The sequence below is a fragment of the Phormidesmis sp. 146-33 genome (genome assembly GCF_052939515.1).
Genome location: NZ_JBJPHU010000058.1, coordinates 1 through 40,481, shown reverse-complemented (window position 1 = coordinate 40,481; position 40,481 = coordinate 1). Strand labels below are relative to the sequence as shown.

Below are 40,481 nucleotides of genomic sequence, written 5' to 3'. Positions count from 1 at the left end.
CTCGCTTGGGTCCGCAATCTGACGACCCTCCCTGAAAATGAGCGAACCGTGAGTAATGAGGAAGGACTTCGATGATCTGTTCCCCCTTCGGGGGTAATCCGCTTCGCGAGGAGGGATGAGGGATGGCTAGAATAGAGAAAGTTGTTGGTCTATCCGATCGTGTTGTCTCCCAAACGTTTGACTGCTCTGAGTGTTGCTGCCTTTTTACTGCTCCCTTTGGCAAGTTGTACCAGTCCAGTGAGCAAATCCCTTCAGGATGCGTTGGCGGCTGACCCACGACTCAGAGATAATCCCTCAGTGTTTGGCTCTCCTCAAGCGACACCCAGCCCAATCGCTCAAACTGATCAAGCCCAACTCCCGGCTGATTTTCCGGCTGAGATTCCGCTTTATCCCAATCGCGCCTTACTCGAAGTCAGCCAGCCTGAACAGGGATTTTTAACTCGTTGGAGCAGTCCTGATAGTAGCGATCGCGTCGTCGAGTTCTATCGGCAAGAACTGCAAAAAAATGGTTGGAAACTGGACGGACAGTCGATCGACAAAAACCAAGGCACTTTTGAGGCGAGTCGAGACGGTCTACAAGTGGCGGTAAATGTGCGATTGGGGGAGTTTGAAATTCGCGTCGATCGTCCTTCTACAACGGCTTCTGCTCCTCAGTCTGGGGCTTCTCCAGCGGCTGCTCCCAGTCCGGGCAGTCCTGAGTTTGTTGGCCCGATTCCTTCAGCGGTGCCAGACAATTCACCTGCCGCCCCCACATCTGGAAATTTCACCGACCTCAACAAAGCGCCCAAAGAACTTCAGAAATACGTTCAAGACTTGATCCAGTTGGGCGTTTTAGACTTATCATCCAACAAATCTGCTTCCAAAGATCAAGGCTTATTTGAACCCAATAAGGTGATTACGCGCCGTGAGTATGCCCGTTGGCTCGTGACAGCCAATAACCGCATTTACGCCAGCCGACCTGCTCGACAAATTCGGTTAGCCGTCGATACGTCTCAGCCTGCCTTTCAGGATGTGGGTCGCAGCGATGCTGACTTTGCCACGATTCAGGGACTTGCTGAGGCTGGGCTGATTCCCAGTTCGCTTTCTGGAGACAGCACAACAGTTTTGTTTCGCCCCAATGCGCCGCTGACCCGCGAAGAAATGATTCTCTGGAAGATGCCCGTTGATATGCGTCAAGCTTTGCCCACGGCGACGATCGAATCCGTCAAACAAACCTGGGGCTTTCAAGATGTCGCCCGCATTGACTCTAGGGCGCTCAGAGCCGTACTCGCCGACTTTCAGAATGGAGACCAGTCCAATTTGCGGCGGGCGTTTGGCTATACGACTTTGTTTCAACCCAAGCGATCGGTGACTCGTGCAGAAGCGGCATCTGTACTGTGGCATTTCGGGTTTCAGGGCGACGGCATTTCGGCTCAAGAGGCTCTAAAGGGCACGCCCCAATCGACAAACGCTAAACCCTGAGCAATCTTGTGACCCGTCTGCAAAACTTAAAACCATTGTTCAGGAACTGAACGCCCAAAGTGGGTAGTCTGAATCGAGTGGAGCGCATCGCTCCCAAAGATTATGCAAATTGGATATGAAATGCAAAACGTCGATCGTATTGCTCTATTGTGCGCTGGCAATCCTGTAGGCGGAGACACTAAAGTTGTTCTCAATCTACTCAAAGGTCTGGCCGAGCGAAACCTTTTTGTGGATTTAGTGCTCGCTTCTGCGGCCGAGCTTGTGGTCGAAAATTTGCCGCCACAGGTGCGCGTAATCGATCTTCAGGTTGTGGCACCGCCTAGAGCCTTGGGCGCTTTTAAGCTGTTGTTGCCGCTAAGTCGTTACCTTCGTCAAGAAAAGCCCAAAGTACTGATCGCCAATCTTAGCTATACGAATGCGATTCCTGTGTTAGCAAAACTGCTGGCGCGCGCTGAGATTCGTCTCATTTTGGTGGAGCATCTGGCCCTGTCCAAAAATCAGAACCGACTCGACGAGCGACGCAGCCAGTTTGTCCCGTTGTTGATGCGATCGCTCTATCCCATGTCCGATGCCGTAGTGGCCGTTTCTCATGGACTGGCGGAGCAGCTACAAGCCGATTTGAAATTGAGAGCCGGGTTACTCAAAGTGATTCGTAATCCGATCGTCGGTCAAACCCTATACGAAAAAGCACAGGAACCTGTCGATCATCCCTGGTTACAGCCTGGACAACCTCCGGTCTTCTTGGGTGTGGGACGACTGGACGCGCAAAAAGACTTTGAGACGTTGATTCGGGCTTTCTCGTGGGTGAAACGCGATCGCCCCGCTCGTCTGATTATTTTGGGTAAAGGCGGACTGAGGGCACCGTTAGCAGCGCTGATTAAACAGTTGGGACTGGAGGCAGATGTTGACTTACCGGGTTTTGAGGCGAATCCCTACAAGTACATGAGGCGGAGCAGTGTGTTTGTGCTGTCGTCTCGCTGGGAAGCGCTGCCCACAGTCTTAATTGAGGCGATGGCCTGTGGCTGTCAGGTGGTTGCAACTAATTGCCCCTATGGCCCCGATGAAATTTTGGCAGGTGGAAGGTTTGGTCAACTGGTGCCGATCGAGAATCCAACAGCCCTGGCAGATGCGATGAAACAAGCGATCGATGCCCCCATCTGCGTCGAGTCGATTCAGAACCAGGCGGCGGAATTTAGCTGCGATCGAGCCGTTTCTCAATACCTGGATCTGATCGAGCAGTCCAAACAACATTGGCTCAAACCTGCTTAATTGCGATGATTGTTGCTGTATCGAATTCTCGCCCCTGCCCATTGCAGCTTTTCTCTCAGCGTCTCAAAGTAAGAGTAGTTTTCTCGCAAGATAATAAACTGAGCATCACAATCAGCCATCCGAATGTCAACCCGCTGACCCGGCCAAATTGTCGTGGCCAAAACGCCGTCCATCCACAGCTTAGTCGTCAAGTCTCGATCAACCAGCGGCCAGATACTCACGACAGACCCCGGAGGCAAAATAATCGGCCGACTCGATAAACTGAGCGGGCAGATGGGCGTGACGGCGATCGCGTCCATGCCAGGATGAATAATCGGCCCATTCGCCGCCACTGTGTAGCAGGTTGAACCCGTCGGTGTCGCCACAATCAGCCCATCGCCCTGATATTGATCGACCACTTCGCCATCAATTTCCATTTCCAAAATCGAGGTGATCATGCGATCGGCAGAAGCAGGCTTGACGCACATCTCATTTAAGGCGAGAAAGCGATCGCTCATCGGCTCCAAATTGGTGCGATTGCCCTCAAAAATCATCGCTTGCAGCATCATCCGCCGCTGGACGGCAAAGCGATCGTCTCGCAACCGATCCCACACGGTCTCTGTGTCAAAATCTTCTGACGACTCCGTGAGAAACCCCAAATGTCCGCCGACATTCACCGCCAAAATTGGAATTTTATCCACCGCTAAATTTCTTGCCGCAGATAGAGCAGTCCCGTCGCCACCCAACACGATCGCCAGGTCGATCGGCGGCTGCACCGATGCCAAAAACACGGGATAAGGATTGTCATTGGCTCCACTTGGCCCCAACAAAACCTGACAATCAAGCTTCTCTAATTGACGAGCGCACTTCTCAGCCCAGCTACGACTCAGAGGATCGCCTGCTTTATGAATGATGATGACCTGCTTTAGCTGCACAGTACTTTAGCTGAGTGTGATCGTTAAACTCTACCCTGTGGTCGTCCGGTCTTCAAAGTCTACCGTCCTTCTTTTTAGGACTGACAACTTTCAGGTGGATTTGGCTTGTAGCTGTCGGACTTGCTCGATCGAGAGTCCTGTAACCTTAACCACGATGTCGATCGTCATTCCCTCATTCAACAGGTTGGTCGCAACTTGCTCCAGCGCTTCTGCCTTGCCTTCTGCTTTGCCTTCTGCCTTGCCTTCTGCTTTGCCTTCTAGAAGAATGTCCTGATAAATGACTGACTCTTGCATAAGTCCTCTCCGCAAAATGGTTTGAATCAAGTCCTTCTCTAATACTAAGCCAGCCAGAATCGCAGTAGAAGCTGCTACATTGTTTTGCATTCGCTGGTCAGAAATGTTTGCAACTGCTTGAGCAACTTCCTGAAGCGTTTGTGCCCGATCGTCTGTCTGACTCAAAACCGCAAACGGCAGCAACCCTGGAGAGTGCAAAAAGACGCTGGTAGGTTGTTCCCAAAGCCGAATCACATCGAATTCGTGAGAAGTCCGTTCGAGGCTAAATCTGGTCTGCTGGACACGTTCTGATGTCGTGGGCTTGAGATAGATTACAACCTGTCGCATCTGTTTGTTGGGAAAGCGACGGTGGACGCGCAGCCGATAGTCAATCATCCGAAAGGGAATCTCAGCCTTGGGCTGGGTCTGAAATTCGGCATGAAGCACGAGGTTGTCTGACTCCAGGAGAATCAATGCGTCTGCTCGAATAGGTTCCGTCGAAAGCTCTGAGGGGCTGAGTTCTGTGAGAGAAATTGGGTCTCCCAAAAGCCAGCTTGCAAAATCGATCGGGAAGGTTTCAACCAAAAATTTGCAAATATTGTCAAACATTCATCGTCCTTTTTGTCCTTTTTAAGGATGACCCCTAAAAAGAAGGGCACAATCGCTTGCACCCTTCATTCTCAGAATTTTATTGTTTGGGCAATCCAACGCTTACCACTTGAGTAGATTGAATTGCTCCATATCCACGGTGTCGCGGTTGCGGTAGATAGCCAGGACGATCGCCAACCCAACCGCCGCTTCTGCTGCTGCGATCGTGATCACAAAAATGGTGAAAATCTGTCCCTTAATCGTGTCTGGGTCGAGGTAGTTAGAAAACGCCATCAGATTGAGATTGACTGCATTCAGCATTAGCTCGATCGACATCAAGACGCGCACCGCATTTCGACTCGTAATCAGCCCATAGATGCCAATACAGAAAAGTGCTGCTGCAATCAGCAAAAAGTATTGAAGTTGCATAGTTTTGCTTCCTACTGAATAGTGCCATCGCTGCGGCCGGTGGTCATTAACTCGCGAGGGCGTTCTGGCAAGGTGAGGGCTTCAGTGCCATCCGCATCCAGCGTTGCTTCGGGTAGAAACTCGCGACGTGCCAGCACCACTGCACCAATCAGCGCCATCAGCAACAGCACCGAAGCCAACTCAAACGGCAGCAAGAAATCGCTGAAGAGATGTAGAGCGATCTTGACGATCGACGCATCCCCCGCAGGCATCGCTGTCGAGATCGCCCAGGGAGTCGTGACGACCATCGTCCCCAGTAGCGCAAAAATGCCCACACAAACAACAGCCGTCGCCACCTGACGAATCCAAATTCTCGGCACCGTCACAAAGTCTTGTCGCTTGTTCACCAGCATGATGGCAAACAAAATCAGCACGTTGACCGCACCGACATAGATGAGAATCTGAGCCGCCGCCACAAAGTCAGCATTGAGCAACAGATAAAGCCCTGAGATGCTAATAAACACGCCAGCCAGCAAAAAAGCTGAATAAACCACGTTATTTAACAGCACTACGCCAAAGGCCGACCCCAGCATCATCACTGCCAGAATCCCAAAGGAAACAATTTGAACCCCTTCTGCCAAATTCACGATTTCTAACTCCTTGTTGAGCAGCAGTTGGCAACTAGCTCATCGCCAATTGCCTGCTATTTTTCTGATTCCAAGATTTCTTCTGGGGTTTTGCCCGATCGCCGCACATCAGCGGGAAGGTCGTGAGGATCAAGCACCCCTTTGGGCAAGTAAACCAGTTCGCGCAGCGGCGTGACCATTGGATCATCCGTCACCTTGTAGGGCAGACGGCCCAGTGCCACGTTGTCATAATTGAGTTCGTGGCGATCGTAGGTCGATAGCTCATATTCCTCGGTCATCGACAAGCAGTTCGTGGGGCAATATTCGACACAGTTGCCGCAAAAAATACAGACTCCAAAATCGATGCTGTAGTGGTTGAGCTTTTTCTTCTTCGTTTCTTTGTTAAATTCCCAATCCACCACAGGCAAATTGATCGGACAAACGCGGACACAGACTTCACAAGAGATGCACTTGTCAAACTCAAAGTGAATCCGCCCTCGAAACCGCTCAGAAGGAATCAACTTTTCGTAGGGATATTGCACAGTAATCGGGCGGCGGCGCATGTGATCAAAGGTGACAGATAGCCCCTGACCAATATATTTTCCCGCCTGAACTGCCTCTTTGGTATAGTCACTAACCTGTTTAAGAAACTTAAGCATGAGTGTTCTCCAGAAGGGGTGAGGGATGAGGGATGAGGGATGAACCGGACACGGGGGGTTAGAGAAGTGGCTGAACCTCTGAACAACCTGAAAGTCAGAACTCAGACTCAAAATTCTTTCATCCTTCATCCTTCACCCTCATCCCTAATTTTCTAGCCTCCAAAAGCGGAGGGAAATGCCAACTTCAACCCTGCGGTGAGGAGCAGATTCACCAGGGAGACGGGCAACAAAAACTTCCAACCTAAGTCTAACAATTGGTCAATCCGTACACGCGGAACCGTCCAACGCAAGAGAACTGCCAAAAAGAGCAGAAAATAGGCTTTGAGCAAGGTGGTGACGATGCCCAGGGTGCCCGTCAAAACTTGGAGCCAGGGGGTGTTTTCGCTAACTCCGATCGCACTCGCAATCACGCTCACCGACACAGGAAATTCCCAGCCGCCGAGATAGAGAACGGCGAACAGCAAGGCAGATAGCACCAGATTGACGTAAGAAGCGATGTAGAAGAGGGCAAACTTCATGCCAGAGTATTCGGTCTGATAGCCTGCGACCAATTCTTCTTCGGCTTCTGGGAGGTCAAAGGGGATGCGTTCACATTCGGCGAGGGCGGAGATCCAAAAAATCAGAAAGCCCACGGGTTGTCGCCAGATGTTCCAGCCGAGGATGCCGTAGCCAGATTGCTGCTGCACAATGTCGATCGTGCTTAGAGAGTTAGACATCATGACGATCGCCAAGACGGATAGCGCCAGGGGCAACTCATAGCTGATCGATTGGGCTGCCGCTCTCAACCCCCCCAACAGAGAGTATTTGTTGTTGGAGGCATAGCCGGACATCAGCAGACCGATCGGTGCCACGCTAGACAGGGCAATCCACAGAAAGATTCCAGTGCCCACGTCGGTCATGACGATGTTTTCGCCAAACGGGACAATCAGATACGACAAAAACACAGGCAAAACGACAATCACTGGGCCAAGGAGGAACAGCAACGAGTCAGCCTTTGCCGGGACGGTATCTTCTTTAAAGACCAGCTTTAGCCCGTCTGCAAGCGGAGCCAATATCCCTAACGGCCCGATGAATTCTGGCCCGATCCGCTGTTGTGCGGCGGCTGAGATTTTTCGTTCGAGCCAAACCATCGTGAATACACCCAGGGTGGCCACGATCAGCATGACTACCATTGGCAGAGGCATCCAAAGGGCTTTAGCAGCTCCCGGTGGAATGCCAAATCCTTTAACGGATTCAATAAAAGTTCCTTGAAGGTCAATTCCTGGGTTCATGTTTCCCAATCCGCATCAAGTCATCAAACGAGTCGTCGCCAGCCGATCCTTTCAGATGAAGATTTTTGACGACCTTAACGCCTATCAGTATATCTTTACTCTGGGAACGGAACCGGATCAAAGTCCTTAATTCCTGAGCTTTTCGCCTATCAAACTATCCAATGAGCGGGATTGACTGAAGTGAATGGTTGGGCAGCGATCTATCGACTCTGAGGAATGGAGCGAGTGAATAATCCTCAGCAGCCTCTTTGAGCTACCCACAAGCGGTCAATTTCCCGTTCTCTAGATGGAACTCCATAGAATTCCTTAGACAGCCGTATCTCTATAGACTTTCCATAAAAGAAGCCCCCAGAAGCAAGATTCCTGAGGGCTGGAGTTCCTGAAAATCGTCACGTTGTTATGTTTGCAAGGGATCGGGAATTGCACAAGAGGGGTGACACCCTTCATACCGTACTTACGGACTAGCGATCGTCAATCTCAATGTAAGGCGAGGAGTGCAATCCGGTGTAAATCTGAGTTGGCCGAAAGATGCGATTTTCGCCCAGTTGTTCGCGCCAGTGAGCCAGCCAGCCAGCCGCACGAGAAATCGCAAACACAGGCGTAAACAGGTCTGTAGGAATTCCTAACTTGCGATACACCAGTCCAGAATAAAAATCAACGTTGGGATAAATGCCTTTGTGGCCCAATTTTTCTTCGACGGCGCGTTCTAGCTCAGTGGCGATATCGTAGTATTTGTCGTGACCAAATTTCTCAAAAAGTTGTTCGGCAAGCTGCTGCAAAATAGTGGCTCTGGGATCTTTAACTTTGTAAACTCGATGCCCAAATCCCATAATTTTAGATTTGCGTTCTAGAAGGCCGTCTAAGTAGGGGCGGACGTTCTCAACGGAGCCGATTTCTTCAAGCATCTCGATCACTTCCTCAGAGGCTCCGCCATGTAGCGGGCCAGCCAGCGTACCGACTGCCGAGGCCACGACTGCATAGGGATCAGTCAGCGTAGAAGCAGTGACCATTGCCGAAAAGGTTGAGGCGTTGATCGTGTGTTCTGCGTGAAGAATCAGTGCAACTTCAAAGATTCGCGCCGCAAAGGGGTCAGGTTCTTTCTCGTTGAGCATGTAGAGAAAGTTGGCGGCGTAACCCAGATCGTCACGAGGCTGTACTGGATCGTTGCCCTTTCGCATCAGTTGGAAGGCGGCGACCATTGTGGGAATTTTGGCCAAAAGCCGGACGACAGCCGCTCGAATGTATGTCGGATCGTCTAAAGCACGACGTGAGTAGAACAGTCCTAACGCCGCCGCACAAGCTTGTAGAGCATCCATCGGGTGGCCGCTTTCGGGGAAACATTTCATCATGTCTCGAATGCGGTATTTGAGCCGTCGATGATAGCGGATTTCGTGTTTAAACTCTTCTAGCTCGTCTTGGGTTGGCAGTTCTTTCCAGATCAAGAGATAGGCTGTTTCCAGGAAAGTGCTTTTGGCTGCAAGTTCCTGAATGGGGATGCCGCGATATTCCAGGATGCCTTTTTGCCCATCGACAAAGCTGATGCCGGATTGGGTGACTGGAACGCCCTCTAGACCTGCCCGATATTCATAGACAGTCATTAGTTCAGTTCGCCGTTTTCTTACAGTTGGTCTGAAGCTAACTTATCAGATTTGATAGAGCAGATTGTATTGTTTGGCGCAGAGTTGATCTTTTGAGGGAATTAGCGCGTACGCCCTTCTTCTTGTCGCCGCTAACACACTTCTGTCTCCAATCGACCCCATTTGATATATCAATCTGTTAATGTTTGCACTTTTTCATAAAAGATAATACTATCAGCTTATAAAGCTTTACACCTTGACCTAAGTTGCATTTACCCCACAGCCAACTGACTCCTGATATGCCTGGATACGTAACAGGCGGGAGTTGATTGGCTATTTTTGTACCCTCTCGTAAGGAGTTATATGCCCCACCGACATTCTCAACGTAAGCCTCAATCTTCAGATGTTCGTAGTCGATCGCGCCAAGAAGGCCATCACTCTCACAGCTACAACCCTCACACCAACCTGACGAAGCTAATCGAGCAAGATTCGCCGCTTCAAACCCACAGTCAATTGGTGCTGATGTATGGCCCTTTTCAAACCGAAATGTTACCCGAAGCGGGTCAGGGCGTTGCTTCCTGGATCAAAGACTGTCTTCGTAAACATGGACTGCCGAGCTTAGTGCGGTTTGACTATCGTCGTCGTGCCCAGATCTTTCGACGCGACCAGTTTCAGCCCTGGTTAGAGCCATTGATGGAACGACAGAGTTATTAGCGCTTAGCGGTTGGTTTCTAGATTGCAATCGATGCGTTTTGAGAACGGTAAGATCGAATACGACAACGATCGAGCCATTTCAAGACGATAGATTCAGAAGTACAAATGAAGTATTTAAGGCCTGCATTCCATCATCTGCGCCCAAAATCCTGTATTTCACTCAAAGCCAACCGCTAACCCAGGGTATTTAGTATGTCTGATCAGCCTTACGACATTCTGTTGCGTCAGGGTCGATTGTTGTGTGCAGTTGATCGCGTTGAGCAAGTCGATGTCGCGATTCAGAATGGCAAAATTGTGGCGGTTGCCCCTTCTATTGAGGGAACGGCTGTTTTGGAGTTGAACGTTGCCAATCGGCTAGTCAGTCCGCCTTTTGTCGAGTCCCACATTCATCTTGACTCAGCGCTAACCGCTGGAAACCCTCGCTGGAATCAAAGCGGCACCCTGTTTGAAGGAATCGAAATCTGGCGAGAGTATAAGCAAAATCTGTCGTTGGATAACGTCAAGCAACGGGCGATCGCCACGCTCAAACAGCAGGCCGCGCAAGGGGTTCTCTTTGTCCGCAGTCATGCCGATGTGAGCGAGTCGAGTCTGACCGCCCTACAAGCTTTGTTAGAAGTTCGGGAAGAAGTCAAAGATTGGATGACGCTGCAAGTCGTAGCCTTTCCTCAAGATGGAATCTATGGAGGGGCTAAAAATGAGTCGCTGATTGAGGAAGCGATGAAAATGGGAACCGATGTCGTCGGCGGCATTCCCCATTACGAACTGACTCGCGAAGATGGGGTGCGATCGGTTCATCGGATTTTTGAACTGGCGGAACAGTACGATCGCTTAATTGACATTCACTGTGATGAGATTGACGATGATCAGTCCCGGTTTTTAGAAGTGGTGGCGGCCTGTGCGATGCGTCAAGAGATGGGTTCGCGGGTGACGGCGAGCCATACGACAGCGTTTGGGTCTTACAACAATGCTTACGCCTTCAAGCTGATGGGCTTTTTGCAGCGCACTGCGATCAATTTCATCGCTAACCCTTTGATCAACATTACATTACAGGGTCGAACGGATACCTATCCCAAGCGTCGAGGTGTGACGAGGGTTAAAGAACTCTGGCAACAAGGGCTGAATGTCAGTCTAGGTCATGACTGTGTACAAGATCCCTGGTATTCGCTTGGTACGGGAAACATGCTGGATGTCGCGTCGATGGCGGTTCACGTTTGTCAGATGACTGGAATGTCTGAGATTGAGGCTTGTTATAACATGGTGACGTGGCACGGGGCAAAAACGCTGCATGTTGAAGACCAGTATGGCGTTGAGGTGGGCAAGCCTGCCAATTTGATTGTGTTGGATGCCGACGATCGCTACGATGCCATTCGTCGCCGCGCTACCGTCCAATATGTGATCTCAAACGGCAAGCTGTTAGCCCAGACAGAACCTCCTAAAATTCAATGGAAAGGCGTGTAGGGGAAAAATGTAGGAGCGATCGTCTAAATTTAGACAGCTCTCAGCTTGATGAAAATGCTCTGCTGCGGCTGCAAATTCGGGAAAGCAAGCTAAATCCCCCACAAGTGCTTGTCATTACCAACATTTTTCAGGCACGGGGGAGTCCCCAAGCTAAGTCCTGTAAGTAGGGGACTTTGAACTGGAATCCTTGTCTTAAAGTCTCCCACAATGGGGGGGTGGGGGGTAGAAGCGCTTGACAACGCAGCGAAAAAACTTTATTGAACTGACGCTACGTTAGCGACGCGGATTGGATTTCCGCTTTCTCGATCGCCGCCGTCCGATCGTCGTTCCGGTTCCCAATAACCCTAGCATCGCCAAAGGTTGCCAGTTTGCTTGCATTTCAGATCTGACGCGACGATCAGCCGTAGTCGAATCTTTGGCAGTCTGAACCCAGGAACTGATCATCGACCCCACACTGGCCAAAACGAGAATACTCAAAATCGCCGGATTTTTGGATTTTGACCCATCTTGCATGGTGAAGGAGGCATAGATGAAATAGAGCGAAATCGCCACAGAAATCAGCAGCAAAATCCCAATCATCGTCGGATTGTTGGCAAACGTGTAAATCGGCCCCTTGGTCTCAGAAAACTCTTTGAAGGTCGAGAATGGACTTGGCATGATGATTCTCCTATTCGGCGGATAGTTTGGGCGTGGCGATCGGAACCGTTTCACTCGTGCTGGCAAGATGAGAAACTAGAGACATCGAGGCATATTCTGGGTAACCTTCAACCCCCAGGTCAGCGAGATCCAGCCCCATGATCTCCTCTTCTCGCGACACGCGCAACAGGTTAAATTTCTTTAAGAGCCAGCTTGTCCCGTAGCCCGGAATAAAGCCCAAAACAACGGTGCAAATCAGCGTGCCCACGACCTGACCCCCCAAATTAATCGATGGAATGCCTTCGCCCTGCGGATAGCCATTGGCTGCGATTCCAACCGCGACGGCACCAAACACCCCGCAAAATCCATGCACCCCCACCGCACCGACGGCATCATCAATGCCCATCTTCTCGATCGCAATGATCATCTTCGGCATACAAAACGCAGCGATAAACGCCAGCACAATCACAAGAGCAGGGTGATACAGATCCATGCCTGCCCCAGTTGCGATGATGCCCGCCAGTCCGCCTGAAATTGTGAAAAACGGGTCGCCCTTTGAGGAAACGTAAGCGCCCACCAGGCCTGCCGCCAGCGCCATTGTGGTACTGACTCCCACCGAGGCCAGCGTCATCGGCGTTCCGTAAATTGTGGTTTCTCTAGCGTACCCTGGCAAAAAGATCAGACAGGCGGCGAGAAAGGCGTAGAAGCCCACAAAAATCAGCATCAAGCCCACCATCGTCAGTGGCAAATTGTGAGGCAAGATCGGGCGCGGTTTGCCGTTTTCATCGTACTTGCCGACTCTGGCCCCCAGATTTAACAGCACGCCTAATGTAAAGAAACCCGACACGCCATGTACCACACCTGCACAGCCAAAATCGTGATAGCCCAGCTTGGTAAACATCCACCCATAAGCGTTCCAGCCCCAGGCAGCGGCGACGACCCAGGTAAAGCCTCCCAGGACGATCGACAGCACCAGATAAGCGCCAATCTTGACCCGCTCAATCAACGCGCCTGACAAAATCGATGCTGTCGTCATGGCAAACAGCGCAAAGGCAAAGAAGAAAACGCCCGTAATGTGATCGCTGGTATTGGGCCCCAAAGCAGGCGACCAGGGGTAAGACGCATCGACATAAACCATTGCGGCTTTGATCGTTTCGCTCTGCTCAGGATTTGTCCACGGGCCCAGAATGCCACCCGTAACGGGGAAAAATGGAAAAGCGTTGTAAACCCACCAGCCAAAAAAGAAAAACGCTAACCCAACACTCGCCAGCGTCAGCAGGTTTTTGACCATTGTGGCCAGCACATTTTTGGTGCGCGAGGCTCCTCCTTCATAAGCAAGAAAGCCTGCGTGAATCAGCAGCATAAAAACCGAAGCCCAATAGTAAAAGGACTCCGAAGTAAACGTTCCGAGAAATTGTTGCGCTTCTGGAGACATAAACTTTATATCCGGGGTAAGAACACTATTTGCAATCTCAAACAACAAACCTAAAGCGAACCTGAACCAAACCTAAAGAGAAGTTAAACCCGACTTGTTATAACAAATGGTATTCAAATTGACCGTATCAAAAATGCAGTCAGATTATCGTTCACTGTAGCGATCGAGCCGATCGTATTTCAAAAATTCCTTCGAGAAGGAGCGGTTCTAAAACTGCTCTCAGATCACAATGGCGATTCGTAAAGATTGCTGCTGCGAATTCCTAAGCTAAATTCTGGCAACGCTACTGACAATCGACTTTACATCACTGGGCCCAACCAATGAGGTGTTGCGTCAATTTGTCGGAAAAATGGCACTTTTAGGAATGGAATCGCTGAACTATTGGAATCAGAGCGTTAACGAACGAGTATTGCATAACGAAACGAAAAAATTAGACGCAGAAGGCAAACGCAAACTCGCAGAAAGTCTCTTACAAGAAGCGGCCGCAGAAGAAGCGAAGAAACTCGTCAAATCCTATGCTGCAAGCCTTGTGTGAGCGTAAAGTTAACTTTTTATCAACCAAAAATTGACAGCAACGATATTTCGCAGGATGCTAAATCAACGTGAATTCGACGAGATTCTTCACTTCGCGCGCTTCGAGATATCCGCAAGGGATTGCAGATTTGGATTGCCCCTAAATTTCCCTAACATGGAGGACTCTGAACTAGAATTCTTGTCTTAAAGTCCCCCAGAATTGGCAGCTTGGGGGGCAGAGGCTCTTAATAAAGGAGCGAAAGAACTTCATTGAGTTGACGCTAAATCACAAATTCTGAGGATTCGATATGGTGGATGAATCGATCGTAGGTTCAGTCGTGTCGCTCTGGCGCTATCCAATTAAATCGATGCTGGGCGAGGAGTTGAATGCGAGTCAGGTGGCAGAACAGGGATTGCTGGGCGATCGTGCCTTTGCTCTAATCGATAAGGCGACGGGAATGACTGTCAGCGCCAAAAATCCGCGTAAGTGGGGCAAAATGTTTGATTGTCGGGCGACCCTGGCCGAGTCGGGAGACGGCGTTGACTTATCGCAAGTGAAGATCACGCTGCCGGATGGGTCGATCGTGTTCAGCAGTGCCCAAGATGCCGACCAAATTCTGTCTAGTCTGTTGGGTCGTGAGGTGAAATTAGAAACGATCGCGCCTCAAAAACCTAGCTTAGAGGAATACTGGCCGACGGTTGAAGGGTTGCCTCATCAAGATACCGTGACCGACGAGGCGACGCTTGCCAATACGTTTTTTGATGGCGCAACGATTCATTTATTAACCACGGCAACGTTGAATCGCTTTCAAGCCATTACGCCTGGGTCTCGATTTGAAACTCGGCGCTTTCGTCCTAACATTATGGTCGCAGCTAAAGGCTCAACAGGCTTTGTCGAAAATGATTGGATTGGGCAGACGTTGGCGATCGGCGATCAAGTCCAGTTGACGGTGACGGGGGGCTGTCCTCGCTGTGTGATGACGACAATGGCTCAGGGTGAATTGCCCAATGATGTCGAGGTTTTGCGAACTGCGGTCAAACATAATCAAGGTAACGTCGGAATTTACGCCAGCGTTGCTCAAGGTGGCACCGTTCGACGTGGTGATGTAATCAAGCTGCTGTAGATTTTGCAATCATAATCTTATCCAAGCAGTGATTTACAACATATGGATTTTGTAAGTTCTGTTATGTAGTATGAGTGATATCTCTGACTTTCTCAAACCGTTGGGGATATCATTTGTGATCGTGATTCAAAGGTGACTTGTCCAAGGGCGATGTCTCGATTATTCGATCGTCTTTGCCAAAAACTCAGACTAATCTAAATGCTTCAAGAAAAGTGGGGCAAACTCTTCTCAAGGAAGACCATTAGATTAAAAAGTTTTATGCGATTTCTGTTCGTTACATTAGTTGGGCTGCTCGTTGTATTGTTTGTAGCCTATCAGCCAATAACAGATGCAATAAATGTGCAATCAGTGCTGACTAGTCAGAGTGCATCCGCCGTTGATTATCATGCACCGTCAAAGTTATTAACAATTCTCCAAAACAATCCAAAAGATGAGAACGCCTGGAAAGCACTTCATCACTACCGTTCTCTTACAGATGCTGGACTGACGCTCACATTTTATCGTCATTGCTTTAATGCCCTTAAAGAAAAGCCGCTATTGTTCCTTGATAGATACATCGCAGGCGATGAACAAGCTCTATTTCGGATGATTGACGCGCTCTCACATGATTTTTCAGCTTTTGCAGGAGAAACATTTCAAGCGACTAATCAAGTTTTTGAGCGATCGTTAGATAGCATTTCAGATTTTCAAAGAGCGCATTCTCAAGGCAAAGAAGTATACCGTCGCGGTTATGATTTTAGCCGTGTTAGTCAATCTCAGTACGATTCATGGAGCCTGAGATATTGTGAATTTACGAGAGAAAACTCCAAAGCTGTTGCCAAAAATTGCGCCATCTGGGAAAAGCAGTGAGGATACAAGCCGCTCGATCGCTCTCACTTGAGTAGATCCCAAAAACTTTCTTCACCCATATGGTCAAAGTAACTGAAGTCGCTGAGTTATTTCTCCAGGTCTGTTCACATGTCCGATTCACTCTGGAAGAGCATCGTAAGAACCGGGAAAATGAACAAGTTTCGCTGCTATGCTGAGATTGAGGGAAGATAGCTAAATTTATATTGGCGGCCCTTAGCGTGGATATCTTAATTGAGTCAACGAAGAGCTTTGAGAAGGATCTTGACGGGTTGAGCGAAGATGACAAAGCCACAACAGTCAACAAGATCAATGAATGTGTCAGCCTTTTCCCAACTCAAAAAGCTGATGTCGATCGTCAGTTGCGTCGTCTCTCCCTACCATCGGGTTTAAATGGCTACGAATCTTCGCTCTACACACTAGGGGTTTCTCAAAAACTCAGCGTAGTTTTGACCATTGACGAAGATCCAATTTTTGGGCAAGTTATTTTTACGCTTTTTCGATCGGTCAACTCTCATGATCTCGATCGTGCATACAAAGATGTGGCAGAGTCTCTATATCAAGAGCTACTCCACCACCAACGAGAAACTGCTCGATCGTAAGTTTGCTCATGGCATAAACCCTGACTCTCTGTGATGAATACGGCATCATTTATCAAGCTATCAAAGTTTTGCCAGACGACGAGCTAAAGATTGGCTTTCTTGAAGCCTTGGCAGAGCTTGAAGACAACGAATGCCATCGAACAAGAACATTCCCAAAAACAAGGCTGCACAAAGTAAAAGGTATCAAGCAGGCAATCTATCGCGCTGATATTAATAAAACGTCAGTTCGATGAGAGGGACTCGCTTCGTTATTGAGCGCTTCGCCCCCTAAATCCCCCAATTTGGGGGATTTAGGGGGCGAAGCGCTCAATAACGAAGCGAAAAAACTCCATCGAATTCACGTTAATAAAGTCTCAGGCTGGCGCATTCACCTTCAATATATTAATGGGCAAATCCATCTCAAAGACATCATTGAGGGGAAAAGACATGACGATGTGATCGAGGTGATTAAGTCGAAAAAGACACGCTATGAGTAATTCATAGTTTCCTTAATCCGCAGTTTTCTTAGCCCCAAGATTCGCGGCCTCTTTCCCACGGCAGTCCTTCCTGCTCCAATTCTTCGATCACCTGCAATCCGCGCGGATCGCCCACCTTGAGCATTGAGGCTTTCGCATCTTCTCTCACGCCCACATCTTCATCTTCGGCAAACGCTTCGATCAGAGCATCGATCGCCGTTGCATAAATCACGTTTGACGGCAGTTCTCGACAGAGTTGCCCCAACGACCACGCACAATTGCTGCGAATGGCTGCGATCGGATCTTGTCTGAGTGCCTCGATCAACGGCGGAGTCGCAGCCACCACCACCTCATAACCCACCGTCGCCATCTGCGCGAGAGAACTGGCCGCCCAAAGTCGCACCGCAGAAATATCCGTCTTCAAAGCATCAATTAAAGTTTGTAAAGCGCGGCGATCGCGACAGTTGCCCAATGCCCAAACCACACCCTTTCGCACATAGCCATTCCAATCTTGCTCATACTGCGCGATCAGTGACTCTACCGCATCATGACTGGGATTGCGCCCCAACCCATAGGCAGCACTCACCCGCACCAGCGGACAGGGATCGCTCAACAACCCAATCAGATGCGGAATGGCGCGATCGTCTTGCAATTCACAAAACGCTCTGGCAGCCAGCATCCGATGTTGCACATCCTGCGAGTCGAGGAGCGCCAACATTTCGTCGGGGTCTGGTTTTGGGGTTGCTGACTCATCTTCGATAATCGGAATCTGATCTAAAGGGTCTGCTAAATCAGCTTCGATATCGAGAACGGTCAAGTCATCATCACTATACATATCTGTAACTTTACAGCACCAAACGGCCAGAAAGTTTTGAGTTTTAAGCCAGATTTCGACTCAAAAATCAGAACATTGCTCAGTCTTCCAGGGATTTGACCATCCACAAAGATTGAGTCTCATACCCCAGGAATTGATAGAGCTTAAGCGCAGGTTGGTTAGATTGAAAAACTTGTAAACCAATTTGGCGATCGCCCCTCGCTTTTGCCCAACTTTCAGCGTACCGCACCAGGGTCGCTCCGATGCCCTTGCGCCGATGTTGAGGTGACACGTAGAGTAAAAAAATGTGGGCATGACGATCGCCACTCGCCTGATCGATCGCGTTTCCGACCCAGAGGCAAGCAATTGGATGAATCGATCGCGCAGAAGGCATCCCGTCCGCTAGATTCAAATCTTCCTCAGTCCACTCAACCCACCACAGCGGCGTTTCTTTAGAAAAATATTGCTCAACCGTCAGCACCAAATGGTCAACCTCTCCCTGCGGAAAAAGCTCTCGATAAGTGCGCTGCATAAATTTCACCAGCAACGCCCGATCCAACGTTGAACCAGTTAGCAAGCGGTAATCGAGGGGCAGGTCGAACACAGGGGTGAGGGATGAAAGGATTGATGTGCTGGTGATAGAAAGGGGTGATGCTCTAGTCAATCTCAGTAGCCCAGCCCAAATTTTTTACAGATTTCTCATCCCTTACCCCTACCCGCGAAGCGGATTACCCCCAAAAGGGGAACAGATCATCGAAGTTCTTCCTCTAAAGCTGTTCTGACAACCCTGGCTCGTCTGGCAACCCTTTAAGTAGCGCTGAGAGAGCAGGTGGTAAGTCTGCAACGCTCTCACCCGTGGGGGATTGGGCTTTGTCGCTGGTTGGGTTCACTTCCTCGATCGGGGCAGGGGCGGCCATGTCATTGGGCAAAAAGATTCTGGCACTCACCGCAACAAGGGAGACGATAAAAACCAGCACAACCAGTAGGGGGGCAATGTACTGACGAAAGAAAGCCATAGGACGGGCGATCGCAATGAAGGGATAGGGGTAGAACAAATAAGCTCAAGATTTGTAAAAATCTCTAATCTAATCCTACCGCTCAAGTCCCGATCCCGGTTGACGAAATGGAGCGACTTCTTAAGAAATTTCTTCGATCTTTGGAGGCTCATCATTCCAAGGGGCAAAGATTGGCAGCAGCATTAATCCAGGAACAGCCGCCAAAATCGTAATCGTAAAAAACGCCGGCCAGCCCGTCCCTTCAACTAACTTTCCAGCAGGGGCGACCAGAATGTCTCGACTGACAGCCATCAAGCTAGAGAGCAACGCAAACTGAGTCGCTGAAAATCTCTGGTTGCACAAACTCATCAAAAACGCCACAAAAGCAGCCGTTCCCAGTCCACCGCAAAAGTTTTCAATATTAATGGCGACCACCATTGAGGGATAGCTCTTTCCAAGCAGCGACAAAATTAGATAGGTCAGGTTGCTGATGGCTTGTAGTCCGCCAAATACCCAGAGCGATCGATAGATGCCAATTTTGCTGAGAATTGCTCCTCCGGTCAGCGTCCCGACGATCGTCGCCAGCAGCCCCATCCCGCCTTGAATCGCGCCAATGTCAGTTTGGGTAAAGCCTGTCTTGAGCAAAAACGGGGTCGCCATGTTATTGACGAGCGAATCTCCCAGCTTGTACAGCACAATGAACACCAGAACGGCGATCGCCCGCATCTGTCCGAGCCGCTGGAAAAACTCGATAAATGGCAACGTTACCGCTTCTGCCAGAGACGCAGGAGGTTGAGTCCGCAGGTCAGGTTCGGGGGCCCAAAACGCGGCGATAATGCCGATGCCCATAAATAGAGACAACAACAGATAGACCAATTGCCAGGGCATTCGATCCGCCAAAATCAGGGCTAAAGAACCTGTCAGCAGTAGCGCAATTCGGTATCCTAAAACGGTGACGGCGGCTCCGGCTCCCATTTCAGGCGGACTTAATACGTCTGTGCGATAAGCATCAAAAGCAATGTCTTGACTGGCGCTCAGAAAGGCGATCAAGAGGGCATTAATCGCGAGCAGTTGAAGAGACTGTTTGGGGTTTTGCGTTGCCATCAGCGCGATCGCGACCACCAACCCCACCTGTGTAATCACCAACCAGCCGCGACGACGGCCCAAAAAGGGGGGCATGTAGCGATCGAGCAGCGGCGACCAAATGAACTTCAGAGAATAAGGCAAGCCAACCAGACTAAACAGCCCGATCGCACCCAGTTTGACCCCTTCTACGGTCATCCATGCTTGCAAAGTTCGACTCGTCAGATATAACGGCAGTCCCGATGCGAAGCCCAGGAGAAGGAGAGCCGCCATTTTGCGACTTTGAAAAACTTTGAGAAAGGACGAAAATGAATTCACGACGGACAGCAACTCCTGTTGAGCTTGGCTGATGCGGTTTGCAATTCAGACATCATCTCACAGTGAGTAGAGTCAGGAAGAATCTGAGTTTGTCAAAACTACAGCTTGCCGTAGCCGCGCCACACTCCTACCAAAACGCCCTGAATTTCGACCTGGGAGGCAGGAACTTCGGTGACGGGGTAAAGCTCTCGATTAGGGTTGCCAGGTTGCAGAACGATTTTGCTGCCCTTTCTTTGAAAATACTTGAGCGTGGTTTTGCCTTCGACTCTGGCGGCGACGATCGTATCGTTTTTGAGGGTTTTGGGATCGTCTGTCGGCTTTAAGATCACGACATCGCCATCGTCAATCAAAGCGTCGATCATGCTGTGACCTCTGACCTTGAGCGCAAAATGTTGTGGCTTGAGCAGCAGACTGGAGAGATCCAAATGCTCAACTTCGTTGTCGGGATAATTCTCAACTAAGCTGGTGGCGGCGATCGCACCCAAAATCGGCACTCCTTTGGGGGTTGCCTGAAGCAGACGAATGGTGCGGGCCTGACCTTCTGACCAATCGATGTAGCCTTTATTTCGCAAGTGTTCTAGACGGCTTTGCACAGGTGCCGGAGACTTGAGATTCATGGCGGCCATCATCTGCCGAATCGAGGGAGAGTGCTGATGTTGGTGAATGTACTCGGCTAGCCAGTCGTAAAGCTGTCTTTGGGCTTCGGTGAGGGATTCCATAACAGAATAAATGGTAATGAATTTTAGAACATTTGTATCATATCAAATTGAGATCGTCTAGTCATCTAAACTTTGCTCTCTAAGAACACTTGTATCATGATTTTGTGATTAGTTAAAGAGGAAATTGGGATCGCTGCCAATTCACAGGTGCAGCAACTTTGCAATAATGATTTTGTTGATCAAACGTTGTTTCAATTTTGCGACTTATGACTGCTGTTGATTCCACTCCTCGTCTGTCTTCTCGCGTTGTAAACGGCATTTTGGCGATCAAGCCGCTGTTTGATTTGGCGAAATATCAGGCGCGTCAGATGATGATCAAACGGGCAACGTCGATCGGGGTCAACTGGCTAGAAGATGCCAAAAAGCTACGATCGCGCGATTGGTCAACCGAGTTTAATCAAGTTAACAATCCCACGCTCACCTATCCCGATTATTATTTGCGTCCCTTTCATGCCTACACCGAGGGCAATTTGGGTTGGGAGCCTGCCAGCGAAGTCGAATCTGCGGCTCATGCTGTCCATGCTCGAATCTGGAAAGATGCGGGAATAGAAGGCGATTCTCGACTGCGGCAAAGCTACCATGATGTGTTGAAAGCTCAACTACCCAAAGCGCCACAAGACATTCTGGACATGGGCTGTAGTGTGGGAATGAGTACTTTTAAGCTACAAGAAACCTTCCCCGATGCAAGGGTTATGGGCGTTGATTTGTCACCTTATTTTTTGGCGATCGCTCAGTATCGAACTCAAGAACTCGCCCCTCAAAATCCCCCAGTTTGGCTTCACGCCGCCGCTGAATCGACAGGCTTACCGTCCGCTTCTTTTGATTTGGTGTCCGCTTGTCTGATGTTTCACGAGTTGCCTAGAACTGCCGCAGTAGAAGTCTTTCAAGAAGCAAAACGGCTACTGCGTCCCGGTGGACATCTGACCATTATGGACATGAATCCTCAGTCAGAAATTTATGCCAAAATGCCGCCCTACATTCTGACGCTGCTCAAAAGCACAGAGCCGTATATGGATGACTACTTTTCGTTTGATCTAGAGGGGGCGATCGTTCAAGCCGGATTCACCCATCCCAAAGTCACCCGCAACACGCCCCGCCACCGGACGATAATCGCTCAGGCAGTGTAGTTTATTTGTTTAGGTAGAGTCCGATCAAATAGACCATTAGCACTCCTATCAGAAACCAAATGGTGACGATCGCTCCGGCCACAATCCAGTTTTGTCCTGGGTGATCAGATGAATCAGACGCAACTTGCGATCGACAGTCACTCAACACAGCCGGGGGAATCATTTTGAGAACCAACCAAATTCCCAATGGGACAATAATCAGATCGTCAAGCTGACCCAAAATGGGAATGAAATCCGGAATGAGGTCGATTGGACTAACCGCATAAGCCCTAATCAGAACCGCCAGCAGCTTTGCATACCACGGTACTCTAGGATCTTTGCTTGCCAGATAGACAACGTGAATCTCTCGCTTTAGACTTTTTGCAAACTGTTTGAGGGATGGCATCAAGCATTCAACCTACCAGCAAAAAATCAACGGTAACACAAGACTAATTCACGGCTAATTTGCTGTTAGTTTGCTGTTAGTTTGCTGTTAGTTTGCTGACATCCCTAAAGTCATACCTAAATTCATAACGTCTGATTGCAGGATGGATTTTGCCTATGGATTTTGCTGCAAAAACGTCTCGATCGCGTTCAACGCTTGCTCACTCAATTGATAATTTGCGGCTCCGATTACCCCTTCAACCTGTTGGGCGTTACGACCGCCGACGATCGCGGCTGTGACAGCGGCATGCTTTAGCGTCCAAGCGCTCGCCACTTCACCCGCAGAATGACCGCTTTGCTGACCGATTTCTTTAAGCAGTTGAACCAGTTTGAGGTTAGCGTACTCCAGCCTTCCTCAAGATCTGCGTCTGGGTTTGGCCAGTGAATCTGATAAAGGTCGATCGCTTCGATTTGTAGTCGGCGTAAGCTATCTTCTACTTCACGTCGGAGAGAATCTGCCTTAAGGCTGCGACCGATCGTCCCTTTTTCGTCCCAAATCATGGAGCATTTGGTAAACACATAGGGTTGCGATCGTCCCTTGAGCGCCCGACTCACCACTTCTTCAGAGTGTCCCAATCCGTACACTGCGGCGGTGTCGATCCAGTTCACTCCCAGGTCGAGGGCCCGCTGAATCGCCGCGATCGACTCCTGATCTTCCTGGTGACCCCAACCAAACTCCCAGCCGCCCCCGCCGATCGCCCAGGCTCCAAAACCGATCGGGGTGAGATGCAGATCAGAATTACCTAGTTGTTTTGTTTGCAGATTAGTAGTCGTTTGCATAGTCGCCTCTTGAGATGAGCAGTCACCAGATCCCCTATGCTAGGGCGGTCACATTGGGCTGACATCAAACATTTCGTAGAGAACGACGATCGCGGACGCAGTGCAGAACCATTCATTTGGCGGTGGTCGATAAGTCAAATGACTTTTGCACTTAGTGAGAATTTTTACCAAAATTTTACATAAACCTCAATCTGCCCTGATTCCTAGGGAACCTTAACCTCTAAGGATTCAAGCGGCTGGAATTGTGAATCTAAATTCAGATTACTTCTCCGATCGCTCATACCCGGATAGTTACAACGACGGGAGAACACGTTGACGCTCTATGGTGCAGACTGAAAACGCCACCGCCGAAAGCCTTTTGCAACAAGGACTCACCTTTAGCCAGGTCGGAGACTACGCTGACGCGATCGCCTACTTTGACCAATCCCTTGTCCTCAACCCCAGCTTGTTTGACGCACTCAGCGAGAAAGGCAGCGCTCTGATTAATTTAGGACAGCACGAAGCGGCGATCGCCCACTTTGAAAAAGCCATTTCGTACTATCCTCACGCTGGATATTTTCACTACAGTCGCGCCTGGGCTGCCTATGTCGCTGGACATTTTGAAATCGCGATCGCCAGCTTTCATCGAGTCCTCGAAATCCAACCCAACTATCCCTATGCTCAATACAGTCAAGGACTGACGCTCTATGCGATCGGGCGCTATGAAGAAGCAATTCCCTATTTTCTCAAAGCGATCGAGCAGTTTCCCAATTTTGCCGATGCCTGGTATATGCACGGAGCCGCTCTTTATGTGACCAGACGCTATGAAGGCGCGATCGATCACTTCAATCGTGCTTTAGAACTGCGCCCCGACTCCGAAGAAGCGCTCTACAGCCGGGGAAACGCTTTGCTCTGTGTGGGAGATTATGAAGCGGCGATCGTCAGCTACGAGAAAGCTTTGACCAGCCAGCCCGACGATGCAGACGCTTGGTACTATCGGGGTATTGCCTTCAAACAACTCAACCGCCCCGAAACGGCGATCGCCAGCTACCAAAAAGCCGTCGAGTTGCAGCCTGACCACATTCACGCCTGGTATCAGCAAGCCTGCGCCTGTATGAGATTAAATGATTTGGAGGCAGCGATCGCTAACTTCGATCGAGCCATCCAGCACAAACCTGACTTTTACGAAGCCTGGTACAACCGGGGCGTGACGCTGAAAAATCTGGGGCAGCTTGCTCAATCAGTTGAAAGTTACGACAAAGCTCTGGCGCTCAGACCTAACGACTTTCGAGCCTGGAACAATCGCGGTGGAGTTCTTTGTAGTTTGGGCCGTTTTGAGGAAGCAGTTGCCAGCTACGACAAAGTTCTCGCGCTCAAACCGGACGACGAGCTTGCGCTCAAAAATCGGAGTGTGGCGGCTAGGAGAATTCAGCAGGGATGAGGGAGAACTTTGTTCTGCTGCGCGAGGAGGGAGGAGGGAAGAGGGAGGAGGGAGGAAAAGACGATACAAGCGATCGATTTTTGGCATCCGCTTCTTGATTTCTAGGGAGATTTCCTTTAGTCAATTTATCCCTCTGTCTCCCATGAGGGTTCTGAAAGTCAAGTTGAGCGCGGAGACAAACTGAGTTGAAATAACGGGCTTTTGAGAGAATTGAGCCATGTTTCCTTTAAGAAAAAATGCAGTTGCAAAAAAGCAGACTCAAGGTACGAGAACAACAATAGCCTCAACTTTGAAATCATTTGTCAAACAGGTCTCCGCGTCGCTGAAATTCAAGATTTGACCTGGAATTCAAAATCTGACTTATTTGATTTGAGAGACCTGTTTTTATCTACTGTTGCTGTCTTTTTAGGGCTTGCATGACTCGCTGATAGCTCTCGGTATCTCCTTGCTGCTGATAAAGTTTGGCGGACTGTTGAAAGTCAGCGATCGCTTGTGGCTTGCGGCCCATTCGAGAATAGGTAATGCCCCGATTAAAGAACGCATTTGCAAATTCTGGATTGAGTTTGAGCGCTTGATTATAGTCAGAAAGTGCGCCCTGTCTGTCACCCAAATCATCTCGCGCATTGCCCCGATTGACGTAGGCTTTGGTATCTTTGGGGTTCAATTTGATTGCTTGATTGTAGTCAGCTACCGCCCCTTTATTATCTTCTAACCGAGCACGGGTTACGCCTCGATTGTAGTAAGCATTACCATCTTTGGGATTTAATTTGATCGCTTGATCGTAGTCAACTAGCGCCCCTTTTCTATCGCCCAAATCGTCTTTTGCATTGCCTCGATTCACATAGGAGTCAGCATCTTTGGGATTGAGCCGAATCGCCTGATCATAGTCTGCGATCGCGCCCTTAAGATTGCCCAGATCCGATCGCGCCAGTCCCCGATTGTAGTAGGCATCTGCTAGTTTGGGTTCGAGTTTGATGACTTGACTAAAATCATCTACTGCTCCCTGAGCATCCTTTTCGTTGAGGCGACGCAGCCCCCGCTCAAAATATTCTCTAGCCGTTTTAGGGGTTTCTTGAGCGACCAGCGTCCGAACCGAAGAAACCTCTCTTAAATCAGGGGTTTTTGCCAACAGTGACCCTTGACTCAACACGATCGTGGCGACTGTTCCTGCCACCAACCCAAACAATGAATTAGACCGACGCATACCTTACTTCACATTTAAACAAACCAATCCAGTCTATCCAGCCCGATCGCACAACCCAAAATACTTAATATTCTCGAAGCATCACCAGGCAAAATAATGAAGTCACTGTTCCTGCCTCCTCGCGAACGCGGGGCAAAGCCCTCCCTCATCCCTTTCTTCCATGCCCCAACCCATTCTCTACATTGCCATCACCAATCACGGCTTTGGACATGCGACTCGTGCCGCTTCGGTAGCCGCAGAAATTCAGAAATTGTGTCCAGAGATTCTGTTGATTTTGGCGACAACGGCTCCCCGATCGCTCCTCGAAGCTTACATTCCCGGTGATTTCATTCATCGGCCTCGTGCGTTTGATGTGGGCGTAATTCAAAGTGACAGTTTGACGATGGACAAGGCGGCTACCTTAGAAAAGCTGAGAGAAATTCGAGCAAAACAGCGATCGTTGATTGCCTCCGAAGTCAGTTTTATTCAACAAAATCGAGTGGGATTAATGTTAGCGGATATTCCTCCGTTGGCGGCCTCGATCGCGGCTGCGGCTGACATTCCTGGATGGATGATGGGTAACTTTGGCTGGGACTTTATCTATCGAGAATGGGGGGGTGAATTTGACGAAATGGCAGATTGGATTGGGGAGTGTTTTGGGCAGTGCGATCGCTTGTTTCGTCTCCCCTTTCATGAACCGATGGCAGCATTTTCTAACATCATTGATACAGGGTTGACAGGTGTCGATCCGCGATTTGACCTTGAAGAACTGCGATCGAAATTCAATCTATCTGACACCCCAAAAGAAAAAATCGCCCTGATGACCTTTGGAGGATTGGGACTGCATAGAATTCCCTACGAGAATGTGCAAAACTTCCCTGATTGGACATTTATTTGTTTTGATTTGACGGCTCCTGATTATCCCAATTTGCTGAAGATTGACGATCGCTTCTACCGTCCAGTTGACTTTTTACCTTTGTGTGGTCGGCTAATTTCTAAACCGGGCTACAGCACTTTTTCGGAAGCTTGTCGATTGGATGTTCCGATCGTTAGCATTACACGAGAAGGCTTTGCCGAAGCACCCGTTCTACTAGAAGGGATTCAACAGTATGCTCATCACCAAATTCTCACGCCAGATGCTTTCTTTTTGGATGATTGGGACTTTTTGAATCAGCCCTTAATTGCGCCCCACTCAACTCAAACACTCGCGAAAGATGGAAACGCTACTATTGCACAGGCGGCGATCGAGTATCTGAAAAAATCAGGCTATTAGACAGTCAATCAATGTGAGTACACAAGTCCATACTCACTTCGTTCTAGTCGGCTTCAGCCCCCTAAATCCCCCATTCTGGGGGACTTTAAGCAAAAAAGACTTCCAGAGTTTAGAACCCTGATCAGCGTTCAAAGTCCCCCAAATTTGGGGGATTTGGGGGGCGAAGGATTACGGCAAGTACAGATCAATCGACCTATGTATACACGGTAGGCCCTTCTCCCTGAGAAGGGAGTCAGATCTTTTGTTTCCTCTCCTAGGGGAGAGGGTTAGGGTGAGGGCAGAAAGACCGTGCTACACAATTGGGATGCTCCCAGGCACAATAGAAGATGGAGACGTTCGCCTCATAACCCTCGATTATGTCTCAGTATCAGAAAATTATTAGAATCCCTACGTCGGGTAAATCGCTGCTTAGAATTACTCAAAAAATTCAGGCGATCGTCGCTGACTCTGGCATCCAAACCGGAATCTGTTACTTGTTTTTGCGCCACACCTCTGCCAGTCTGATTATTCAGGAAAACGCCGATCCTGACGTGTTGAAAGACTTAGAGAATTTTCTCTTAAAGCTGGTTCCAGAGTGGGAGAATTACATTCATAGCGCCGAAGGGCCAGACGACATGCCTGCTCACATTCGCACCGTGCTCACCCACACTTCTGAGCAAATTCCGATCGCTCAAGGTCGCCTTTTACTCGGAACCTGGCAGGGCATCTACATCTGGGAGCATCGTCAACGGGGAAATAGCCGCGAAATCGTGGTTCATATTGCGGGAGAGTAGGAGATGGGCGGGTGGTTGTAAAAATTGGGCAGCTTAAAACTCAACAGATCAAAACCTTCTGGATTGCCGGAATTTTGGTGGTTGGCAGTTCGCTAGGCGGATGCAGTGTCGAAAAAGCGCGATCGCTTCAGGGGGCAGTCGTTCAATTTAAGACAGAATCTTTGGCAGCGATCGAAGCCATCGACACCATGCGAAAACGGGAACTCGAAGCGCCTCCACGATCGCAAGCTGAGATGCGTCAGAGTTTTATCAATCGGATTCTCAATTCCAAAGTCGATATTAATAGTACGGTGATCGATCTGGCGATCGACCCATTTCAGCCGCCCAAAGTTGCAGAGTGGGACGATTTTATCGTCGATTTGCGCGGTCAGTATGAAGGGTTCGCATCGATTTTTGACAAGCTCAATAGCGGCACACTGGTCAGTCGAGACGAAGCCCGCAAGTCGGCTGAATATGCCAAGACGCTAACTGTTCAGATGGCTTTGTTGGCGGACGCAATTAATAAAAATCCACCGATGCTGACCCAGTATCGATCGGGGGTGATTGTCCGATTTAGAAAGCTGCGTCAAGAGTATCAAACCGTGCTGGCAAAGCTGAAAAATGGCACTGGAAACGAAACACTACAACAATTAAACCAACGCAAGTCTGACCTCGAAAATCAAGCGGGCGAAATGATGGGCGAATGGCAACAGATCAAACAAGAAGAACAAAAACTATTAGAAACAACTGTCGCTCAATGCACCAAAGCGGCTGTGTTGGGCAAAGACTTGATCGAAGTGGCCAATCGCTACGACGAATTAGATCTCAACCAACTGAATACGCTGATTCCGAGAATTTTGACCACGGCTTCTGCCTTTACAGGTCGTGACTATACCAGTCTCAAACTCAAAGCAACGGGCGTGGTGGCTCAGATTCGGTCTGATCCTTTTTGGAGTGATGTGACCCGTAAACTGCTTGATCGGGCCAACACTGCGGCGGCGAGTCGATCGCAAATTCAGGTTAGTCTGCCTGCTGAAGTTGCCTTACCTCCCAGACGTTAGCGGCTAAATCTAGAAACTTTTGTAGAACAGACCAACGCTCAACTCAAAACTCCCACCATGTCAGACCACAATCGGCTCTTTCTACAACAGGCTTCTAACCTTTTAAACGAACTGCAAATTCGCTATCTAGAAGCCGACTTTGACGAACAGGTAGAACTTAAAGATGATCTCGATCGCGCCATGAGCGATTTTTCACGAGCAAAATTGGCCATTCTTAAAAACAGCGTTACCTGTACGTCAGATGACGTCAAACAAATGCAGCAACTGCGAAAAAAAGTCTCTACCGCCCCCAACTTCTCCCAAATCGTTAGTACTGTTGTTAGCTTTGCGACGTTTGTGCGATCGAGATTTTTTTGATGCGTAATTCTTCACCGAGGCGCTGATATCAGAACAGGCAAACCCCTAAGTTACCCTATGTTCACTCTCGAACAGATTGATCAACGCTTATCCGATTGGCAACACAAAGTTGGGCTTGTGAGTCAAATTCTCATCGAATTGCAGGATATTTATACCTATCAACGACTGTCTGGTGATTCAGGGGTTCCTACCATTCAACTAACCGGAGCGACTGCCGCTCAAGTGATGCCTGCATGGGAGGCGATGAATGATTTATTGCAACACTTTGATCTGTTGGTGAAGACCAGCGAGCGCATCACTCAACTGCGAAAGCAATATTCTCGATTTTTGGGATCTCAGCAGATTTTGCAAGAAATTGAGGAGACTTTAACTGACGTTTGGATTCAGCTATCGGTGGAGCGCCTGCCCCCGTCTCAAAGAAATTTTCTCACACAGGAAGGGGCAATCTCGACCATATCACCTGCTCAGTTATTAACGGTGATGTTGGCAGTGTTTCAAACCGCAAAAGAGGTGATGTTGGCGGTGGATGTGGCCTGGTCAGCAATCGATTTGAAGTTATCAACCGCCGAGACAGAACTGCGATCGCTTCGACAATCCGCTAACTTACTGGAGCAAAATATCATTGTCGGACTGACTCAGGCAGAACAGGCGATCGCGACGATTCAGGCTCAGATAGCGCAAGACCCGTTAGGAGTTCACGATCAATTTGAACAAACCATTCAACCGCTGATTGCACAAGCCAGAAACGCACTAGAACAAAGCGCCCAACAACAAACCCAGGTACAAGAAAAACTAGCGATCGCGCATCAGCTTCTCAGCGAATTAGAAAAAATTCATCAAGGTGCGATCGCGGCCTTTGCGGAAAGTCGAGAAAAAGTCGTGGATCACTCAATGCTGATAGATCCGATCGCTTCAGAGCAAATTGCCGCACTTCACCAATGGTTAACTCGATTAGAAACCAAGTTTGCCCAGGGGTTTATCAGTCCGATTTTGGTCGGCTTGGAGAATCTGACTCAAAATATCAATCAAGCGATCGCGACCGAAAAACGGGCATACTCTGCCAATCTTGCCCCGATCGCCACCCGCCAAGAATTGCGCGGCCGACTTGATGCCCTCAAAGCCAAAGCCCTCGCAAAAGGATTGTCTGAAGATGCCACCTTGATCAATCTCGCCACTCAAGCCAAACAGCTTCTCTACACACGCCCAACGCCTCTAGAAAAAGCGTCCGAATTGATTTCACACTACGAAAAACGACTGAATGGCAAGAAAGTTTTAGATTAGAACCTCTAGATTTTTCCCTCTTTTTAAGGGAGCCAGGGGAGATCTCTAAATTTCAGCAGATCAAAAATTCTTTAAAAACAGCTTCTCAATTTCTCCCCCACGTAACCCTCAAGACCTTCTCAAGGAGACCGTTATGAACGCCGACCCCTTGCGGGTAACTCGAAAAGATCGCTGCACTCGAAATCAATGCACTGGCACGATCGAAGATGGCTACTGTGACGTTTGTGGATTGGCGGCCGTAGTCGCCGGAAGCCAGCGATATTCCTCGGTGCGTGTCACTGGCAGAAGTACCCCCGTCACCACCGGGACAGGCTCCTCACCGCTGACCAATCGATCGACAAAAGGCTCTCGGCGCACCAGTCCCACCTCTGCCCGCAGTACCCGTAAACAACTCGGCGCAGGCTTAGTTTCTGTCCCCGAATTGCCCTCAACCGACCCCGAAAAAGCGCTCCTTTTAGAGTCCGTTGTCCCCGAAAACAAACGCTTTTGTAGTAACTGCAACCACGGACTCAAACGCGAGAAAGGATTTTGTAGCAAGTGTGGACAAAAATATTCGTTTATTGCCACCTTGCAAAAAGGAGATCTGGTCGCCGGACAGTATGAAGTCAAGGGCGCGATCGCCTATGGCGGTTTAGGCTGGATTTATCTAGGCTTTGACAAAACGCTGTCTCGCTACGTCGTCTTAAAAGGATTGCTCAACACTGAAGATGCGGCTAGTGCGGCGGTAGCGGTTGCCGAACGTCAGTTTTTAGCGGCGGTCAAACATCCCAATATTGTCGGTATTTATAACTTCGTGAACCACAATCGCGAAGGATTTATCATCATGGAGTATGTCGGAGGAAAAACGCTAAAAGACATTCGCAAACAACGCGGCGTATTACCTGTCACTGAAGCGATCGCTTACATTCATCGAATTCTGAGCGCCTTTGTCTACTTGCATCAGATGGGAATGGTCTACTGCGATTTCAAGCCCGATAATGTGATGTTAGAAGGCGATGATGTCAAGCTGATCGATTTGGGCGGTGTCAGGCGAATTGACGACCCCCACGGCGACATTTATGGAACCGTTGGATACAGTGCGCCAGAAGCAGGAGATGGGCCCACGATCGCCTCTGACCTCTTTACCATTGCCAGAACGTTAGCCGTTTTGATCACAAATATTCGCGGCTTTGGCAAAGAGCATTTGTTTACGTTGCCCAATGCAGACGAAGATCCGATTTTTGCCCAACACGAGTCGCTGTATCGATTTTTGATCAAAGCGACGGCAGACAGCCCCGACGATCGCTTTCAGACTGCTGAAGAAATGGCGGATCAACTGCTGGGGGTGTTGCGAGAAATTGTGGCATTAGAAACCAACATTCCGCGCCCTTCTAATAGCAGTCTTTTGAGCGGCGATCGGTTAGCGATAACCCACGCGGGAAACTTCGCACCCATTCACGCAGACTACGAACAATTGCCCATTCCCACCTTGAACCCCACCGATCTAGGATTCAATGCTGTGATGAATGCCAGCATGATTGCTGATCCGGTGCAGCGATCGATCAGTCTGCAAGCCGTTGTTCACCAATTTCCAAACTCAACAGAAGCCTTGCTACGGTTAGCAAACAGTTTGATTGACGAAAAAGAATATCAAGGCGCAGACCAAACAATCGCCAAAGTTGAAGAGAAAGATCCCTGGGATTGGCGCGTCTACTGGTATCGAGGTCGATTGCAGATGGCGCAGGGCAAATTTAAAGAAGCACAGGCCGCGTTTGATCAAGTGTATTTTGACTTGCCTGGAGAACTTGCGCCCAAGTTAGCATTAGCGTTGTCAGCCGAACAGTCCCAGCATTACCAACTAGCGATTAAGATGTACGAATTGGTGATCAAAACTGATCCCAGCTATGTCTCAGCGGCATTCGGTTTAGCGCGTTGTTTTTGTGCAATTGGCGATCGTCAAAGTGCTGTCGCAGCGTTAGAAAAAATTCCTCAAACTTCTAGCCTGTATACGCGATCGCGAGTCGAAATTGCTCGAACGCTGATCGATCGTGAGCAAAAAATTCCGGGTGCAGACGAACTCAAGAAAGCCTCGATCGCAATTGAAACCCTGACACTGGATGGCATCGATCGCCATCGACTCACCAAACAAGTTTTAGAAACTGCCCTGCATTTAGTGACGACGAAAGCGGTGTCGCCCAGTTCTGCAATGGTCATTCTCGGACAGCCGCTCGAAGAAAATAAGCTCAGAGTGGGACTCGAAAAAGCCCTACGAGACATGGCGCATCTGACCACAGGCGAAGAGAAAATCCACCTGATCGACGAAGCAAACCGAGTCCGACCCAAAACCCTTTTTTGAGTCAACCTAGCCAGCTTTTCAAAACTTTACTCAACTCAGATTATGCAATGTCCCGCTTGCCATACGTCCGTTTTACCAGATGACCAGTTTTGTGAGGAATGTGGCACCGCCCTCAAGCCTGCTCGCTCGATCGCCTGTGCAAAATGTGGGGGCGCGATCGACGCGGAAGGATTTTGCTCAGACTGTGGCTTTCGGGGTGAGATTCCCCCGGTCGAAATTTTGATCGATTCTAATTTGGCAGGCGTGAGCGATCGCGGACTCAAACATTATCAAAATGAGGATTTTTTGGCTCTGCAAGCAATTCAAGAGACTCAGATTCTCGTCGTTTGTGATGGCGTTTCGAGCGCTGATCATCCCGAACTGGCTTCTCAACAAGCCTCCAAAACAGCCTGTCTAACGCTGGCAAACTGCTTAGATCAACCTCCCGTCAATGCTCTAAAACTGGCTGTGAGTGAAGCGTTTTCTGCGGTTTGTCAGCTTCCGAGTCACCCTGGGCTAGAACCGCCCTCGACCACTTTGGTAGCGGCGATCGTTCAAAATGGCAGGGCAACGATCGCTTGGTTGGGTGACAGTCGGGCTTACTGGATTTCGGCAAACGGATCGCGACAACTGACTCAAGATCATTCGTGGATCAATGCTGTGATTGCTTCTGGAGAAATGACAGAATCGGAAGCCCAACAAAATTCACAAGCTCACGCGATTACTCGCTGGATTGGTGCCGATGCCAAAGATGATGCTAATCCTGAAATCGTTGAATTCATTATTCCTGGAAATGGTTATTTGATCCTCTGCACCGATGGGTTGTGGAATTATGCATCAGAGGCTCAACAGATCGCAGATTTGATTCGAGAAAATGACGCACGCTCTATTTCGAGAACATTGATGGAATACGCACGATCGCGTGGCGGACACGACAATATTACAGTTGCAGTTCTACAAGTCAACGACTTCTAAAGGAGAAAAACATGACTCAATTTACGGCTGAAGTCTTTCAAAATCAATACCTTCCTGAAGGCTCTAGAGAAGTTCATGCGATCATGACGGTCAACGCTGGTGAGAATGCAGGAAATACAACTTCGACATCAGGCAGCAGATTATTTGGCATCATTTGCGACACATCTGGATCAATGGGCGGACAAAAGATGCGATCTGCCAAAGAAGCCATGACCAAGATTGTCAATTTGCTGCCCGAAGATGCCAGCTTCTTTATCGTCACGGGTTCCTCTAGTGCGCGGTTGGTGGTTCCTGCGTGTCAAGCGACTTTAGAAAATAAGCAACGAGCGATCGCGAACCTCCGCTCGATCGAGGCGACTGGTGGAACGCTGATTTCAACCTGGCTAAACGAAGCGCTCCAGCAATTCAAACAAATGCCCAATGCGATTCGTCAGGCGCTACTGCTCACCGATGGCCAAAACGACGACTCAGACGAGCACAAACTCACCAAAGTCTTGCAAGATTCAGAGGGCATATTTGAATGCGATTGTCGGGGAGTCGGCACCGATTGGCGGGTCAGTCAATTAAAGCTGATTTCTAGCAAACTTTTGGGCACGACCGACATCATTCCCGATGCGTTGATGATCGAGGCAGACTTTCGATCGATTCTCGAAAAAGCAATGGGAAAAAGTGTCAGCGATGTCTCGATGCGACTCTGGACTCCTCAAGGCGCAAAGATTTTGTTTTGCAAACAAGTTAGCCCCGATATTGTAGATTTGACTCATCGCTCTAAATCCGTCAAAGCGCAAGTTTTGGACTATCCCACCGGGGCTTGGGGCAAAGGCGAATCGCGAGATTATCACTTCTGTATTGAGGTGAATCCGGGTCGCGTCGGTGACGAAATGTTGGCGGGTCGAGCCAGTTTGATCTTTCGCGTAGACGAGACTGAAACCAAAATCGCTGAGGCCAAAATTCTGGCAGTCTGGACGGATGACGACGCAAAATCGACCAAAATCGATCGCCGAGTCGCCCACTACACCGGACAAGCCGAACTTGCCCAAACCATTCAAGAAGGACTCGAAGCCCGCAACCGAGGCGACGTAGAAGCCGCCACCGCCAAACTCGGACGCGCCGTTAAAATTGCCCATGACTCCGGCAACGAAGCCACCGCCAAACTACTCAGAACCGTGGTTGATGTCCAAGACGCACCCACCGGAACGATCCGACTCAAGAAAGCGATCGCCAAAGAAGACGAAATGGCCCTGGAAACGCGATCGACCAAAACCGCTCGGATTCCAAAAGCATAGCCTAAAGCGTTCTCAAAAATCTCTACTTCTAATCGTTATCCATTCCATTCAGCATTATCATGATTGATCACAAACTTGTTACCACAGGCTTTGAACTCAGCGGCTACCAGATTATTAGAAACCTGGGTGTAACGCGAGGCATTATCGTCCGATCGCGCAGTGTCGTGGGAACGATCGGAGCCTCACTACAAACGCTATTTGGAGGAGACATCACGCTTTACACGTCTCTCTGTGAGCAGACTCGCCAGGATGCATACGATCTGATGATTCGTCATGCTCAACAAGTTGGAGCCAACGCCCTAATCGGCGTTCGATATGACGCGACCGAACTCGCCCCCGGTGTCACTGAAGTTTTGTGTTATGGCACCGCCGTTCAGGTTACTCCCATCGCCAAAAATCCCATTGCCTAAGCCACAATGTCTACCTATTTTTGTCCCAAGGGTCACGAATCTACAGAGTCCGATTATTGTTCAGAATGCGGTGCAAAAATGGGCAGTGTTTCTGAGCCAGTTTCGTCCGTTGCCAAAACACCGATTTCTGTCGGAGCTTCTCAGCTTTGTCCCGATTGCAGTGCGCCTCACGAGTTGGGAAGCGGCAACTTTTGCGAGATTTGTGGCTACAACTTCACCACCGGGGCACATGGAGAACTATCAGTAACCATGGCTGCAAGTGACCCGCAAGAAACCGCTCCGCCCCCCGAAGTCACCACCACCCGGCAAAGCGGCGATGAGAAAGCTGCGATCGTCTGGGAAGCCGTGGTCACGATCGATTCAGTGCCCCATCATCCCGACAGTCCGCCCCCGCCCAATTTGGCTCCCGTCACCATTCGTCTCGACAAAACGGCTCATCTCATTGGACGCACCAGCCAAGTGAGAGCCATTTATCCAGAAATTCCCCTCGACATTGATGATGCAGTTTCTCACCGTCACGCCTTGATCGAATGTCAGTCAGACGGAGATTTGACGCTACGAGACATTGGTTCTGCGAACGGGACGGAACTCAACGGTGTAGAAATTAAACCCATGACTGATATTCGATTAAAGAATGCAGACGAGATCACAGTCGGACATTGGACAAGAATACAAGTTAAAGCCGTCTAGATCAAATAAAAATTATGAGTAGTATAACGACCGTAACCAAAAAGACAATCAGTAATCTCAATACGCTTCAACTAATGAGAGGTAGTTTGTTTGTTACCTGGGGAGCAAGTTTATTATTGCTGATGGTGACGATCGCAGGGGCGCAAGGACAACGCAATACGATCAAGACGGTTAGTACAGATGCCACGCCCAGTATCATCACTGCACAACGGCTAAAAGATGCAATGGCTGGTATGGATGCGTTTGCAGCGAGTGAATTTTTGGCACCGCCCAACAGCACACCGATCGATTTACAAGAGAAACCTCAAAAAAATGCCGATGGTAAAGTCATTCAAACTTTTAGCGAACGCTACAATGCCGCTTCGGAGAGATTGGTGGCTGCGGCTGAGAACATTACTTATGGTGACGATGAGCGCGTTCCTATTCAAAAAATGCAGTTGGGGCTGGGGGCTTATCTGACCAAACTTCAGCAGGCGCGAGATGCTCATCTACGAGGCGATCGCGCTGGTACTCTGTCAGCCTATCGATCGGCAATCGAGATCTTAGATACCCAACTCCTACCGGCCGCTGACCTGCTGGCAGAAGTCAACCGCAAAAAGCTAGAAGAAACTTACAGCCAACATAATTTTGACCACGCCCGATCGCTCTTTTTGATCACTGTGTTTGGTTTGGCTGTGATAGTTGTGTTGATCAAGCTTCAGCTATTTCTCAATCAGCGCACTCGTCGCACGATCAATCCTTTTTTGTTGGGAGCCAGTGCGATCGCGGTTATCTTTTTAGCCTCCACGGTGAGTGCGTTGCTCTCTGCTTCGGGGCATCTCAAGGTCGCCAAGCAAGATGCTTTCACGTCGATGTATGCGCTGCGTCAGGCTCGTGCGATCGCGTATGGTGCCAATTCTGATGAGAGTCGTTATCTGTTGGAGTCCGATCGCAATCTTGCCTCAAATCACGAACTTGCATTCCAGGCAAAAATTGACAAAGTTCGCGGTTTTTTGGCGGATGGGCAGAGTAACATCACATTCCCCGGTGAAAGGGAGGCTCTAAACAAACATGTAGATGCCCTATCGCAGTACGTCGTGATCGACAAGAGAATCCGTCAACTTCTTGCCAAGGGCGATCGAGCGGGAGCAATCAGGCTTTGCTTGGGCGAAAATCAGGGCGAGTCTAACTGGGCTTTTGAGCAACTCAAAGAGGCCAATCAGGTCGCTTACGATTTGAACAAAAAGGCGTTTGAGGATGCGATCGCTCAAAGTAATCAGGACATTGCAACCTTAGAATTTAATGCGATGGTTGCGGTGTTAGCGATCGCAGTTCTCACACTTTTGGGATTGATGCCCCGTCTAAAAGAATATTCTGCCTAAATCCCCTCATCCCTTGGCCTACCGTGTATACATAAGTCGATTGATCTGTACTTGCCGTAATCCTTCGCCCCCTAAATCCCCCAAATTTGGGGGACTTTGAACGCTGATCAGGGTTCTAAATTCTGGAAGTCTTTTTTGCTTAAAGTCCCCCAGAAGGGGGGATTTAGGGGGCTGAAGCCGACTAGAACGAAGTGAGTATAGACTTGTGTATACACCGTAGCATCCCTTGGCTGAAGGTTTTTCGCTGTCAAGCTTCTGCCTCTCAAGCTGCCAATTCTGGGGGACTAGCAAGCGTTCCCCAGCCGAGAGTCGTTACAGTGGAAGATTTTTGGGGCGTTTCCCGATGGAGAATTGCAGCGAAGACGCTCATCCGATCGATTACTCTCTCAGCGCATAGCCAACCCCTCGAACGGTGTGAACCAGACGTTTTTCGCCCTTCTCTTCTAGCTTTAAGCGCAGGTAACGGACATACACCTCAATGATGTTGGAATCTCCCATAAAGTCATAGCCCCACACATGTTGGAGAATTTGATCGCGGGTAAAGACTTGACGAGGATGGGTGAGCAGGTATTCCAATAGGTCAAACTCTTTGGCGGTTAGCTCGATCGCTCTTGTCAAAACCTCCGTCTGCCCTCGAAACACTTCACGAGTCCGACGATTTAATCTCAAGTCCTCAAACTGCAACAGATCTCCATCAGATTCCTGAGTGCGCCGTAGATGGGCCCGAATTCTAGCTAACAGTTCCTCAATGCTAAAGGGCTTGACAACATAGTCGTCAGCTCCCGCATTTAACCCGGTGACTCGATCGCCGACTTCATCTCGCGCCGTCAACAAAATTACAGGCACTTTGCTTCCGGTGGCCCGCAGACGACGACAGAGTTCGACTCCGGTTAGCCCTGGCAGCATCCAGTCGAGAATGGCTAAGTCGGGATTTGATTCGCGTGCGATCGTCAGCCCTGACATGCCATCGTGCGCCACACTGACGCGGTATCCTTCGCTGGTCAGTTCGAGTTCGACAAAGCGGGCGAGTTTGACTTCATCTTCGACGACCAGAATGTGGGCAGTCATCGCGATTCTCCTAAAACTTCCAGTACAGCTTTGGGCAGTAGCTGATCTTTGAACCAGACAATTTGGGCGGGAGTCTCGCGAATTTTGACCCCAGCTTTGTCTAAGTTGAGCCGTTCTGAAACCGCCAAAATCAGATCATCGCGTCCCGATTGGCGGACTTGAGAGAATTTTTTCTTGAGATATTCAGGTCGCCAGTAGCCGACGATTTCCAGCAAAAAGGTGCGTCCGTCGGGGTGAACAAGTCGAAAATCAGGAATCATCACACTCCCCGGAATCGGAATTAAATCGACTTCTCGCTCTAGTCGCCACTCGGTTTTGGCTTTCTCCCACCGTTCGACAAAGCCCGCTTCTAGCATACTGTCGTAGGTTTTGCCGGGGGGATAGTGGCTGACTAACCCGCAGTCAGCGTCTAGTGTAAAGCGACTTTTGCGGGTTTTGCCTGCGTAGGTGTCGTTGATTTGCAAATCGGCTGACAGGTTCCATTTAGTGACGTGGAGTAGGGCAGGAAGGAGTTTTGCGATCGCCAATCCATACCGCGTCGAGGGCTTAAACAAGCTGGTGGGCCCATCGACCGTGAGCGTAAACCCATGATCCGCGTCACCTTCGATGTAGGTCATTAGCTGAAAGAGCTTGACGTAGCGAAACAGCAGTTTGTATTCACCCGGATCATTGCGGTGGGCATTTAAGACAATGTGGCTGGCGCGATAAAAAACACCCTGCACTTGAGACAGGTTGTAGCGGTGAATCAACGCCTCTGGCGTAGGGGACTCAAAATCAATCAAAATCTGATTATCTGGCAAGTCGGCGTAGAGTCCCGATCGAATCTGATCACTCAACACTTCACGCCCCAATTCTTGCGTCAGGAGGTCAGCAAGGTGATCAAGGGTAACCTGCGTGGTTTGAACACTGGGCGCAGATTGAGCAGACAGCGCAAAGACCCGTTCTCGCAGCATCGGCGGTTCGAGCGGGCTAACGGTTTCATAGGTGCTAAAGGCGCTGTTGAGCAGGTGGGCCAGACCTCGTTTGATGCGGTAGTCGGTTTCTTCGCCTTCGAGTTCGAGAAGTTGGCGATTGAGTTCACCTTTAGAAGTGCCTTTGGCCTCGTGAAAAAGGGTGATCAGATCTTGAGCGATCGCCAAATTCCCCTGGTCAATTTTGAGGCGTTTGGGAATCAGTTCTTCGCCGCTAAATCGATGAATTAACAACTCACTCGGTAGCATTCGTTCCCCAAATTTCGCTTAAATCCAAGACAAACCCTGACAGAACCGTTTCACCAGAGAGGGTAGCAGGACGATGCAGAATTTCTACAGGCTGACCCGGACGGTAAAATTCTACCTGCTGATCTTCAGGATTAATCAGCCAACCTAGCAAAGCACCATTCTCCAAATACTCCTGCATTTTTGCGCGGGTGTCTTGTACATCGTCGCTCGGAGACTTCAGTTCAGCCACAAAGTCAGGACAGAGGGGAGCAAACTTGCATTTTTGTTGAGGTGTAAGAGCATCCCATCGGGCTTGTTTGACCCAGGCGAGGTCAGGAGAGCGGGTGGCACCGTTGGGCAGTTTGAAGCCTGTTGATGAATCAAAGCTTTTTCCTAGCTGAGTTTGCTGATTCCAAAACCAGAGTTGTCCGGTGAGTCCAGAATTCCAGGTTCCCGTTTCGCTACCAGTGGGTGGCATGATGAGGAGTTCTCCTTGGGCAGTGCGTTCAAATTTGAGGTCACGATTGGCGCTGCAAACTTGTTCAAACTGATCGTCGGTAAGGTCGATTATCGGGCTGAGATTGACGGTGAGGGGCATGGCGGCAATTCAGGAATAGACTACTTTACTTTAACGTCAGTTCGATGAAACTTTCGCTACGGTGATTAATCTGGGCAGCCCCCTAAATCCCCCACCAGTAGGGGACTTTGAACCAGGATTCTTCTCTTCAAGTCCCCCAAAATTGGCAGCTTGGGAGGCAGAAGC

The 40,481-nt window shown here is 49.5% G+C and carries 43 protein-coding genes; 22 read left to right on the top strand and 21 right to left on the bottom strand.

The window, feature by feature from the left end; translation table 11 throughout:
- Positions 1-144: 144 nt before the first annotated feature.
- Entirely contained in the window at positions 145-1,461 is a 1,317-nt protein-coding gene (locus ACJ2PR_RS21325) for an S-layer homology domain-containing protein (RefSeq protein ID WP_446878463.1), read from the top strand.
- 102 nt (positions 1,462-1,563) lie between these two features.
- Positions 1,564-2,730 carry a glycosyltransferase gene (locus ACJ2PR_RS21320; RefSeq protein ID WP_446867429.1) on the top strand — a complete coding sequence of 389 codons (1,167 nt, stop codon included), beginning with the start codon at positions 1,564-1,566 and terminating at the stop codon, positions 2,728-2,730.
- Here ACJ2PR_RS21320 and ACJ2PR_RS21315 read toward each other — a convergent pair.
- The 6 genes from ACJ2PR_RS21315 to nuoH form a co-directional block, all read right to left on the bottom strand.
- On the bottom strand, positions 2,727-3,644 hold the full coding sequence (locus tag ACJ2PR_RS21315; RefSeq protein WP_446878462.1) for an NAD(+) kinase: 918 nt from the start codon (positions 3,642-3,644) through the stop codon (positions 2,727-2,729). The two genes, ACJ2PR_RS21320 and ACJ2PR_RS21315, sit on opposite strands and share 4 nt — an antisense overlap.
- Before the next feature lie 90 nt (positions 3,645-3,734).
- Positions 3,735-4,526 carry an Rpn family recombination-promoting nuclease/putative transposase gene (locus ACJ2PR_RS21310; RefSeq protein WP_446878461.1) on the bottom strand — a complete coding sequence of 264 codons (792 nt, stop codon included), beginning with the start codon at positions 4,524-4,526 and terminating at the stop codon, positions 3,735-3,737.
- Positions 4,527-4,628: 102 nt separating this feature from the next.
- Positions 4,629-4,934, bottom strand: a complete 306-nt coding sequence (gene nuoK / locus ACJ2PR_RS21305) for an NADH-quinone oxidoreductase subunit NuoK (protein ID WP_446857411.1) — start codon at positions 4,932-4,934, stop codon at positions 4,629-4,631.
- 11 nt (positions 4,935-4,945) lie between these two features.
- The gene (locus ACJ2PR_RS21300; RefSeq protein WP_446857412.1) at positions 4,946-5,560 is read right to left on the bottom strand and encodes an NADH-quinone oxidoreductase subunit J; all 615 of its coding nucleotides are present in this window, start codon (positions 5,558-5,560) and stop codon (positions 4,946-4,948) included.
- 56 nt (positions 5,561-5,616) lie between these two features.
- Positions 5,617-6,198: an NAD(P)H-quinone oxidoreductase subunit I gene (ndhI, locus tag ACJ2PR_RS21295; protein ID WP_446857413.1), complete on the bottom strand. Its 582-nt coding sequence runs from the start codon at positions 6,196-6,198 to the stop codon at positions 5,617-5,619.
- Between the two features lie 152 nt (positions 6,199-6,350).
- Positions 6,351-7,469, bottom strand: a complete 1,119-nt coding sequence (gene nuoH / locus ACJ2PR_RS21290) for an NADH-quinone oxidoreductase subunit NuoH (RefSeq protein ID WP_446857414.1) — start codon at positions 7,467-7,469, stop codon at positions 6,351-6,353.
- Between nuoH and ACJ2PR_RS21285 the strand changes: the two genes are divergently transcribed.
- Positions 7,468-7,599, top strand: coding sequence for a hypothetical protein (locus tag ACJ2PR_RS21285; protein WP_446878460.1), 132 nt, complete (start codon positions 7,468-7,470; stop codon positions 7,597-7,599). The genes nuoH and ACJ2PR_RS21285 overlap by 2 nt on opposite strands.
- 331 nt (positions 7,600-7,930) lie before the next feature.
- On the opposite strand, the gene ACJ2PR_RS21280 is transcribed toward ACJ2PR_RS21285, so the two are convergent.
- Positions 7,931-9,067 carry a citrate synthase gene (locus ACJ2PR_RS21280; protein ID WP_446857415.1) on the bottom strand — a complete coding sequence of 379 codons (1,137 nt, stop codon included), beginning with the start codon at positions 9,065-9,067 and terminating at the stop codon, positions 7,931-7,933.
- Between the two features lie 342 nt (positions 9,068-9,409).
- Here ACJ2PR_RS21280 and ACJ2PR_RS21275 point away from each other — a divergent pair, with 342 nt between their 5' ends.
- Together ACJ2PR_RS21275 and codA are read left to right on the top strand one after the other, a co-directional pair.
- Complete coding sequence (locus ACJ2PR_RS21275) at positions 9,410-9,760, top strand: hypothetical protein (RefSeq protein ID WP_446867427.1); 351 nt, start codon at positions 9,410-9,412, stop codon at positions 9,758-9,760.
- A 192-nt stretch (positions 9,761-9,952) separates the two neighbouring features.
- Positions 9,953-11,218 (top strand): cytosine deaminase, encoded by a 1,266-nt coding sequence (codA, locus tag ACJ2PR_RS21270; RefSeq protein ID WP_446878459.1) that lies wholly within the window; start codon positions 9,953-9,955, stop codon positions 11,216-11,218.
- Positions 11,219-11,491: 273 nt separating this feature from the next.
- Here codA and ACJ2PR_RS21265 read toward each other — a convergent pair whose 3' ends face one another.
- Together ACJ2PR_RS21265 and ACJ2PR_RS21260 are read right to left on the bottom strand one after the other, a co-directional pair.
- Complete coding sequence (locus ACJ2PR_RS21265) at positions 11,492-11,875, bottom strand: hypothetical protein (RefSeq protein ID WP_446878458.1); 384 nt, start codon at positions 11,873-11,875, stop codon at positions 11,492-11,494.
- A gap of 10 nt (positions 11,876-11,885) precedes the next feature.
- A complete protein-coding gene (locus ACJ2PR_RS21260) occupies positions 11,886-13,289 on the bottom strand; it encodes an ammonium transporter (RefSeq protein ID WP_446878457.1) in 1,404 nt (467 codons plus the stop codon).
- 325 nt (positions 13,290-13,614) lie between these two features.
- Here ACJ2PR_RS21260 and ACJ2PR_RS21255 point away from each other — a divergent pair, with 325 nt between their 5' ends.
- The 4 genes from ACJ2PR_RS21255 to ACJ2PR_RS21240 all read left to right on the top strand — a co-directional run bounded on the left by ACJ2PR_RS21255 (position 13,615) and on the right by ACJ2PR_RS21240 (position 16,374).
- A complete protein-coding gene (locus ACJ2PR_RS21255) occupies positions 13,615-13,824 on the top strand; it encodes a hypothetical protein (protein ID WP_446878456.1) in 210 nt (69 codons plus the stop codon).
- A 286-nt stretch (positions 13,825-14,110) separates the two neighbouring features.
- Positions 14,111-14,926: an MOSC domain-containing protein gene (locus ACJ2PR_RS21250; RefSeq protein ID WP_446878455.1), complete on the top strand. Its 816-nt coding sequence runs from the start codon at positions 14,111-14,113 to the stop codon at positions 14,924-14,926.
- A gap of 198 nt (positions 14,927-15,124) precedes the next feature.
- Positions 15,125-15,775 (top strand): hypothetical protein, encoded by a 651-nt coding sequence (locus ACJ2PR_RS21245; protein ID WP_446878454.1) that lies wholly within the window; start codon positions 15,125-15,127, stop codon positions 15,773-15,775.
- A gap of 218 nt (positions 15,776-15,993) precedes the next feature.
- Positions 15,994-16,374: a hypothetical protein gene (locus ACJ2PR_RS21240; RefSeq protein ID WP_446878453.1), complete on the top strand. Its 381-nt coding sequence runs from the start codon at positions 15,994-15,996 to the stop codon at positions 16,372-16,374.
- Positions 16,375-16,878: 504 nt separating this feature from the next.
- Here the strand turns inward: ACJ2PR_RS21240 and ACJ2PR_RS21235 are convergent.
- The 5 genes from ACJ2PR_RS21235 to lexA form a co-directional block, all read right to left on the bottom strand.
- Positions 16,879-17,664: a HEAT repeat domain-containing protein gene (locus tag ACJ2PR_RS21235; RefSeq protein ID WP_446857424.1), complete on the bottom strand. Its 786-nt coding sequence runs from the start codon at positions 17,662-17,664 to the stop codon at positions 16,879-16,881.
- A gap of 79 nt (positions 17,665-17,743) precedes the next feature.
- On the bottom strand, positions 17,744-18,247 hold the full coding sequence (locus ACJ2PR_RS21230; RefSeq protein WP_446867419.1) for a GNAT family N-acetyltransferase: 504 nt from the start codon (positions 18,245-18,247) through the stop codon (positions 17,744-17,746).
- Positions 18,248-18,410: 163 nt separating this feature from the next.
- On the bottom strand, positions 18,411-18,698 hold the full coding sequence (locus ACJ2PR_RS21225) for a hypothetical protein (RefSeq protein WP_446878452.1): 288 nt from the start codon (positions 18,696-18,698) through the stop codon (positions 18,411-18,413).
- Positions 18,699-18,779: 81 nt separating this feature from the next.
- Entirely contained in the window at positions 18,780-20,039 is a 1,260-nt protein-coding gene (locus tag ACJ2PR_RS21220; protein ID WP_446878451.1) for an AmpG family muropeptide MFS transporter, read from the bottom strand.
- Between the two features lie 98 nt (positions 20,040-20,137).
- Positions 20,138-20,758: a transcriptional repressor LexA gene (lexA, locus tag ACJ2PR_RS21215; RefSeq protein ID WP_446857428.1), complete on the bottom strand. Its 621-nt coding sequence runs from the start codon at positions 20,756-20,758 to the stop codon at positions 20,138-20,140.
- A gap of 206 nt (positions 20,759-20,964) precedes the next feature.
- Between lexA and ACJ2PR_RS21210 the strand changes: the two genes are divergently transcribed.
- A complete protein-coding gene (locus ACJ2PR_RS21210) occupies positions 20,965-21,885 on the top strand; it encodes a class I SAM-dependent methyltransferase (RefSeq protein WP_446857429.1) in 921 nt (306 codons plus the stop codon).
- A gap of 1 nt (position 21,886) precedes the next feature.
- On the opposite strand, the gene ACJ2PR_RS21205 is transcribed toward ACJ2PR_RS21210, so the two are convergent.
- The 3 genes from ACJ2PR_RS21205 to ACJ2PR_RS21195 all read right to left on the bottom strand — a co-directional run bounded on the left by ACJ2PR_RS21205 (position 21,887) and on the right by ACJ2PR_RS21195 (position 23,088).
- Positions 21,887-22,270, bottom strand: a complete 384-nt coding sequence (locus ACJ2PR_RS21205; RefSeq protein WP_446878450.1) for a YkvA family protein — start codon at positions 22,268-22,270, stop codon at positions 21,887-21,889.
- 153 nt (positions 22,271-22,423) lie between these two features.
- On the bottom strand, positions 22,424-22,615 hold the full coding sequence (locus ACJ2PR_RS21200) for an aldo/keto reductase (protein WP_446878464.1): 192 nt from the start codon (positions 22,613-22,615) through the stop codon (positions 22,424-22,426).
- Positions 22,561-23,088, bottom strand: coding sequence for an aldo/keto reductase (locus ACJ2PR_RS21195; protein ID WP_446878449.1), 528 nt, complete (start codon positions 23,086-23,088; stop codon positions 22,561-22,563). Before ACJ2PR_RS21195 ends, ACJ2PR_RS21200 begins: the two co-directional genes overlap by 55 nt.
- A 322-nt stretch (positions 23,089-23,410) precedes the next feature.
- On the opposite strand from ACJ2PR_RS21195, the gene ACJ2PR_RS21190 reads away from it, so the two are divergent.
- Positions 23,411-24,508 carry a tetratricopeptide repeat protein gene (locus tag ACJ2PR_RS21190; RefSeq protein WP_446878448.1) on the top strand — a complete coding sequence of 366 codons (1,098 nt, stop codon included), beginning with the start codon at positions 23,411-23,413 and terminating at the stop codon, positions 24,506-24,508.
- A 388-nt stretch (positions 24,509-24,896) separates the two neighbouring features.
- Here ACJ2PR_RS21190 and ACJ2PR_RS21185 read toward each other — a convergent pair whose 3' ends face one another.
- Complete coding sequence (locus ACJ2PR_RS21185; RefSeq protein WP_446878447.1) at positions 24,897-25,712, bottom strand: tetratricopeptide repeat protein; 816 nt, start codon at positions 25,710-25,712, stop codon at positions 24,897-24,899.
- Positions 25,713-25,872: 160 nt separating this feature from the next.
- Between ACJ2PR_RS21185 and ACJ2PR_RS21180 the strand changes: the two genes are divergently transcribed.
- The 11 genes from ACJ2PR_RS21180 to ACJ2PR_RS21130 all read left to right on the top strand — a co-directional run bounded on the left by ACJ2PR_RS21180 (position 25,873) and on the right by ACJ2PR_RS21130 (position 37,451).
- Positions 25,873-26,964, top strand: coding sequence for a glycosyl transferase (locus tag ACJ2PR_RS21180; RefSeq protein WP_446878446.1), 1,092 nt, complete (start codon positions 25,873-25,875; stop codon positions 26,962-26,964).
- Positions 26,965-27,320: 356 nt separating this feature from the next.
- Positions 27,321-27,737 (top strand): secondary thiamine-phosphate synthase enzyme YjbQ, encoded by a 417-nt coding sequence (locus tag ACJ2PR_RS21175; RefSeq protein ID WP_446878445.1) that lies wholly within the window; start codon positions 27,321-27,323, stop codon positions 27,735-27,737.
- A gap of 11 nt (positions 27,738-27,748) precedes the next feature.
- Positions 27,749-28,777 (top strand): hypothetical protein, encoded by a 1,029-nt coding sequence (locus ACJ2PR_RS21170; RefSeq protein WP_446878444.1) that lies wholly within the window; start codon positions 27,749-27,751, stop codon positions 28,775-28,777.
- A gap of 57 nt (positions 28,778-28,834) precedes the next feature.
- A complete protein-coding gene (locus ACJ2PR_RS21165) occupies positions 28,835-29,134 on the top strand; it encodes a hypothetical protein (protein ID WP_446857437.1) in 300 nt (99 codons plus the stop codon).
- Positions 29,135-29,191: 57 nt separating this feature from the next.
- Positions 29,192-30,415, top strand: a complete 1,224-nt coding sequence (locus ACJ2PR_RS21160) for a hypothetical protein (protein WP_446878443.1) — start codon at positions 29,192-29,194, stop codon at positions 30,413-30,415.
- Positions 30,416-30,548: 133 nt separating this feature from the next.
- Entirely contained in the window at positions 30,549-32,750 is a 2,202-nt protein-coding gene (locus tag ACJ2PR_RS21155) for a tetratricopeptide repeat protein (RefSeq protein WP_446878442.1), read from the top strand.
- A gap of 42 nt (positions 32,751-32,792) precedes the next feature.
- Positions 32,793-33,704, top strand: a complete 912-nt coding sequence (locus ACJ2PR_RS21150; RefSeq protein WP_446878441.1) for a PP2C family serine/threonine-protein phosphatase — start codon at positions 32,793-32,795, stop codon at positions 33,702-33,704.
- An 11-nt stretch (positions 33,705-33,715) separates the two neighbouring features.
- Positions 33,716-34,990, top strand: a complete 1,275-nt coding sequence (locus tag ACJ2PR_RS21145; protein WP_446878440.1) for a vWA domain-containing protein — start codon at positions 33,716-33,718, stop codon at positions 34,988-34,990.
- 59 nt (positions 34,991-35,049) lie between these two features.
- Positions 35,050-35,400, top strand: coding sequence for a YbjQ family protein (locus ACJ2PR_RS21140; protein ID WP_446857442.1), 351 nt, complete (start codon positions 35,050-35,052; stop codon positions 35,398-35,400).
- 6 nt (positions 35,401-35,406) lie between these two features.
- On the top strand, positions 35,407-36,090 hold the full coding sequence (locus ACJ2PR_RS21135; protein WP_446878439.1) for an FHA domain-containing protein: 684 nt from the start codon (positions 35,407-35,409) through the stop codon (positions 36,088-36,090).
- A 14-nt stretch (positions 36,091-36,104) separates the two neighbouring features.
- Positions 36,105-37,451, top strand: a complete 1,347-nt coding sequence (locus ACJ2PR_RS21130; RefSeq protein WP_446878438.1) for a hypothetical protein — start codon at positions 36,105-36,107, stop codon at positions 37,449-37,451.
- 378 nt (positions 37,452-37,829) lie between these two features.
- Here ACJ2PR_RS21130 and ACJ2PR_RS21125 read toward each other — a convergent pair whose 3' ends face one another.
- From ACJ2PR_RS21125 to ACJ2PR_RS21115, 3 genes are read right to left on the bottom strand one after another with little or no spacing between them, the layout of a single operon-like run.
- Positions 37,830-38,519, bottom strand: a complete 690-nt coding sequence (locus ACJ2PR_RS21125) for a response regulator transcription factor (RefSeq protein WP_446878437.1) — start codon at positions 38,517-38,519, stop codon at positions 37,830-37,832.
- On the bottom strand, positions 38,516-39,739 hold the full coding sequence (locus tag ACJ2PR_RS21120) for a DUF790 family protein (protein WP_446857446.1): 1,224 nt from the start codon (positions 39,737-39,739) through the stop codon (positions 38,516-38,518). The genes ACJ2PR_RS21125 and ACJ2PR_RS21120 overlap by 4 nt, the downstream gene beginning before the upstream one ends.
- A complete protein-coding gene (locus tag ACJ2PR_RS21115; RefSeq protein WP_446878436.1) occupies positions 39,726-40,316 on the bottom strand; it encodes a Uma2 family endonuclease in 591 nt (196 codons plus the stop codon). Before ACJ2PR_RS21115 ends, ACJ2PR_RS21120 begins: the two co-directional genes overlap by 14 nt.
- Positions 40,317-40,481 lie beyond the last annotated feature (165 nt).

Coding starts and splice junctions, on each gene's coding strand:
- lexA (WP_446857428.1), bottom strand. CDS start 20,758: ATGGAATCCCTCACCGAAGCCCAAAGACAGCTTTACGACTGGCTAGCC.
- ACJ2PR_RS21320 (WP_446867429.1), top strand. CDS start 1,564: ATGCAAATTGGATATGAAATGCAAAACGTCGATCGTATTGCTCTATTG.
- ACJ2PR_RS21250 (WP_446878455.1), top strand. CDS start 14,111: ATGGTGGATGAATCGATCGTAGGTTCAGTCGTGTCGCTCTGGCGCTAT.
- ACJ2PR_RS21275 (WP_446867427.1), top strand. CDS start 9,410: ATGCCCCACCGACATTCTCAACGTAAGCCTCAATCTTCAGATGTTCGT.
- codA (WP_446878459.1), top strand. CDS start 9,953: ATGTCTGATCAGCCTTACGACATTCTGTTGCGTCAGGGTCGATTGTTG.
- ACJ2PR_RS21160 (WP_446878443.1), top strand. CDS start 29,192: ATGTTCACTCTCGAACAGATTGATCAACGCTTATCCGATTGGCAACAC.
- ACJ2PR_RS21210 (WP_446857429.1), top strand. CDS start 20,965: ATGACTGCTGTTGATTCCACTCCTCGTCTGTCTTCTCGCGTTGTAAAC.
- ACJ2PR_RS21135 (WP_446878439.1), top strand. CDS start 35,407: ATGTCTACCTATTTTTGTCCCAAGGGTCACGAATCTACAGAGTCCGAT.
- ACJ2PR_RS21145 (WP_446878440.1), top strand. CDS start 33,716: ATGACTCAATTTACGGCTGAAGTCTTTCAAAATCAATACCTTCCTGAA.
- ACJ2PR_RS21155 (WP_446878442.1), top strand. CDS start 30,549: ATGAACGCCGACCCCTTGCGGGTAACTCGAAAAGATCGCTGCACTCGA.
- ACJ2PR_RS21195 (WP_446878449.1), bottom strand. CDS start 23,088: ATGCAAACGACTACTAATCTGCAAACAAAACAACTAGGTAATTCTGAT.
- ACJ2PR_RS21205 (WP_446878450.1), bottom strand. CDS start 22,270: ATGCCATCCCTCAAACAGTTTGCAAAAAGTCTAAAGCGAGAGATTCAC.
- ACJ2PR_RS21265 (WP_446878458.1), bottom strand. CDS start 11,875: ATGCCAAGTCCATTCTCGACCTTCAAAGAGTTTTCTGAGACCAAGGGG.
- ACJ2PR_RS21280 (WP_446857415.1), bottom strand. CDS start 9,067: ATGACTGTCTATGAATATCGGGCAGGTCTAGAGGGCGTTCCAGTCACC.
- ACJ2PR_RS21310 (WP_446878461.1), bottom strand. CDS start 4,526: ATGTTTGACAATATTTGCAAATTTTTGGTTGAAACCTTCCCGATCGAT.
- ACJ2PR_RS21175 (WP_446878445.1), top strand. CDS start 27,321: ATGTCTCAGTATCAGAAAATTATTAGAATCCCTACGTCGGGTAAATCG.
- ACJ2PR_RS21150 (WP_446878441.1), top strand. CDS start 32,793: ATGCAATGTCCCGCTTGCCATACGTCCGTTTTACCAGATGACCAGTTT.
- ACJ2PR_RS21185 (WP_446878447.1), bottom strand. CDS start 25,712: ATGCGTCGGTCTAATTCATTGTTTGGGTTGGTGGCAGGAACAGTCGCC.
- ACJ2PR_RS21120 (WP_446857446.1), bottom strand. CDS start 39,739: ATGCTACCGAGTGAGTTGTTAATTCATCGATTTAGCGGCGAAGAACTG.
- ACJ2PR_RS21140 (WP_446857442.1), top strand. CDS start 35,050: ATGATTGATCACAAACTTGTTACCACAGGCTTTGAACTCAGCGGCTAC.
- ACJ2PR_RS21130 (WP_446878438.1), top strand. CDS start 36,105: ATGAGTAGTATAACGACCGTAACCAAAAAGACAATCAGTAATCTCAAT.
- ACJ2PR_RS21260 (WP_446878457.1), bottom strand. CDS start 13,289: ATGTCTCCAGAAGCGCAACAATTTCTCGGAACGTTTACTTCGGAGTCC.
- ACJ2PR_RS21180 (WP_446878446.1), top strand. CDS start 25,873: ATGCCCCAACCCATTCTCTACATTGCCATCACCAATCACGGCTTTGGA.
- ACJ2PR_RS21285 (WP_446878460.1), top strand. CDS start 7,468: ATGTTTCCCAATCCGCATCAAGTCATCAAACGAGTCGTCGCCAGCCGA.
- nuoH (WP_446857414.1), bottom strand. CDS start 7,469: ATGAACCCAGGAATTGACCTTCAAGGAACTTTTATTGAATCCGTTAAA.
- ACJ2PR_RS21165 (WP_446857437.1), top strand. CDS start 28,835: ATGTCAGACCACAATCGGCTCTTTCTACAACAGGCTTCTAACCTTTTA.
- ACJ2PR_RS21190 (WP_446878448.1), top strand. CDS start 23,411: ATGGTGCAGACTGAAAACGCCACCGCCGAAAGCCTTTTGCAACAAGGA.
- ACJ2PR_RS21115 (WP_446878436.1), bottom strand. CDS start 40,316: ATGCCCCTCACCGTCAATCTCAGCCCGATAATCGACCTTACCGACGAT.
- ACJ2PR_RS21125 (WP_446878437.1), bottom strand. CDS start 38,519: ATGACTGCCCACATTCTGGTCGTCGAAGATGAAGTCAAACTCGCCCGC.
- ndhI (WP_446857413.1), bottom strand. CDS start 6,198: ATGCTTAAGTTTCTTAAACAGGTTAGTGACTATACCAAAGAGGCAGTT.
- nuoK (WP_446857411.1), bottom strand. CDS start 4,934: ATGCAACTTCAATACTTTTTGCTGATTGCAGCAGCACTTTTCTGTATT.
- ACJ2PR_RS21245 (WP_446878454.1), top strand. CDS start 15,125: ATGCTTCAAGAAAAGTGGGGCAAACTCTTCTCAAGGAAGACCATTAGA.
- ACJ2PR_RS21235 (WP_446857424.1), bottom strand. CDS start 17,664: ATGTATAGTGATGATGACTTGACCGTTCTCGATATCGAAGCTGATTTA.